Source organism: Natronococcus sp. CG52, assembly GCF_023913515.1.
Classification (GTDB): domain Archaea; phylum Halobacteriota; class Halobacteria; order Halobacteriales; family Natrialbaceae; genus Natronococcus; species Natronococcus zhouii.
The window spans coordinates 720,958-777,185 of sequence record NZ_CP099391.1; the positions used below are offsets into that span (position 1 = coordinate 720,958).

The window sequence follows — 56,228 nt, forward strand, 5'->3', positions numbered from 1 at the left end:
CGCCGAGGCCGTCACCGTCTTCGTCCGCGGCGGCACCGAACACGTCGTCGACGAACTCGAGCGCGCAATCGGCGACGCACTCGACGTCGTCTCGACGGCGCTCGACTCGGGCGAGGTCGTCCCCGGCGCCGGTGCGACCGAGATCGCTATCGCGGACAAGATCCGCTCGGAAGCCGCCGGTATCGAGGGACGCAAGCAACTCGCCGTAACCTCGTTCGCCGACGCGCTCGACGTCGTTCCGCGGACGCTCGCCACCAACACCGGACAGGACCCGATCGACACCCTCGTCGACCTTCGTGCGGCCCACGAGTCCGAGGGCCGCGCCGGTCTCATCACCGACGGTGAGGACGTCACGATCGCCGATCCGTTCGAGTACGGCGTCGTCGACCCCGCCGACGTCAAGCGCGAAGCCATCGAGAGCGCGACCGAGGCCGCGACGATGATCGTCCGCATCGACGACGTCATCGCCGCCGAGTAACGTTCCCAGATCCGCTTTCGTTTTTTCGGTAGTTGCGTCGTACTCGGGAGAGCGGTCGGTAGCGATCGGTTACGCCGGTCGTCTCGCTCTTCACTCGCTCGACGGTGCCGGCCCGAGTTCGATCCGATCGCCGACCTCGAGGCTGAACGCCTCGTCGCCGCGGCCCCGGTTGACGTCGAGTTCGACGTAACCGTGACTGCCGACCGTGGCGAGTCGGTCACCCGCCGAAACGGCGCCGAAGGTGTCGCCGACCGGAACGAGGTCGCCGTTTGCGACGATTCGATTCCGGTTCTCGAGGTAGGTACCGGGCACGTTCGTGATGGCGTTCCCGAAGTCGTCGACGACGAGGACTTCTCCGGTGGCGTGCCCCTCGTCGACCGTCGCGTCGGGAAGTTCGAGAGCGACGGGATCCGCTGTCGGGGAGAGAAACGGGAGCGACTCGAGCCGACCCGGATCGCGCTCGTGAACCGCCGCTGCAGCGGGGGCGAAGACGTCCCGTCCGTGGAAGGTCGTGCTCGCCGGCCCTCGATTGGAGGGGCCAGCGGTTCCGGAAGGGGCTGCGCCCACCGTTGGCTCGACCGGCTCGAGCCGTCGTTCGTCGATCACGTACCTCTCGAGGGTGCGCTCGCCGGCGAGGCGACGGGCCGCGGGGAGCAAGACGCCGTTGTCCGGACCCACGAGCGTGTGTTCGCCGGCACGGAGAACGAGCGCGTCGCGTTCGGTTCCGACGCCGGGGTCGACGACGACGAGGTGGGTCGCGGGCGGAAAGTACGGGAGGGTCTCCCGGAGCCAGAACGCCGTGGTTCGGACGTCGTGTCGCGGGAAGTCGTGTCCGACGTCGACCAGTCTCGCGGCCGATCGCTGGAGGACGACGCCTTTCATCGCCGCGGGATAGGGGGTGCCGAAGTCCGACGTGAGCGTGATCATGGAAGGGGGTACGGTTCCATCGACGAAAATCGGTGTGTCTTGGAACGACCGGTCGTCCGGACGGGAGCACACGCTCCTCGGGAGACGCTGCAGAACGACGGTAACGGAGAGACGTTACGCTCCGTTCGAATCGGAGCCGCTGACCATCTGGATGCGCTCGAGGCCGTCGGTCTCCTCGACGACCTCGACGACCGCCTCGGGAACCAGCGACTCCCAGTCGCCGCCGTTGATCATGCGCTCGCGGACCTCGGTTCCCTCGAGAACCTCGCGGTTGAACATCGGCGACTGACGGATCTCGATATCGGCCTCCCGAAACAGTTGGATAACGAGCGGGTTGTTCGAGTAGGCGACGTCGAAGTCGGGGCTCATACTCTGGACGTGGCTCACCCACACCGAGTTGCGCTCTAAGTCCTCGATCGGAACGGCGTAGGTCACGAGGTCGGTATCGACCAGCGACTTGGTGATCATCATGATGCGTTCTCCGGCGGTGAACGGATTTCGGACGGTGTGTGAGTCGTCGGCGCTTCCGATCCCCAGGACGAGTTCGTCGACGTCCTCGGCGATTTGCGCGACCATGTTGCGGTGGCCGTTGTGAAACGGCTGGAAGCGACCGATGTAGAACCCCCTCATGCGGAACACTGTTCCGGCGTAGCGCTTAAGCGTGGCGAGTTTTCTGCCCTGCTGGTCCCGTCGGCCGACTGACCGGAAGGGAGATATTTCCGGCGAATTCTCGGAACCGAACGGATTCCCCCTCGGCGTAATCGTGCTACACTGGCTCCGTAGTCTCTGATTTCGGGCACTAGCGCAACGCTCCGCATGGAGAAAGTATATCAGTCGCAATCCCTTCGGATCAGGTACCGAACAGAGTTCTATGAGTAACGATACGAACGTTGACGACTCCCCTGAAGGCGCATCTGACGCCGCTCCCGACGAGACCCGAGAGGAGCAGCGTCCGGAGCGCCAAGGGGATCGGTCGCCGAATATGGACGACGGCGACCAGACCGACGAGTCCGGCGGCGCCCCGGACGAGGAATTTGACCCCGAGTCGGGCATCGACGAGACCGAGGACGAAGTCGAAACGGTCGAAGACCTCGGCAGCACCGTCGAAGTCGATCCGGGTGTCGAAGTCGACGAGGAGAACGCTGAGGACGATCTGCTCGGCGGACTCAAGATCGACTCGACGGCGGATATCGAGGTTCCCGACCGCCTCGTCGACCAGGTCATCGGACAGGACGAAGCTCGAGACATTATCATCAAGGCGGCCAAGCAGCGCCGACACGTGATGATGATCGGCTCGCCGGGTACCGGCAAGTCGATGCTGGCGAAGGCGATGAGTCAGCTCCTGCCCCAGGAAGATCTGCAAGACGTTCTCGTCTACCACAACCCGGACGACGGCAACGAGCCGAAGGTCCGGACCGTCCCCGCCGGCAAGGGCGAACAGATTATCGACGCGCACAAGGAGGAAGCTCGCAAGCGCAACCAGATGCGGTCGATCCTGATGTGGATCATCATCGCGATCGTCGTCGGGTACGCTATCCTCGCCCGACAGATCCTGCTTGGTATCCTCGCAGCGGGTATCATCTGGTTCATCTTCCGCTACACCAGCCGCGGCACGGACGCGATGGTGCCGAACATGATCGTCGACAACGGCGATCAGCGCACCGCGCCGTTCGAGGACGCGACCGGCGCCCACGCCGGCGCGCTGCTCGGCGACGTCCGCCACGACCCGTTCCAGTCCGGCGGGATGGAGACGCCGTCTCACGACCGGGTCGAACCCGGCGGGATACACAAGGCCAACAAGGGTGTGCTGTTCGTCGACGAGATCAATACCCTCGACGTACGCACCCAGCAGAAGCTGATGACGGCGATCCAGGAGGGCGAGTTCTCGATCACCGGACAGTCCGAGCGCTCCTCGGGCGCGATGGTCCAGACCGAACCCGTCCCCTGTGACTTCGTCATGATCGCTGCAGGGAACCTGGACGCGATGGAGAACATGCACCCCGCACTCCGGAGCCGTATCAAGGGCTACGGGTACGAGGTGTACATGGACGACACCATCGAGGACACGCCCGAGATGCGCCGGAAGTACGCCCGCTTCATCGCCCAGGAGGTCGAACGCGACGGGCGCCTGCCCCACTTCGAGCGCGAGGCCGTCGAGGAAATCATCCTCGAGGCCAAGCGCCGTGCGGGCCGCAAGGAACACCTCACGCTGCTGTTCCGGAACCTCGGCGGTCTCGTGCGGGTGGCCGGCGACATCGCCCGCGCCGAGGACCGCGAGTACACGACGCGCGACGACGTCCTGCAGGCCAAGGACCGTTCGCGCTCGATCGAGCAACAGCTCGCCGACGACTACATCGAGCGCCGCAAGGACTACGAACTGCAGGTCACCCAGGACGGCGTCGAGGGCCGCGTCAACGGCCTCGCCGTCATGGGCGAGGACTCCGGTATCATGCTCCCCGTGATGGCCGAAATCGCGCCCGCACAGGGCCAGGGTCAGGTCATCGCGACCGGCCAGCTGAAGGAGATGGCCGAGGAGTCCGTCCAGAACGTCTCCGCGATCATCAAGAAGTTCTCGGACGTGAACCTCTCGGAGAAGGACGTCCACATCCAGTTCGTCCAGGCCGGACAGCAGGGCGTCGACGGCGACTCCGCCTCGATCACGGTGGCGACGGCCGTCATCAGCGCGCTCGAGGACATCCCGATCGACCAGTCGGTCGCCATGACCGGCTCGCTCTCGGTCCGGGGCGACGTCCTCCCGGTCGGCGGCGTGACCCACAAGATCGAGGCCGCCGCGAAGGCCGGCTGCAGCAAGGTCATCATCCCCCAGGCCAACGAACAGGACGTGATGATCGAAGACGAGTACGCCGAGATGATCGAGATCATCCCGTGTTCGAACATCAGCGAAGTCCTCGACGTCGCCCTGATGGGCGAGCCGAAGAAGGACTCGCTGGTCGATCGACTCAAGTCGATCACCGGATCGGCGTTCGACCAGCAGGCCGTCGGCGGTGCCGGCGGTTCGAACCCGAGTCCGCAGTAAATGGCCGACTGGACGGCGTTCGCGGCTATCACGGGCGTCGTCCTCGCGTTGCTGCTCGTTCTTTCCACCCTCACGCAGTCCGCGTTCGAGGATGCGGATCTCGATACCGATTCCAGTGCCGACGCCGAATCGGGAAGCGAGACCGACTCCGTCGATTCGATACCGGAGCGCGAGAGCACTACCCCCGAGACACCGACTCCCGGCGAGTCCGCCGTCTCGGCGAGGGAGTCGGACGACGCGACCACCGGCCTCGAGAACAGCGCCGACGAATCCGCCGAACCGACGGTTCGCGAGCGGCCGCGCGCTGGCGACCGAAGGGTCGATCCGGAGTCGCTGACGACGGGCACGGTGCTCGCGAACGTCGCGGCGTCGCAGGGGCTGTTCGCGCTCGTGTTGCTCGGCGCCGTGGTCTACACCGGGATTCCGGCCGACGCCCTGGGTATCGAGTTCTCGCAGTCGTATCTCGAGAGGGGCCTGCTCCTGGGCACCGTGTTCGGCCTCGCACTTTACGTCGCGAACGAACTCGGGGCCGCGACCGCGACGCGGTTCGGCTTCGACCACGACGAGCAGTTGCGGGAACTGCTCGCACCCGAGTCGGTCCAGGGATGGCTCGTCCTGTTGGGGGTCGTGCTCCCGATCATCGCGGTCTTCGAGGAGTTGCTCTTTCGGGCGGCGCTGATCGGCACGCTTTCCGTCGGCTTCGGACTCTCGCCGTGGCTGCTGGCCGTCGTCTCGTCGGTCGCGTTCGCGGTCGGTCACGGGATGCAGGGCAGCGTCGGAATCGTCGTCACCGGCGTCCTCGGGTTCGTCCTCGCGGCCATCTACGTCGTCACCGGGAGCTTCCTGGTGGTCGTGGTCGCCCACTATCTCGTCAACGCCCTCGAGTTCCTCGTCCACGAGGGTCTCGAGTTCGAGTGGGCGGAAACCCTCGAAAGCTAAGAGGACCGACCTGTAGGGATCGGATATGAACGGGACGATCGACCTGTCGGAGTCGGCGCGCCGACTGATCGTGTACGGGGTAATATTCTATTTCTCACTGTTCCTCTACGCGACGATCGCCGACGACCCGACCGCGATGTACGCAACCGAGTTCGTCTTCGGCGCGATCGCGATCGGGATCGGGGCGATCCTCTTCCGGGAGGCCGAGATGGAGCTGTCGGTCGTCATGGGTGCCGCGGTCTGTCTCGTCTCGGGCGGCCTGCTCCAGTTCGCCTACCTGTTCACCCGGCTGCTGGTGTTCGACCTGGCGACGTCGCTGCTCGTCTTCACCGGTATCGGGCTCTACATCTACGCGGCCTGGTACAGCGAGTAGGCGCTTTCCGTCGAGTACTCGAGCACTTTCGCCGTCTAAAACGAGTTCGGCCGCTGGTCGGACGTACCTCGGTGCTGGGACCCGTCTTACAGCCCCTCGAGCGAGCGCAACTTCTGTTCGATCGGCGGCGGTGCGGCGCTCGGCCCGTCGCGAACGCGGTGGTCGGGGATCAGGATCGGTGCCGGGTTACTGTCCAGCGCCGTCCGCGCCAGGTTTACGTCCTCGTTGTCGTCCGGATCGAGTTCGGGCGTCATTCGGGTGAGGGTTCGGACGTCGACCTGATCGCCGTAGGGGATCTCCCGGACCTGCTCTAACACCGTGCGCTGGTCGGTTGGCATCGTCAGCGCGACCTGAACGTCGCCGAACTCGATCTCCTCGAGGCCGTCGAGATACTCGAAGATCCGCTCGAGCACGGGGTGATCGGTTTCGGCGTCCGATTCCGGGGTCTTCGGAAACGTAACGCGCAACACCCGCCCGCTCGCGGCTCCGAGTTGGACGTATCGGTCGAGGTACGACGACTCCTTCGCGTAAATGCCAGCGTCCGTGGCCTCCTCCATACCGGACCGATAGGGGAGACAGCCTTGAATATTCGCCGGTCGGTTCGGTTCGATGACGCAAGCCTTATGTACATAACAGTACGTCAGTGTACAATAATGAACTCTCGAACGGAGCTGGCTCCCGCTGTCCAGTCCATCCTCGAGGCGGCCCGGGAGCGAACGGGCGGCGATCGCGACCGCCTGACCGTCGAGGCGCGGTCGCTCCCCGACGCGCTGGCTCGAGCGGAGGCGGACGGTCGCATCCCGATCATCGCGGAGGTGAAACCGACGAGTCCGACCGCCGACGGAACGCGCACGGACGATCCCGTCGAACTGGCCGAGGCGATGGTCGAGGGCGGCGCGGCGGCGATCTCGGTGCTCACCGAGCCGTCGCACTTCGGCGGCTCTCCCGACGCGCTCCGTCGGGTTCGCGAGGCCGTCGACGTCCCCGTCCTCCGGAAGGACTTCGTGCTCGACGAGGACGGGATGGACGTCGTCGAAGCCGATCTCCTCCTGCTTATCGCGCGGTTCGTAGACGATCTCGAGGAACTGATCGCGGCCGCCCGCGAGCGCGGCTTCCAGCCGCTCGTCGAGGTTCACGACCGCGAGGAACTCGAGACCGCGCTCGAGGCGGGTGCCGAGATCATCGGCGTGAACAACCGGGATCTGGCGCGACTCGAGGTCGATCTCGGAACGTTTGAATCCGTCAGTCCCCACGCTCCGGACGACGTGACGCTGATCGCCGAAAGCGGCGTGTCGACGCCGGGAGACGTCCGGCGGATGCGCGAGGCGGGCGCAGACGCGCTGCTCGTCGGCAGCGCCATCATGGACCACGGCGGCGACAGCGACGTGAGAGAGAACGCGCGACGACTGACGCGAGCGACGAACCTCGGAGGCGAGACCGATCATGAGTGAAAGCCAACGCAACCGCGAGCGGGATAGCGACGCCACGTTCGGAGAGTACGGCGGACAGTACGTGCCCGAGGCGCTGATGCCGGCGCTGCGGGAACTCGAGGACGCCTACGAGCGATACGTCCTCGAGAACGAGGACGGCTTCATGGACGAGTTCCGCGAGCGGATGCGGGACTTCGGCGGTCGACCGACGCCGCTGCAGCGCGCGGATCGCCTCAGCGAGCGCTACGACCGCGAGATCTACCTCAAGCGCGAAGACCTCGTCCACGGCGGCGCCCACAAGTTGAACAACGCGCTCGGACAGGTGCTGCTCGCGAAGTACATGGGCAAAGAGCGGATCATCGCCGAGACGGGCGCCGGCCAGCACGGGACGGCGACCGCGATGGCCGCGGCCCACCTCGACATGCCCTGCGAGATCTACATGGGCCGGACCGACGTCAACCGCCAGCGGCCGAACGTCTACCGGATGCGGATGAACGGCGCCGAGGTGAACCCCGTCGACGCCGGCAGCGCGACCCTGAAGGAGGCGATCAACGAGACGATGCGCGACTGGGCGACGACCGTCGAGCGAACCCACTACGTGATCGGGTCGGTCGTCGGCCCGCACCCGTTCCCGAAACTCGTCCGGGACTTCCAGGCGGTTATCGGCCGGGAAGCCCGTATGCAGATTCAGGAACAGGCCGGTCGGCTCCCCGACAGCGTCGTCGCCTGCGCGGGCGGCGGCTCGAACACGATGGGGGCGTTCCACGAGTTCATCCCTGACGACGAAGTGGCACTCTACGCGGTGGAAGCCGGCGGCTCGAGCCTCGAGATCGACGAGGCGGAGGGGCTCGCCCCCAACTCCGCGACGCTCTCGACGGGCACCGACGGCGTGCTCCACGGCGCGATGACCAAGCTGCTCCAGAGCGGTGACGGACAGATCATGGAATCACACAGCGTCAGTGCGGGCCTCGACTACGCCGGCGTCGGCCCCGAACTCTCGCACCTGGTCGACACCGGGCGTGTCACGCCCGCGAGCGTCGACGACGACGCCGCGCTCAACGGCTTCCACCGGCTCTCGCGGCTCGAGGGGATCATCCCGGCGCTCGAGTCGAGTCACGCGCTCGGCTACTTGGAGGAGAAGTACGAGAATCTCGGCGATCTCGTCGTCGTCAACGTCTCCGGTCGCGGCGACAAGGACCTCGAGACGGTGCTCGAGGAGACCGAGAAGCGCGATCTCGAGGCCGCGCCCGAAGTGGGGGTGTTCGACCAGTGACGCGCGAGAGTCGTGCGGAGCGAGAATCTCGGAAGGACGAGCGGGGAGCGAATGCGAGGAGTGATCGACGGGAGCACCTCGAAAAGCGACCGGTGAACCGTGAGCAGCGACCCGTGAGCGCCGAGGTTCGCACCGATGGCGGCGAACCGAGCACCGACTACGACAGTGACGTCGAAGCCGCCATCCGCGAGAACCGCCCTGCCCTCATCACGTACATCACCGCGGGTGATCCCTCGCTCGAGGATACGAAGGAGTACGTCGAGGCCCTGGACCGCGGCGGCGCGGACCTGATCGAACTCGGCCTGCCGTTCTCGGAGCCGATCGCGGAGGGGCCGACGATCCAGGCCGCGATCAACCGCGCGCTGGATGCGGGGACGACCCCCCAGGGGTTCTTCGAACTCGTCGACGAACTCGAGACGGAGGCGCCGCTGCTGGTGATGACGTACTACAATATGATCCTGCAGTATGGATCGGAACCTGATGTCCGCCCGTTCGTCGAGCGCGCCGCCGAGGCCGGTCTCTCGGGCGTTATCGTCCCCGACCTCCCCGCGGAGGAAGCCGACCCGCTGCGCGAGGCCTGCGACGACCACGGACTCGACCTCGTCTTTATCGTCGCGCCGACGACCGAGGGTGAGCGCCTCGAGACGATCATGTCCCACGTATCGGGATTCGCCTACGTCCAGGCTCGACTCGGGACGACGGGCGCTCGAGCGGACGTCTCGAACGCGACCCACGACAGCCTGACCCGATTGGCCGACTACGACGTCCCCAAGGCCGTCGGCTTCGGCGTCAGCGAGGGCGACCACGCCGCCGAGATCGTCGAGGCGGGCGCCGACGGCGTCATCGTCGGCAGCGCGCTCGTCGACATCGTTGCGGACCGCGGGGAGGGAGACGCGCCCGCGGCGGCCGATCTCGAGGCCAAGGCCCGCGAACTCAAACGCGGCGCGCTCCGCGGCGCCGGGGTAGATGTACCGGAACCAGAACAGCCATAACCACCTGATTGCTAGACACTCGCAATGACCACCGGAATCGACGCACGACTCGACCGAATCGGTACAGACGGATCGTACGTAATCGTCCCGATGGACCACGGTATCACGCTCGGTGCCGTCCAGGGCCTGAAAGACATCGAATCGACCATCGACGGCGTGACCCGCGGCGGCGCCGACGCCGTCCTCACGCAGAAGGGGATCGCGCCGCGCGTCCACGAGAACAAGAACGGCAAGGGCTACATCGTCCACCTCAACGCCTCGACGACGATCGGCCCCGACGAGCAGGACAAGCGCATGACGGGCACCGTCGAAGAGGCGATCCGCGCGGGTGCCGACGCCGTCTCTTTCCACATCAACGTCGGCTCGAACTACGAACCGGATCAGACCGCGCAGCTGTCGGAGGTCACCGAGAGGGCCGCTCGCTTCGGAATTCCCGTCCTCGCGATGGCCTACGCCCGCGGGCCGGGCGTCGACTCCGCGGATCCCGAGGCGCTCGGCCACGCGGTTCGACTCGCCGAAGAGGTCGGCGCCGACCTCGTGAAGACGGGCTACAGCGGCGACGCCGATAGCTTTCAGCACGTCGTCGAGTCGACCCGTCTCCCGGTCGTCATCGCCGGCGGCTCGAAAGGGACCGACCGCGAGACCATCGAGATGGTTCGCGGAGCGATGGACGGCGGCGGCGCCGGGATCTCCATGGGTCGGTCGATCTTCCAGCACGAGGATCCCGAAGCTATCGCGACGGCCGTCTCCGGGGTCGTCCACGACGATCTCTCGGTCGACGACGCGCTCGCGGAGTCCGGGCTGGCGCTCGAGGTCTGACGGTCCGCCGTAGCCGCTTCGCGCAGCGCTCTCGTCTCGTTCTCTCCCCACAGTACCGCCGACCGCCGCTCCTCGGCGGTGCCGTCCAATCCGGCCGGTTTCCCTCTCCGTTTCGGACTGGTCCGTCCACCGGAGTTACTGTCAACCCGTGAATAATTCGTATCTACTTACGGCGCCTCTGTACTACTGGAGATTACCATGAGTACAACCACTTCAGAAGCCGGAACGTACTCCCTGCAGGAGGGATGGCGAACGCTCGCGCTCGCGGGCGGCGTCCTCGTATTACTCGGCCTACTCGCGATGTTGCTGCCGTTCGCGATGGGTCTCGCGATAACGTACATCGTCGGCGCGCTACTGGTCGTCGTCGGTCTCGTCCACGGCGGTCACGCCGTCACCGCACGGGGATGGCGGGGATCCCTCTGGCAACTAACGCTCGCGATCGTCTCGGTCGTCGCCGGGATCGTCCTCCTCGCCAACCCGGTTCTCGGGCTCCTGACCCTGACGATCCTGGTCATCGCGTACCTGCTGGTAGAGGGCGTCGCGGAACTCGGAGTGAGTCTGCGAATGGCTGGCGAGCCCGGACGGGGCTGGATCGCGGCCAGCGGAGTGGTCTCGCTCGTCCTCGCGGGCCTCCTCTGGGCTGGCTTCCCAGCGGATGCGGCCTGGGCGATCGGACTGCTCGTCGGTATCAGCCTCTTCACGACCGGCCTCTCGATGGTCGCCGTGGCCTACGGCGGCCGCCGTATCGACGAGGACGTCACCCCACCCACGACCGAACCCCGCGGCGCGTGAATCACCTTTTTACGAATATTTCAACCGATCGCTCGATCGCCCGCCAATAGTTATTTCGAGCGAGGGCGTACGCCGGATTCGTGGCCCGATCAACGATCACGACGCGACCGCTGGAGGTAACCGAGACGGGACACCTGACAGAACTGCTGTACGACGACGGCTCGAGCGACGAAGTGCTGATCTGTGCCGCCCACGGCGGGCGAGTCGAACCCGGTACCGCAGAGCAGGCGCTCGAGCTGGCGACGCGGCTCCCGGCCGCCAGCTGCTGGACCCGTCTGGGGTACGCCGACGAGGGCGACGCGTTCGACCTGTGGCATCCGCCGTCGTCGGCGATCGATCCCGAATCGTACCCCCTGCTCGAGGAGATCGCCGACCGCGGCTTCGAGACCGTGATCAGCCTGCACGGGCTCGCCGACGACCGCGTGCTCGTCGGCGGCGGGATCGACGATGATACCAAACGGGCGGTAGCCTCGCGTCTCGAGACGGCCGTCACGCTATCCGTCGAAACCGTCTCGGACGGGCCGTACGCCGGCGCCAGCCCGAACAACTTCGTCAACTGGCTCGCGGCTGACGGCGGCGGACTCCAGCTCGAGCAGGGGCTCACCGTCCGGGAGCGCGAGGCCGACGCCGTGGCGTCGACGCTCGAAACGGCGCTCGCGGAGGAGATACTCTAACGCAGTTCCAGCGGATCCGTCGCGACGAGATGCTCGACGATCGCCGAGCCGACGCGGGCGGCGTTTTCGATCGCCAGCGCGAGGCTCGCCTCGGTCCCGTCGAAGCTCTCCTCGACGGTCTGTCCGGGCGCCGGTCGATCGTAGTTCGCGACCGCGCGCACGCTCAGGTACCGCTCGAGGCGATCGAACCGCTCGAGGGCGGTCGCCGCCGCGGCGTCCTCCATCTGCGTCGTCGCGTAGGGTCCGACGCCGTACTGCTCGCAGAGCCGGTCGACTTCTCGCGCGTAGCGCGAGCCGTGCCAGAACTCGTCGCCGCAGACGGTCGTTCCGGTCTCGACGGTCGGTCCGTCGGCCGTCGCGTCGGGATACCGTCTCTTGTAGGCGTCGACGGCCGGGTCCGTACGAAGGTCGACGTCCTCGGCGACTGCGAGCGCCTCGTCCACGAGTCGGTCCTCGAGGTGGTGGACGTAATCCCGCGGTCGGTAGGCGAGCGTGTCGATCGCATCCGACTCAGCCGATTCGCCGTCCGCGCTCCCGTCCGCCTTCTCGGCTCGGTCCCACCGGTGCTTTCGGTCCCAGTCGACGACCGCGTCGGCGACGACGACCGAACCGAGCGCGGCGGTCGCCGGCGACGCGCCCGCGATACCGGCCGAGAGCACGTACGCCGACCCGAGGTCGACTCCGGGAGTCGCGAGCAGCGACGCCGTCGTCGTCGCCGCGTCGCTCTTGCCGATCCCGGTCGTCGTGATGGCGATCCCCGATTCGGTCACGTACAGGGGCGTGTCCGTTCCCGGAACGGCGAGCGCGTCGGTCGGCTCGTAGCGCTCGAGCCACGCCCCTCGCTCGTCCAGCGGCGGTTCTGCGACCGCGGTGAGAACGAGTGCTGTCGGCTGGATCGGTGCGTCGGGTGCGGGCGGCCGCGGCTCCGGAAGCGTGCGGTCGCTCATGTTCGAGGCTCGTCGCGTGCGAAAAAAGGTGCTCCGAAGGGATGTCGGAATCCGGAAGGGTTTCGGGGTCCGATTTCGTTCGTCGATCCGTGACCGAGGAGGAGCTCACGATCGACGACGAGATCGTCGCTCGCGCTCGCATTCACGCCCGCGAGGTCATCGGGGAACACGATCTCGGACTCGAGTTCGACGCGCTCGAGTGGCGAGTGTCCGCGAGGGCGCGCCGCCGAGCGGGACTGTGCCGGTGGCACGCCGACCGCGAGGTGGCGACGATCGTGCTCGCCCGCCGGGCCTACGAGCGCTACGAGTGGTCCGAGTTCGCCGCCGTCGTCCGACACGAACTCGTCCACGCCTGGGAGTTCCAGCGCTTCGGCGAGTCGGGTCACGGATCGCGATTCCGGGAACTGGCTGCGACGCTCGACGCACCCCGTCACTGTCGGTCGTTCGCCGAGCCGCGGTACGTGCTTCGCTGTCGCGAGCGTAACTGCGATTGGCGGGCGACCCGTCACCGGGCGTCGAAGCCGGTTCGAGCGCCCGACGGGTACCGGTGTGGAAACTGCGGCAGTGGTATCGAGGTCGAACACGCCGACAGCGGACGCACCTGGCGGAGCGCGAGCGGCTTCGGCGGGACGAAGGCGGCGCTCGGCGACGAGTGGTGAGCGGTTCGGAGTGAACGCAGTGAACGAGAACCGCGACACGCGAGCGGCAACGTCGCGAGCAAACGAGGATATCCGCCCGAGCGGCCGCGAACGCCCAGGGCTTTCGGACCAGTTGCGGATCCAGCGACCGCGTATCTGAACGCTACCGGCAGTCGGCCACGGAACACTTATTCGGTGACCGCGTGCAGGTTCATCTATGGGAATACTCGATTTGATGCTGGGAAAGTCGGGTGAAGGCCAACAGGGGGTCGAGGGTCGTTCGTACAGGCTTCCGGAGGAGACGCACGAGTTCGTCTATCCGACCGCAGTTCGGCGCGAGGAACTCGAGGCCGTCGACGACCTGCTCGCGGCCGACGAGGAGGCGCCCTCGCTGAAGGAGAACGCCGCGGAGATCCAGGACGCCTTCGACGACCTCTTCGACGGCGACGGACCCGATGCGGCCGATTTCGTCGAACGGGAGCAAGAAGCCCGACGGCGCGTCGAGACGCTGCTCGAGACCTGGCGCGAACGGGTCGACGAGGGAACCGACGCGATGGGCGTCGTCTACGTTCGGCCGGACGACTACTCGGCGCTGGCCGCGTTCGTCAAACGCTGCAAGGAGCGCGGCGATCGCGACGACGATCCGTTCGAACTCCCCGACTCGTTCCCGGCCGTCGCACCGCTGCTCAAACGGTTGGACGAGGCGACCGAGAGCAGATACCGCGCCGTCATCCACACCGACCTTCTTCCCTCGCAGTAGCCGTTCGCCGCTGTCGCGGCCTTAGAGGATCGACTCGAGTCGCTCGAGCGACGAGAGTTCGTACGTCGGCTCGTGTTCGTCCTCCGCCGCGCGGTCGCCGCCGACGTCGATCCACGCGGAGTCGATCCCCATCGCGTTAGCGCCGGCGATGTCGGCACGTAACGAGTCTCCGACGTGGATCGCGGCGTCGGGCGTGGCCTCGAGTTCGGCGAGCGCGCGCTCGAACGGCGCCGCGTCGGGCTTCGGATAGATGCCGGCGCCCGGATCCGTGTAGACGCGAACGTCGAACGCGTCCTCGATGCCGAGCGCGCGAAGCTTCTGGATCTGGGTCGGCCGTCCCCCGTTCGTGATGAGGGCGACCTGGCCGCGTTCGCGGGCGTACTCGAGGGCGGCCGCCGCGCCGGGACGGAACCGGACGGCGCTCGGATCCTGTCGCTCGAGGTAGCGCTCCGCGAGCGAGGGGGCGAGGGTCGGGTCGGCGTCCGCTCGGCCGGCGACCTCGCCGAAGAGGTGTTCGTAGAACCCGCGGGCCGTCTCGGCCGTCGGCAGCGACGGGATGGCGGCGCGGAGATCGGCGTGCGTACAGAACGGATCGCAGTCGACGTCCTCGAAGGTCCGCTCGAGCAGCGTCTCGGGATCCTGCGTGGGCTCGCAGATCGTCCTGTCGAGATCGAAACAGATCGCATCGTAGACAGCCATCTTGGCAACGGTACGGTATCGAGCGTTCTCAACGTTTCGTAGCGCGGCCTACGGTACCGTGTGACAGATCGAACGAGCGGCTGTCACGGGACCCGACCTTTCGATTGCCCCGACTGCTGCCAGATCCGCCACGTTCAAGCCACTCCCCTTCGAGGATCGAGGTATGACGAGAGCTGTCTGGGTCAAGGCCGACGATGCCGTCGGCGACTGGGACGATCGCCGAGGGCGGATCACGGCCGCGCTCGAGGCGGGCGCCGACTGGGTACTGGTCGACGAGGAGGACGTCGAACGCGTCCGCGAACTCGGCGAGATCGGCGTCGCCGCGTTTCGAACCGACGGTGACGTAACGCTGGTCGACAACATCGAGAGCGACGACGGAACGGACGCGGAGCCCGACGCGATCGTCGTCGGCAAGGACGGCGAGGGCGACGGCACGATCGATCTCCCGGAGGATCTCTCCGGCTCCGCCGATCTCTCGACGCTGCGCCGCAACGGCGAACTCGACCGAGGAGCCTACGTGCACATCCTCGGGAAGGAGTACGAGTCGTTCGCCGAGAGCGCCGCCGAGGAGGCCGACCACACGATCGTCGTCGGCGAGGACTGGACGATCATTCCCCTCGAGAACCTGATCGCGCGCATCGGCGAGGAGACCGAACTCGTCGCGGGCGTCACCTCCGCCGAGGAGGCGAAGACGGCGTTCGAGACCCTCGAGATCGGCGCCGACGCCGTGTTGCTCGACTCGGACGACCCCGACGAGATCCGCCGGACGGTCGAGGTTCGCGACCGGGCCGAGCGGGAGTCGCTGGACCTCGAGTACGCCGAGGTACTCGACGTCGAACAGGTCGGCAGCGCGGATCGGGTCTGCGTCGACACCGGCTCGCTGCTCGAGCACGACGAGGGGATGCTCGTCGGCTCGATGGCCCGCGGACTCGTCTTCGTCCACGCGGAGACGGCCGAGTCGCCGTACGTCGCATCGCGGCCGTTCCGGGTCAACGCCGGCGCGGTCCACGCCTACGTCCGAACGCCCGACGGCGGCACGAAGTACCTCTCGGAGCTTCAGAGCGGCGACGAGGTCCAGGTCGTCGACACCGACGGCAACACCCGCGAGGCGATCGTCGGCCGCGTCAAGATCGAGAAACGGCCCATGTTCCGGATCGCCCTCGAGACGAGCGACGGCGACCGCATCGAGACGCTGCTCCAGAACGCCGAGACCATCAAGGTCCCGACGAGCGAGGGCCGAACGGCCGTCACGGATCTCGAGGCGGGCGACGAACTGTTGCTCTACTACGAGGACACCGCGCGACACTTCGGCGAGGCGGTCGAGGAGAGTATTATCGAGAAGTGACATCCTCCCCGCCGTAAACAGCGGGGCTTCCCGTTCCGCGTTGGGATATTTACGGTTTGCAGATGCTCGTTTGTTCGACGAACGTCCCCTGTCCACTACTCGGACCGTGTTCTCCACGGCGGAACAGGTTGACTACTGGACGTGCCACACGCCCGCTACTCCTATCCCCTAAAGGATTCAGAGTTACCTTCTCTGCTTGGTCTAACCGACAACGGATGTTCTCTGCGCCATTCGAGTCGGCATTCATCACGGCGTCACACCCACGACAGACGTACAGGCCACGCTCAACACGATTAGTGTCTTGCTTCTGTCCACAACACGAACATGTCTTCGAGGTGTCTCGCTCATTCACGACGACAACAGCGATGCCTTCGGCGTTTGCCTTGTATGTGTGTAGGTTCGTGAAGCGGTCGAACGCCCATCCGTGCAAGCCTTCGTTTCCCCGGTCGCCCCAGTTTCGAGCCTCGCCAGTTTCGTCGTCTTCACGGATGCCTTCCAGGTTGCCGACAGCAACCGTTCCAACACCGCGTTCGGCACATTCTGAGACGATGTGTCGGGTAACGGCGTGCAAGTAATGCGACCGGCGCTCAGAACGCTTCCGGCGGAGTCTGAGTGCCTTGTTCGACCGAGAGGAGTTGCACTTCGCTATCTCCTTAGCGAAGTATCGCTCGTCAGTCTTCAAGCAGTTCCCTGGATACAACTCGTGGTCGCCCGTCGAGTACGAGACAGCGGCGAAGTTCGAGATACCGAGGTCGATACCAGCAGTTTCGTCGCCGGGAGACTCGGCCTCGATCTCGCATTTGCACACAATGTGGAGTTCCCATTCGTCTTTTGAACCGTTCCAGACGGCTCGCACTTGACGGACGTTCTCGACGGTCACGCCGGGTCGAATTTCGATTTCGCAGAGGATGAAGTCTGACCAGTGTTCTTTCAGGTTTCGTCCTTTCGAGAGGCGAATCCTGTTGTTGTGACTGTCGTGTTTGAAGCCATCTTCTTTGAACGTGACCGTACTGCGTGGGTGTTGGTCGCCGTGTTTTCTGTACTTTGGTGGGTTTGCTCGGTCGTCCTGCAGGAAGATAGTCAATTTCCGGAACGTCTTCGCCTCCTGAACCAGGGTATTGCTATCATACCACACGCTCTTCGAGGGATCGGTCGAGACTATGCCATTCGTCTTCCAAATGCGGGAAAATTCGGTTGATCGAACACTAAATCCCGAATAAACGTAGAGATATTCCAGTAATTTAGTCTCATTGTTGGCAAAACCTATGCCAATTGGTAACATACTCTCTCCCGGGGCCATGAGCGTAACCCGAGAACAACTCCGAGGGGTCGAACTGCCGGAGTTCGCGGTCACACTCCGAAACGCGGGAGTCGCAGGTGCGGGCGGTGCCGGGTTCCCGTCCTACGCCAAGTGGGAGCACCTCGAGTCGGTCGATTCGTTGCTGGTGAACCACCAGGAGAGCGAACCGAACTACTACATGGACAAGTGGCTCGGCCGGGAGCGAGCCGACGAACTGGCCGCGCTGTTCGACGGATTGCTCGATCACGCCTTCGATCGGATCGTGATCGGCGCCAAGTGGACCGACCGCCAGGAGTGGGTCCGCGACCTCGAACGAGCGATCGACGCGACGGTCTACGAGCCGGACGAGCTTCCGATCGACGAGAGCGAGCGCGGTGTTATCGTCGCCTACACCGAGGACAGGTACGAGTACGGGATGGAGAGTGTGCTCCTGCGGCTTATCGCGAACGTCGTCATGCAGGGTAAGGAGTTACCCATGGACCACGGCTGGCTCGTCCAGAACACCGAAACCCTCTGGAACGTCCGCGCGGCGCTCGTCGACGGCGAACCGACGATCCGAAAGTTCGTCCACGTCGACGGGCGGGTGCCCCGCCACCGCTTCCTCGAGGTGCCGATCGGGACGCCCGCGACCGATCTGCTCGAGGCGGCGGGACGGACCGACGCGCTCGACGAGAACGAGGTGATCCTCGACGGCGGGCCGGGGTGGTGTTTCGAGATCGACGGTTCGCCCGACGAGTTCGGCGTCCGCAAGCGAACGAACTGCCTCCTGGTGATGGACGAGTCGGTCGTCGAGGAGAACCGTCTCGGCGGCGGGCGCGTCAACGTCCTCGCGCCGGCAGCCTGGAAGCACTCGGTCCACGAGATCGAGCCAACTGAAACGATCGTCCCCAGCCGCGTCGAGGTTCCGTTGATCACGAACCCGGATTTCGAGGGCGTCGTCACGCCGAGCGAGCCGATCGTTCGGCCGGGCGACGAACTCGAGGAAGGGGAGATGATCGCGCGGCCGGGTGAGGGAATCAGCATCGCCCAGCACGCGCCGATCGACGGAACGGTGACTGCAGTCGACGACCGATCGATATCGATCGACGCGCGCAGCGAGTCGGCGAACGAATCGGTCACGAGCCACCGCGTGTACTGGACCTGGTGTGCTGACTGTGGCCGGTACGTGCCGGGGGCGAAGCTTCGGACCGCGGATCCGACGACGTACGTCTGCGATCGCTGTCGCTGACGGCGTCGCTCACCTCGACGATTCGTCGATCGAGCGGAGAACGAGTTCGTGGGTCTACCGGCAGCACGGCCATACGGCCGTCGATCGGATCCACGCCGCGGCGTTTCGTCGGTCACAGATGACCGTGGTACCGTCGTCTTCGTAGCTCACGCACTCGTCGAATTCGAGGGCGATCGGCTCGTCCTGGACCGTCTCCTGTTGACTGTTGGGATTCATCTCGAATCGGTCCCGCTGGCCACCGGTCGTGGCCGACGTGGGTGCCTCTCGTATCCGAGTGGCGGTAAAAAGGATTCCGTCAAAGTACTACTAGTGTGGTTATATCCCGCGGATCACGGCTCGCCGGAGGGGATCTCAGGGAGTCGGCTCTTCTTCGTCCTCGATCGGCTCGAGCCGCGTGGTACACCAGTGACAGAAGGTGAGATCCTCGTCGAGCGGCTTCCCGCACTGGGGACAACTCGGCCCGTCGCCGTCCTCTCCCGCGTTCGAGTTCGGCGGGAATCCCATCGCGCGGAACGTCGCGTCGATCGCGGCGAACAACACGATAAACGAGAGGACGAACTGGCTGATCGTGTCCGTCTCCTCGGTGACGAGCGTCATTCCGTCGCTCACCGAGCCGATGGCCGCGATCTGCTCGGTCGGGGGGAGAAAGATCGCAAGCGCCGCCACGAATACGCCACCGAACGCCAGCGCGCGTATCCAGTCGCGGATGAGCACGTGGCCTGCGCCGGGGAGGAGCACTGAGAGACCGGCGGCCGCGAGCGCACGGAGCCATGTCATTGTACGTGAAAGTGATAGGGGACTGGCGCCCTTAACATTCCGATTTCGATCCACGTTCCGTCGACGCACGTTCGACCGGCCGGAGCGTGGGATGACGGCGTTTCCGGGGCGTCACTGTAACTGCGAGACGAGTTCCGAGAGCGTCTCGAGATCGTACTGGCCCGGGGCCGTCGCCGCCTCGGGATCGACGGGCGCGTATCCGATCCTCGAGCCGTAGACCGGTGCGACCGCGCGCGTGTGGCTGCCGACCTCGCCCATCGCCATCGTCGCGACGGCGTCGCCGTGTGCGGTTAGCTGTTCCGTCGCGGACAGCAGCGCCAGGGCGTCCGCCTTCGACTCCGCGGTGACGGCCAGCTTCGCGACGTCGGCGTACTTGCCGGCCTCGGTCAGCGTCCGGACCATCTCCACGCGAGGTGGCGTCCCCTCGAAGTCGTGGGCCGAGGCGACGACCGCGACGTCGCGCTCGCGCGCGGTCTCGAGCAGGTCGTCCGCCTCGTCCTCGAGAATCGACTCGAGTTCGACGTCGACCGCGCCGACCGCGTCGAACCGGGTCGCCTCGGCGAGCGTCTCGAGCCGGCCGTCGTCCGCGGCTTCGCCGTCTCGCGGCCGCCGGCCGCTCGAACCTTCCGCGGAACTCCGTTTCGCGCCCCCCTCCCACTCCGCTCGGTTCGTCGCGAGAATCGGGAGGTCCGAATCGTAGTTCTCGAGCGCCTCGAGCGGGTCGTCGGCCAGGTCCATCCGGAACTCGACGGCGTCGGCGTGGTCGCGAGCGATCGGATCGTCGGCGTTCGAGAGGTCCGCGGTCGCGGCCGCGAGAACGAACGAGTCGAAGTCGATACGCATTGGTGTTCGTCACTGGGAACGGGGCGGCAAAAAGCGGTGTCGTTCCGGCGAGTCCCGCGAGTCACAGCGCCGGACGTCCGTCACTATCAGGCCATGCCGAGGGTTTCCTCGGCCTCGAGCAGCTCGTGGTACCGGTTGCGAATCGTGACTTCCGAGATGTCGGCGACGTCGCTGACGGCGGCCTGGGTCGTCTTCTCGTTGGTCAACAGCGCGGCGGCGTAGACGGCCGCGGCGGCGAGACCGACCGGCGACTTGCCCGAGTGGACGCCCTTCTCCTTCGCGTTCTGGAGCAGCGCGCGGGCGCGGTGCTCTGCTTCGTCGGAGAGTTCGAGTCCCGACGCGAACCGGGGAACGTAGCTCTCGGGGTCGGCCGGCTGGACCTCGAGGCCGAGTTCGCGGACCACGTAGCGGTAGGTGCGGGCGATCTCGTTCTTCTCGACGCGGGAGACGTCGGCGATCTCGTCGAGGCTCCGGGGGACACCGGCCTGGCGGGCGGCGGCGTAGACGCAGGCCGTCGAGACGCCCTCGATGGAACGGCCGGGAAGCAGGTCCTCGTCGAGCGCGCGGCGGTAGATGACCGACGCGGTCTCGCGGACGTTCGTCGGAAGGCCGACCGCACTGGCCATTCGGTCGATCTCGCCGAGCGCCTGCTTCAGGTTGCGCTCCTTGGAGTCGCGGGTGCGGAAGCGTTCGTTCCACTTGCGGAGGCGCTGCATCTTCTCGCGCTGGCGGGAGCCCAGCGAGTTGCCGTAGGCGTCCTTGTTCCGCCAGTCGATGTTCGTCGAGAGCCCCTTGTCGTGCATCGTGTTCGTCGTCGGCGCACCGACGCGGGACTTCTCGTTCTTCTCCGAGGCGTCGAAGGCGCGCCACTCGGGACCGCGGTCGACCGAATCCTCCTCGACGACGAGGCCGCAGTCTTCACAGACCGTTTCGCCGTGTTCGTCGTCGACGACGAGGTTGCCGGTACACTCGGGACAGGCGACGTCGTTCTGCTCGCTCTCGTTCGTTTCCGCTTCCGTCTCTCGTTCGTTACGCCGTACTCTGGTGTTCGATGTTGCGTTAGTCATTGGATGACGAGCACTGTCCGGCTGAGTCACGGACAGAAGCCGGACGTGGTTGTTACCTACGTGGTTCCGAGACACCGGATTTAAGAATTTCGGAATCTCCATCCGTCACGGGCCGAGAAGCTTTCCTTCGTCAAAATTGGTGCAGAACGGCGAAACATTGAAGCTACCGATTACGGCCGAATCGAGCTACCCAAACCGATCGCCTGCGAGGGTCGAGTATGGACGTCGCAGTCGGGAGCACCAACCCGGTCAAGGTCGAAGCTGTCGAACGAACGCTCGAGCGGTACGAACCGACGGTGACCGCCGTCGCGGTCGACTCCGGCGTCTCCGAACAGCCGTGGTCGATCGCCGAAACCGTTACGGGCGCCGAAACTCGCGCTCGTCGCGCGCTCGAGGCGACCGACGCCGGCTACGGCGTCGGCCTCGAGGGCGGCGTCGCCCGACTCGAGGCCGACGCCGGGGCTCTCGTTGATCATGTGGGGCGCAGCGACGGACGGCGAGCGGACGGAACGAGGAGGCGGACCGACGCTTCGACTCCCCGACCGGATCGCGAGTCGACTCGAGGAGGGCGAGGAACTCGGCCCGGTAATGGACGACGTCCTCGGACGGGAGGGGATCGCCGAGAGCGACGGGGCTGCCGGCGTACTCACGGACGGGCTGACCGATCGAGCGCGGGCGCTCGGGGAGGCGGTTGCCGGTAGCGTCGGCCCGCTTCTGGTCGAGCAGTACGACGCCGACTAACAGGACCCACCTAACGGGTTCACACTTCCGACTGTCCGCGACCCGAACGGATTAGCCGGACGTACCAACACGTCCTTTCCGACCGATTATTCCGTCCTTACTCCCCCGGGAAATCGCAAGACTGCGGCGAGTTAACCGGACGTACCAAACCCCATAAGAGCGTTCCTGGCGTTCCTCTCTGTATGAGTACTGCAACGGCCACCGACTTCACGAGCAAACAGCACCGGATTCTCCAGTACTTCCGGGAGAACGCGGCGACGAAGACGTACTTCAAGTCGCGGCTCGTCGGAAAGGAACTAGGGATGACGGCCAAGGAGGTCGGCTCGAACATCTCCGCGCTCCAGGAGGGAGGCTGCGACATCGATATCGAGAAGTGGGGCTACTCCTCGAGCACCACCTGGAAAGTAAGCCTGTAACGGTCCGTTACGGCGCTGCTCGCCGATTTAACCGGGTGGAAAACGAGCGATTCTGATTCGAATCACGACACGCGAGCCGAGCGTGCGCCTCGTCGCGTCAGGCGTCGTACGCGAGGAATTCGTCGGCGTTTCGCGCGAGCCGTCGCGCTCGCTCGCCGAAGGAATCCGCGTGCCGGACGGCCAACACCAGCACGGTCTCGGGTCGCTCGACCGCGTAGCCATCGTCGCGTGAGAGCAACCCGACCTCCTCGAGTTCTCCGGCGTACTTGCTCACCGTTGGTGGTGAGACACCGAGAGAGTCCGCGATGTCGCCGGCCGTCGAGTCGGGACTGAGAAGCAATTCGATCAGCATTCCGCGCGGCGTATCCCGTCGGAGGTAGCCGAGGGCGAGTTTCTCGAACTCGTCGAACCGGCCAGCCGGGACGAACCGCTTGTAGTCGCCGTCCCGGTAGCGCTCGACGACGCCCTGATCCTCGAGTTGGCGCAGATGGTGCTGGGTCTCACCGGTCCCCAGCTGGAGGTCGTCGCGAATCTTCGAGAAGTGTGCGCCCGGGGTCGTCGAGAGATACCCCCCGATCGCGTCGCGAGCGTCGCTCTCACCGGTCTCGGCCGCCGCCGACTCCGCGAAACCGGTGACCGGTGTGGCGGCACCGAGAGCGGCGAATCGACGGAGGGTCGCGCGTTTGTCGTCGTCGACCCCATCGGACGATCCCATTGTTACTCTACAGCCAAGAAAGGGATGCCCCGTAAAACCCGTTTCGCTCCGAATCGTTGTGTGAAGCGTGACTGTTTCGGTGCGATGAACTCGCCCGTTACCCCGGCGATTCGCTCGCGGTCGCGATGAACGAGTACGCGGCCGACCGGGCAGCTGCGGTCGTCCAGATGGCAACGGTCGCTCGAGCGAATCCGGAAGGCGAAAAACGGCGAGAAAGAATCGTCGGCGCGTGCCGGCGGGCTCTCAGTCGTCCGTGTTCGACTCGCCGGCGTCGGTCGAAGCGTCGGCGGTGCCGCCGTCGGTCTGGCCCTGAAAGTCCTGGTCCATCTCTTCGATGACCTCGTCGGGATCCGTGATCTTCGCCGGATCCTTTCCTTCCTTGATCGCCTGCGCTTCCTGCTCCATCGCTTCGACGTCCATGTCGGCCTCCTGGTCGATCTCGCCGATGATCTCGCTGATGTCGTCGAGGCCGATCAGTTCGCGAGTCTCGTCGTCGAACTCGAGGCTCTCGAGTTCCGCGCCGTCTTCGGCGACGTCGCTGCCGGAGAGGTGTTTGCCGTAGCGGCCGACCATCGAGGTGAGTTCCTGGGGCATGACGAACGTCGTCGACTCGCTCTGGCCGATCTCGGCCAGGGCATCCATCCCCTTGTCGATGACGGCGCGCTCGCCCATCGATTCGGCCGAGCGTGCGCGCAGGACGGTCGAGATCGAGTCGCCCTGGGCCTCGAGGATCTGGCTCTGCTTTTCACCCTGGGCGCGGATGATCTGGCTCTGCTTGTCACCCTCCGCCTTCTCGACGGCGCTGCGGCGTTCACCCTGGGCCTCGAGGATCATGGCACGCCGTTTGCGCTCCGCGGAGGTCTGTTGCTCCATCGCGCGCTGGACGTCCTTCGAGGGGTTCACTTCTCGAACTTCGACGCTCTCGACGCGGATCCCCCACTCGTCGGTGGGTTCGTCGAGTTCGTGGCGGATCTTGGCGTTGATCTCCTGGCGCTTGTTGAGCGTGTCGTCGAGTTCCATGTCACCCAGCACGGCACGCAGCGTCGTCTGGGCGAGGTTCGACGTCGCCTTCTTGTAGTCGTCGACCTCGAGGAAGGCCTTCTTCGCGTCCATAACCTTGATGTAGACGACGGCGTCGGCCGTCACTGGCGAGTTGTCCCGCGTGATCGCTTCCTGACGCGGGACGTCTAACGTCTGGGTCCGCATGTCGAACCGATAGGTGTTCGAGACGAACGGCGGGACCCAGTTGATCCCGGGCTCGAGGAGCTTGCGGTACTCACCGAAGACGGTCAGCGCACGCTTCTCGTAGGCGTCGACGATTTCGATCGCGCTGAGGAGCGCGGCGACGACGACGACGAGAACGAGCGCACCGAGAAACAGTAGTGCGCCACCGGTTTGCAGGGGGAGTAGTTCGATCGCCATACGTCGATCTTACGTCGGTGACGGGAAAAATGTTCCCCTATCTAACATTTGGGACGGCGTTCGGTCAGCCCGACTTATCCGTCTCCGGCTCGGTCACCGAATCGTCTCCGGACTCCGTCGTCCCACCCGTCCTGTCGGCGTCCGCATTGGAGTCTCTCGCGAGCGCGCGGTCGATCTCGTCTTCGCCGATCGAGCCGAGCGATTCGACTGTAAGGACGTTCCCGCCGCCGGGGTCGAGGACGATGATCTCCTCGCCCTCTTCGATCGTGCCGCTCGTCGTTCGCGCGCTGTAGTACGGGGCGAAGCCACCCTTCTCGAGTTTGACCTCGCCGTTGCGGTTAGTGACGGTTTCGGTCACGTACCCCGTGGTTCCGGCGAGCGAGCCCGAATCGGACGTCTGTGGCGTCCCCTTTCCGCCGTAGAAGTCGAACTCCCGGTAGATGTACGTCGCGACGATCCCGATAAGCAGCGTCAGCCCTGCCAGTACGAGCACGTTTGCCGCCGGCGGGAAGAGCATCCCGACGAGTCCCGCGCCGACCAGGGCGATGCCGATCACGATGAGGTGCGCCCCGGGCGAGAGCGCCTCGAGCCCCATCAGCACGAGCCCCACCGTCAACAGCAGCAAGGGCATGTTCTCGAAGAGGACTTCGACCATGGTCGATGCTAAGGTCTCGTCGTGATTAAATGTTTAGTGGCAATTCGGGCGGAAATCGTCCTTACGGGAGCGGATCACATCGGAAGTGAAACCACGCGAACGATGACGAGGATCATCGCGAGCGCGCCCAGAACGACGAACGCCGCGTTCTCGAGGGACGGATCCCCGCGCTCGATCGGCGTCGAACTCGGTTCGGGCGCGTAGGGATCGTCCGCGTCGTCCTCGGGGTCCTCCTCGTTCCCGTCCGCGCCGCTCGAGAGGTCGATCGGAATTCGGTCGCTGTTGGCCGGCCGGCCGTCCGCGTCCGAGTCGGTTACGTTCCACCCTTCCTCGGTCGTATTGGACGCGTCCCGATCGGTCGCCAGTGGCTCCTGGGAGCCGTCGGTCTCGTCACGTCGGCCACCGGAGGCGTCGCCTGCCATGCGTGACGGTAGTGGATCCGTCGACAAAAACCCGCGGTCCGAACGGGCCGATCAGTCGCGCCGGGTGTGGTCGTCGATGTTGCCGCCGTAGACGACGCCGCGTTCCGCATCTAGCGTTACGGTCCTCCCGTCCTCGAGCTCCTCGACATCTGCGCCGCTGATCATCGGCACGTCGATCTCCCTGGCGACCAGCGACGGATAGCCGGTCATCCCGCGCTGGGCGTTGACGATCCCGCCGAGTTTCGTCAGGTCGCCCTCGAACTCGTCGTCGAACTCCGTCTCGAGTGCGATGATCGCTCCCTCCGGAATCGACGAGAGGTCGCCGTCCTCGAGTCGGGCGATCGGACCGGTCACGCGTCCCTCGACGACGACGCGGCCGGTCGTCAGCGCGTCGGCGGCGACGTGAACCTTCATCATGTTCGTCGTGTTCGCTCCCTCGAGTTCGGTCATCATTCCACAGAGAACGACGACGGTGTCGCCGCTTTCGGCGACCCCGGCATCCAGCGCCGCCTGGACGGCCTTCTCGACGACGGCGTCGGCACCCTGGTCGGAAACTCGAGCGTACAGCGGCGTTACACCCCACGACAGCGCGAGTCGGCGACGAACCTCGTGGCTCGGCGTCGAGGCGACGACCGGCACACCGGGGCGGTACTTCGCCGTCTTCAGCGCCGTGTAGCCGGATTCGGTCGCAGCGACGACCGCGTCCGCGCCGATATCGCGTGCAAGATAGCGCGCCGACCGAGCCAGTGCGTCCGTCCGCGCCTCGCCCGAGGCGGGGACGCGCTGCTCTAAGATTTCGGCGTACTCCTCGGACTCCTCGACCTCGTGGATGATGCTGTCCATCGCGTCGACGACAGCGACCGGGTGGTCGCCGATCGCGGTCTCGGCCGAGAGCATGACCCCGTCGGTACCGTCGAGGACGGCGTTCGCGACGTCCGAGGCCTCCGCGCGCGTCGGACGGCGGGCGTGGACCATCGAGTCGAGCATCTCGGTCGCCGTGATGACCGGCGACCCCGTGTTCCGACACTTGCGGATGATCCGCTTCTGGATCATCGGAACGTCCTCCATCGGACACTCGACGCCGAGGTCACCGCGAGCGACCATGATCCCGTACGAGGCTTCGATAATCTCGTCGAGATTCTCGACCGCGCCGGCGCGTTCGATCTTCGAGATGATCGGAATCTCGGCGCCCAGTTCCTCGAGCACCTCGCTGACCTCGTAGACGTCCTCGGCGTCCCGGACGAAACTCGCCGCGACGAAGTCGACCTCCTTCTCGGCGGCGAGTTCGAGGTCCATCCGATCCGATTCGGTCACGATGTCGAGGTCGAGATCGACGCCGGGAACGTTGACGCCCTTGCGGCCGCCGAGTTCGCCGCCGGTGTCGACCCGCGCCCGAACCGTTCCGCCGTTGCGCTCGAGGACGGTCGTCTCGATCAGGCCGTCGTCGAGCAGGATGCGATCGCCCGCTTCGACGGCTTCGATCGGCAGGGAGAGCCCGACCCGTTCCGGAGCGGCCTCCTCGCCCTCGACGAACTCGATCTCGGAGCCGGTCTCGAGTTCGACCGTCTCGGCCTCCGGAAGCGGCGCGGTCCGGATCTCCGGCCCCTTCATGTCGAGCATGACAGCGACGGGTTCCTCTGTCTGTTCGTCGACGGTCCGCACGCGGTCGATCAGCGTCGCTCGGTCCTCGAGGCTGCCGTGGCTCGCGTTCAGCCGGGCGACGGCCATCCCGGCTTCTGCGAGTTCCGTGATCGTTCCCCGGTCGTCGGATGCGGGCCCCAGGGTGCAGACGATCTTCGCGTTTCTCATACCGAGCGATAGCGCGAGCACGGCAAAAAAGGTGGCTGGTTTACTCGCTCTCGAGTTCGATTTCGAAACCCATCATGTGCCACGTGAACCGTTTTGCGCTGCTCCGCCCTTCGAGCGAACATGCCGACCTACGTCTCCATCGTTCAGCTCGCCGGCCGTGACGTCCAGAACATGCAAGAACTCGCGTCGATCTGGGGCGAGATCAGGACGGAGTTCGAGGAACACGACGCCGAACTCCACGATTCGTACGCCATCCTCGGAGAGCACGACTTCCTCGTGATCTTCGATGCACCAGATCATAAAGGGGCGTTCAAGTCGGCGCTGACGCTCCACCGGCACGGTTTGGACGCACAGACGATGGAGATCATGGACACCGACGACTTCGCGAGTCTCGTCGACGAAATCTAATCGCTGCATCGAGAGAAACCGATCGGCGCATCCGCCTTTAGCTACGGTCGGCTGCCCGTACTGATCGGTTTTCGCGTTCGATCGAAACTGCTCATCAGAGTCCCGGAGCGAGTGCGTGGATGAACGTCGCTGTCAGTACCAGTGCGTATCCTCCTCCAACGAGAAGGACGGCTCGAGTCGGTCGTTCGAGGATACCGCGCTCGGCTGCGACTGCAGCCAGGTATCCGACGAGCGGGAGTATCTGCAGCGCGTGGAGACCCGCGAAGTGTGCGACGCGGAAGTCACCGCTCGTCGACCACCCGACGACGGGGACGGTCTGACTGGACCCGACGGCGCTGGTTTCGAGCGCCACCATCGCGCCGCCCTCGAAGGCACCGACGACGAACAGTGCGATCCCGACTCGAATACCCCAGGCGAACGCGGGAGCGACGCTGAATTCTCGTCGCCACGATCGAACGAGTAGCCACGCAACGAGTGCGGTCATGGCGGTTATCGTCACACCCATTACGACGTAGATCGACTGATCGAGGACCGTCGAGTCGTTGAAGTGTGACTCGACGCCTCGGCCCGCTTGTCCGCCGATCAGCGCGATCTCGACGAACGCTGCGACGGCGACGCCGATCGATACCCGTCGGAGAAGCCGCTCGGAGACCGGGAGGTGATACCCGATCCAGCCCAACGTTGCGGTAAACAGGGCGATCGAGGCCGCGAACTTCGCGGGTTTGAGCCACGCCGGTTCGCCGCCGATCGTTCGCGGATCGAGCACGATACCGGAGAGAAACGCGACGAGCAACACCGTTTGCACGACGGCAACTCCGTAGAGGATCGCGTTCCGGCGTTTCAGTTCTGCGACGACGCGTCGCGGGCCGTTCCACCGAACGAATCGGGCCGCCGGTCGCGTCTCGGTGGCTTTCTCTCTGAATTCGCTCATTACACGATAATCGGGCGAGGATCACCTGTGGGTTAGCCCAACGTGTTGGCTTCGCGCCGGATCGGAACTGGTCTGGTACGAAGGTGATCGGTCCACAGTTTCGGATCCCGTCTCGACGGTCCGACTCCGTTCTCGAATAGACCGCGCGTACTCCGCACTCGAGGGTCGTTCTGGTCTGCCTCTGAAAAGAGCCGTCGCGGTCACGAGGTCAGTACGGATCGTCCCCGACGAGGAACCACTCGAGAACGCGGGCAGAACCGCGGCGAATCGTCTCGCTGGCAGTCGACTTGTCGACCCCGATCGTCTCGGCGACGTCCTCGAGCGTGCACGCACGCGGGACCTGAAAATAGCCCGCTCCGAGTGCGACGGTCAGGCACTCGCGCTGGCGGTCGGTCAGAAGCGTTTCCGGATCTCGGTCCTCGACTACGGAGAGGAGTTCGTACTCGTAACCGCTCGCATCCAGTTCAGCCCCGATTCCCTCGAACTGTTCGCGGGTCGCGGTCACGTCGAACTCCATGGCGCCGTTTTCGATCCGTACGGGGAACTCCGGTGGAAGCGACGAGTCACCGAGGAACTCGTAGAGTTGCTGTTCGACTGCCTCGTACCGTGCGATCGTCCGTCGCTCGTCGGTGTACAGACGCTCGTACTCGACGACGTCCGGGTGAGCTTCGACGGCGTCGCCGGCTTCGTCGGGATCCGCGGCCGTGATCTCGCCCAATTCCAGCGCCCTATCCCCCATCGGGACGCCGGTAAGCAATCTGAACGTCGCCGCCGGAAACGACGTCGACACGTCGGTGATCCAGATGTCCGCCGGCAGCTGCATGCGGAACCGTGCCTTGATCATCGATCCGCCTCCCGGATCGGCTTCGGTATCGGTCCGGCCGACATGGTGGGCGAACATTCGCACCGTCGGCTCATAAATAGGGGACCGTAAGGAGAATTCCCCGCCTCTCGAGTCGGTCACTGTACGACGATCCCGACGACGGTCTTTCGCTCGCTCTCGAGCGGTGTTCTCCCGTAACCGGACGCTGTCGATGCCGGGGTGTCGGTCGCTCTACCGCTCGACCCGTCTGCCGTTTGCCATCCTCCCGGGGGCATTTCTCTACTCCCCACTATCGGGAGTGACCGCGCTCGGGTCTGCCCGTGTGGAAGGGAGCCGTCCTTCGACGGCGGCTCCGGTCTCGCCGAACGGAGCGCGAGTACTGATCCCCCTCACCGTTCCGCCGGACCCTGGCGACGACCGTCCGGTCGTACGCCCGGCCCATCGTCGCGAACCAGGTGAGTAGCTCGCTACTGCGCCACGACGAGAACTGACGCAACTACCAGGAAAAATCGATCGGCGTTATCGGATCTTCTCGCCGACCTCGGCGTCGCCGTGGGTCGTCAGCAGATCCGCCTGCTCGCCGGCGGCGAGGATCATCCCGTTCGACTCGACGCCGAACAGTTCCGCGGGCTCCATGTTCGCGAGCAGAACGCACTTCTCGCCGGGCAGTTCGTCGAGATCGTGCAGCTGCTTGATCCCCGCGACGACCTGTCGGGTCTCGAAGCCGATGTCGACCTCGAGTCGCGCGAGGTCGTCGGCGCCGTCGATCCCCTCCGCGGTCTCGATTCGCCCGACGCGGATGTCGACGTTCTGGAACTCCTCGAATCCGATCCGGTCCTCGAGCAGGGGCTCGATATCGTCTCTATCTGCCATATCCGCGGATTCGTCCGCGGCAGTGTCGTCGTTTTCGGTTTCCTCGAGGCCTCGCGGCTCGTCGCCGCTCGGCTCTTCCGAGGCGCCGGGCGCCTCGCTCTCCTCGTCCGACGCAGCCGCGACGCGCTCCTCGAGTTTCTCGTTGAGTTCCTCGACGCGGTCGTCCTCGATCTTCGCGAACAGTTCGCCGGGTTCGTCGAAGCTCCGCGGCGGGGCCTCGAGGGCGTCCTCGAGGTGGGCGTCGGCGATCTCGCCGTCTTCACCGATCTGTGCCCACAGCTGCTGGCTCTTCGCGGGCGTGATCGGCTCGAGCAGGACGGCGACGGCCTTGGCGATCTGGACGCAGTCGCGGATAACCTGTGCGGCCTTCTCGGGCTCCTCGTCCGTGAGTTTCCAGGGCTCGTTGCGCTGGATGTACTCGTTGCCGAACTGGGCGAGTCGCGTCGCGGCCTGGCCGATCCCGCGCAGCGAGTAGTCGTTGACGGCCTGGCGAGTCTCGCCGATGGCGCCCTCGATGCGCTCGCGGACCTCCTCGGAAACCTCGGTCTCCGGCGTCCCCTCGTAGTTTCGGTAGGCAAAGAGCAGCGAACGGTACCAGAAGTTCCCGACCGTGCCGACGAGTTCGCCGTTGACCTTCTCCTGGAAGGCGTCCCAGGAGAAGTCGACGTCCTGCTGTAGCCCGCCGGTGGTCGTCAGGTAGTACCGCAGCAGGTCCGGGTGGAACCCCTCGTCCAGGTACTCCTTCGCCCAGATGGCGCGGTTACGACTCGTCGAGAGCCCTTTGCCGTTGATCGTGATGAAGCCGGTCGCGGCGACGCCGCGGGGCGCGTTGTAGTCGGCGCCCTCGAGCATCGCGGGCCAGAAGACGGTGTGGTGCTGGATGATGTCTCGGCCGATGACGTGGACGATCTCGCCGTCCTCTTTCCAGACGCGCTCCCAATCGTACTCGTCGGTCCCGACGCGCTCGGAGTACTGCTTCGTCGACGCGATGTACTCGACGGGCGCGTCGACCCAGACGTAGAGGACGACGTCTTCGGTGCTCTCGTCGCCACCGTTGGGGTAGTCGATCCCCCACTCCATGTCCCGGGTGAGACACCAGTCCTGCAGCCCCTCGTCGATCCACTGGCGGGGCTGGTTGCGGGCGTTCGAGGTACCCTCGAGACCGTCCAGGAACTCGGTCAGGTAGTCGGAAAACTCCGAGACGCGGAAGAACTTGTGCGTCCGCTCGCGGTACTCGGCGGGGTTCCCCGTGATCGTGCTCGTCGGATCCTCGACCTCGCCGGGCTCCAAGTGGCGCTGACAGCCCTCGTCGCACTCGTCGCCGCGGGCCTTCTCGCCGCAGTACGGACAGGTTCCCTGCACGTACCGGTCGGGGAGGTACTGGTCGGCGTCCGGGTCGTAGGCGACCTGGATCTCCTTCTCGTAGACGTAGCCCTCCTCGTCCAGGGTCCGGACGATCTCCTGGGTCAGTTCGGTGTTGGTCTCGTCGTGGGTGTGACCGTAGTTGTCGAAGTCGACGTTGAACTTCGGGAACGTCTCTTCATACTGGCGGTGCCACTCGAGCGCGAAGTCTTCGGGGTCGACGCCCTCCTGCTCGGCGTTGACGGCGACCGGCGTGCCGTGCATGTCCGAACCGGAGACGTAGGCCGTCTCCTGGCCCAGCGTCTCGAGCGCGCGGCTGAAGGCGTCTGCGCCGATATACCCCCGCAGGTGACCGATGTGGAGGTCGCCGTTGGCGTACGGCAACCCGCAGGTCACGACCGCGGGACTGTCCGTCGGAAACTCGTCGTTGCTCATATTCGTGATCAGTCGGTGGCGGGCGTAAAACCCGCCGGTTTTCGGTCGATCGTTCGGACGGTGCGATACCTATCGACAGTAGCACGAACGTCCGGGTTTCGATCCCACGTATCGACCGTATGACCGGCGGTTCGCGGGTCTCCTCCCGGTGGCACTACCGCTGCATCTGCATAGAACGAGCCGCGCGACCCTCGAGGACGGCGAGTGCCGTCATGGATTCACTCGAGCGTACGAACGTGGTCGACAAAAGTGTACTGCGACCGTGTCACTCACTCGCGCGAGTCCCGGCCGACGACCCAGACGTCCGGCAGGAGGTCCAGCCGACTGCCGAAGAGGAGGCCGATACCGAGGAGCATGAAACCGAAGAAGGCGAGCGGAAAGACCACGCCGCCGGGATCGATCACCAGGACGACGGCGGTGCCGACCCACGCCAGCCAGGCCAACGCCTCCCAGGGGCGGCCGTCGTAGAGTCGCCACGTCGCGAGCGAGAGCAAGAACCCGGCGAGCGCCGCCGCGACGACGATCCCGTCGACGAGCGCCGATGCCGCCACGAGTCCCAGGAAGCCGACGAACGCGACGACGTCGAGTCGGTCCATTGCCAGTTCCCTCAGTCGTCGCTGGTGATCGGCACGCTGGCGCGCACCTCGAGTCGGTCCAGGTCGCCGATGAAGGAGGCGAGCATCTCGCGGGTCACGTGGGGCATGCAGACGATCCGCAGTTCGCCCGTCGCGGTCCGGGAGATGCGCCACCCTCGAGCGCGAAGCGCGTCGAACGTAGAGCGCGGGACGCTCGCGGCCACCAGCGGGAGCGTGGGGTCGACGACCTCGTAGCCGCGCTTCTCTAAGGCCTCGGCCAGCCACGCGGCGTTGTTCTGCGAGCGAACGTACTGCCGTCGGTACCCCTCGGGCCACAGCGCCTCCATCGCGGCGACCGCGCTCGCGACCCCCGCGCCCGATCGAGTGCCGGTCAGCGTCGCCTGCGAAGTCGACTCGAGGTACGGCGTGTCGACGGCGAGGTGGTCGAGGAGGTCGGCCGAGCGAACGAGCAATCCGCCGGCGGGGACGGCGGCCTGCCCCATCTTGTGCGGGTCGATCGTCATGGTGTCGACCGGCGCGTGGCCGAAGTGCCACTCGTGGTCGGTAAACGGAAGGACGAACCCGCCCCAGGCGGCGTCGACGTGGAGCATGGCGTCGGCCGAGCGCGCGATCTCACCGAGTTCCGGGATCGGATCGACCCGGCCGTACTCGGTCGTTCCCGCCACGCCGACGACCAGCGCGGTGTCGGCGTCGACGCTGACGCGGACGGCCTCGAGGTCCGTCCGGTGGTCGTCGTCGGTCGGCACGACGCGAAGTTCGACCTCGAGCAGGTCGGCAGCCTTCTGGAAACTGAAGTGGCCCGACTCGGGCATGACGACGTTCGGCGTCCGCGAGTCGGCCCGCTCCCGGGCGATGCGGACGGCCTGGATGTTCGCCTCCGTTCCGCCGCTGGCGACGTATCCTGACGGTTCCTCGAGGCCGGCTACCTCGCCGAGCAGCGAGATGGCCTCCTCCTCGAGTTCCGCGACCTGCGGGTAGGTGCCGGGGTCCCCGGGGTTCGTCGCGAGAAATCGTTCGGCCGCATCGCGGGCGACCGGGTGTGGCTCGGTACACATCGACGAGAGCACCCGGTCGAACGCCTGCGGCTCGGCTTGCATACCACGGACGTGTACGGTCATCGGTATATTCGTTGCGTTTGGCGGACGACTCCGTTACGTCCCGAAATCCGAGCGCCGGTCGTCCCGACCTTTTTTGTGGACAAAAAGACTGATAGTTCACTGGTCTTGACGTACACGCATGCCTTCGTCCCCGTTTCGAGTCCTCGAACACGGCGCCACCGCGTTCGGCGCGGCCGTCCTTCTGCTTTCCGGCCTCGTTCACGGGGTGCGAACGCAGACGCTGACGCTCGACCTGTTCGTCGTGACCGTCCGGTTCGTCTTCCTCGAGGCGCTCTCGGCGGTCGTCGTGTTCTCGCTGTTCGTCGCGCTGACCGGCGCGCTGCTGGTCCGCGAGGTGTGGTCGTCGCGCACCTCGTTCGACTCCCCTACGGACGGCCCACCGCTGACGGCGATCGTTCCGGTCTACCGTGACCACCGGGTGCTCGCCACGAGCGTCGAGAGCCTCCTCGAGAGCGAGTACGAGAACCTCGATATCGTCGTCGTCGCCGAACCGACCGACGACGCCACGATCGACCGGGCCCGGGAACTGGCTGCCGAGTACGATCGCGTCGAGCTGTCGATCAACGGCAACCCGGGATCGAAAGCCGGCGCGATCAATTACGCCGTCGCCGAAACCGACGCGGACCGCTTCGCGGTGTTCGACGCCGACGAGTGGATCGCACCGGAGTTTCCGTCGATCGCGATGGGCGAACTGACCGCCGGCGCGGACGTCTTCCAGGGACGGCGGATTCCCCGTCCGACCGGCGCCGTCGAGACGATCGCCTACTGCGAGCGAATCGTCTTCCACGCGAGCTACAAGCTAGTCGAACTGTTCGGCTTCACGAACTGCCGGAGTTCGTCGACGGCGTTCACCCGCGAGGCGTTCGAGCGCGTCGGCGGCTACGACGACAAACTGACCGAGGACCTCGACTTCGCCCACGCCTGCTACCGCCAGGGGCTGGACGTCAGGCAGGCGCGCCAGTGTACTAACACCATGGAGGCGCCCCACAGCCTGGCCGACCTCTGGGGCCAGCGCAAGCGCTGGCGCGTCGGCCAGATCGAGGTGTTGCACGCGACGTTCCGGGAGCTCCTGTGCGGCCGAATCGATCGCAGGGGGCTCGTTTCGATCGGCCGGATGTGCTCGAGTCTGTTCGGAAGCCTGATCACGCTCGCACTCGCCTCGAAACTGCTGTTATTGCTCTCCCTGGACGTCGAATCGGCGTTTCTGGTTCCGTTTACGCTCCTCGTCGCGACGATCGTTCTCGTCGCCTGGCGCGACGCCAGAGATGGCCGGATCGACGGGTTCGGCTGGGGCGTCCTGCTCGCACCGCTGCTGTATCCGGCATTCGGCGTGCTGACGCTGAAGTCGCTGCTCGAGTACGCGCTCAGCTGGGACGGGAGCTGGTACCGCGTCGAAAAAACGGGGAGTTGAGAGACCGGCGTCAGCGCACCGAATCGAGCAGCAGCTTCTGCTCGACCCGCTTGACCTCGTGCTGGACGTCGCGGACGGCGTCGATGTTAGCCGAAATGGAGCTCACGCCCTCGTTGACGAGGAACTGGACCATCTCGGGTTTCGAGCCGGCCTGGCCGCAGATGCTCGTCTCGACGTCGTGCTCGCGGCAGGTCTCGATGACGTTACCGATCAGCTGGAGGATGGAGGGGTGAAGTTCGTCGAACCGGTCGGCGACGTGCTCGTTGTTGCGATCGACCGCGAGCGTGTACTGGGTGAGGTCGTTCGTCCCGAACGACGCGAAGTCGATGCCCGCTCCGGCCATCTCCTCGACCGACAGCGCGGAGGCGGGCGTCTCGATCATCACGCCCCAAGTTCGCTTCTCGGGATCGATGCCGGCGTCGGTCATGAGCCGCTTGGCCTGGTGGACGTCCTCGGCGTCGTTGACCAGCGGAAACATGATCTCGACGTTGTCGTAGCCCATGTCGTAGAGCCGGCGGAACGCCTCGAGTTCGTGCGCGAATACCTCCGGTCGATCCAGCGACCGTCGGATGCCGCGGTAGCCGAGCATCGGATTGTGCTCGTTCGGTTCGTCCTCGCCGCCCTCGAGTTGGCGGAACTCGTCGGTCGGCGCGTCGAGCGTTCGCACGCGGACGGGTCGCGGATAGAACTCGTCTGCGACGCCCCGGATTCCCTGGACGAGTTCCTGAATGTAGGCGTCCTCACCGTTCTCCTCGATGAACTTCGTCGGCGTCTGGTTCAGCGAGAGGATCATGTGCTCGGTCCGCAGGAGGCCGACGCCGTCGGCGCCGGTCGCGGCGGCCCGTTCTGCGGCCTCGGGAATCGAGACGTTGACTTTGACTTCGGTCGCGGTCATCGGCTTGACCGGCGACTGCGGGCGGACCTCCTCGACGGGTTCGGTCTCCTCTTCGTCGGAAACGACGTCTCCCTCGAGAACGGACCCCTTGTCGCCGTCGAGCGTGACGACCTGTCCGTCCTCGAGTACGCTGGTCGCGTTGGTCGTGCCGACGATCGCAGGGACGCCGAGTTCTCTGGAGACGATGGCAGCGTGGCTGGTCATGCCGCCCTCGTCGGTGATGATCCCGGCGGCGCGTTTCATCGCGGGAACCATATCCGGCATCGTCATCTCGGTCACGATGATGTCGCCGGCGTCGACCTTGTCGAGTTCGTCGAGTTTCGTCACGATCCGGGCCGCACCGCTTACCCGTCCCGGACTCGAGCCGAGCCCGTCGACGACGACGTTGCCGCTCCCGGTGGTATCCGTCCCCGACGTCTCGGCGCTGTCGGTGGTCTGAACGCCACTCCCGTCGGTGAGCCCCTTCGCGGCGCTGGCGGTGTCGTCCGTCACGTCGACGCCTCCGACGTCGCCCTCGTCGATCGTCGTGATCGGTCGCGACTGGAGCATGAAAACCGCTCCTTCCACGATCGCCCACTCGACGTCCTGCGGAGTGTCGTAGTGGTCTTCGACGCGTTCGCCGAGTTCGACGAGTCGATCGATCTCGTCCTGCGAGAGTACGCGCGCGTTCCGTTTATCGCCGGGAACCTCGCGCTCGACCGTCTCGCCGGTGTCGTCGTCCTTGACGTGCATCACTTTCTTTTCGGCGACGGTTACGTCGACGTCGCTGCCGTCACGCGGGACGACGTAGTTATCCGGCGAGACGGCGCCGGAGACGACGGCCTCGCCGAGCCCCCAGGCGGCCTCGATGATCATCGTCGGGTCGCCCGTCGAAGGGTGACTCGTGAACATGACGCCGGACTTCTCGGCGTCGACCATCTGCTGGACGACGACCGCGATGTTCACCGCCGAGTGGTCGAATCCCTTCTCCTGTCGGTAGTAGATCGCCCGCTGAGTGAACAGCGAGGCCCAGCAGCTTCGCACGCGTTCGAGAAGATCCTCCTCGGTGATGTTCAGGAACGTCTCCTGCTGGCCGGCGAAGGAAGCGTCGGGGAGGTCTTCCGCGGTCGCGGAGGAACGAACGGCGACGAACGCCTCCTCGTCGCCACCGACCTGTCGGTAGGCGTCGAGAATTTCCTCGCGCAGGTCGTCGGGGAACGGCGTTTCGACGATGAGTTCCTGGGCGCGCTCCGCCGCGTCCGCGAGCGCGCTCGAGTCCTCGACGTCGACGTCGACCGCCTCGAACAGTTCCTCGTCGATATTCGCGTTCTCGATGAACGATCGGTAGGTGCCCGCAGTTACGACGAAACCAGGTGGGACGGGTAAGCCAGCGCCCGTGAGCTCCCCCAGAGAAGCTCCTTTACCGCCGACTTTCTCGAGGTCACCGGCGCTGATTTCGTCCAACCAGAGTACAGCCATCTGTATCTGTGTGGACTCCGGAGCGAATAAAGAAGGTTGCGAACGATTGTGTATATTAGAAACTCGATAGTGAGTCAGGTTTTCTCTCGTGCGGCAAAATTCGCTCCCCGGAGAGGACGATTCTACTACCACGCCCGGGTACGGCAGCTGGTATTTAGCGCACTTTCGAGCGGATAATCGGACGGTATCCTCCCTTTACCGGCTGTTAAACGCCGCTCGCAACACGGGAGTCCGAAACCGTCTCGACTTCATTCGGGACGCTCGGTTGGATCAGGCCTCGAGGATGTCGTCTCCCCCGTCGTCGGGGACGGTGAGGGTACCCTCCAGCGCCGTCACGCCGCGGCCGCCGACCTGAACGCGGTCGTCGACGCGAACGCGGACGATCCCCGGCCGGTCGACGTAGTGGCCCTGCTCGAGGCGCAACTCCTCGGGGAGGTCGTCGTCGAACGCTCCGAACTGATCGAGGTACGCGCCGACGGCGCCGCTGGCGGTGCCGGTGACCGGATCTTCCGGGACGCCCGCGTCGGGGGCGAACATGCGTCCGTGAAGCGTCGAGGTGCCCTCGAGCACGTCGAACGTGAAGAGGTAGACGCCCGCCGCGTCGAGTTCGTCCGTCAACTCCTCGATCGCGGCCATGTCGGGGTCCGCGTTTCCGACGTCGGAGAGGTAGGTGATCGGCACCATCAGAAACGACAGTCCCGTGGAGGAGATCGCGAGCGGTAGGTCGGCGCTCGCTCCCTCGAGTGCCGCCCGATCCACGCCGAGGGCCTCGGCGACGCGGTCGTAGTCGACCTCGGCCTCGCGAACCGTTGGCGCGTCCTGGGTCATCCAGACCGTCCCATCTTCCTCGAGTTCGATCTCGAGAACGCCGACGTTCGTCTCGAGGGTCGTCGTGCCGGCTTCGAGCCCCTCGTCGTGGAGGTGGGCGTAGCTCCCGATCGTCGCGTGGCCGCAGAGGTCGACCTCCTGGGTCGGGGTGAAGTACCGGATCCGGCGGTCGGCGTCCGCGTCGTCGCTCGAGCGCAGGAACGCCGTCTCGCTCAGCGCCAGTTCCCGGGCGATCGCCTGCATCTGCTCGTCCGTGAGTCTATCCGCCTCGGGAACGACGCCGGCCGGATTCCCCGCCAACGGCTCGTCGGTAAACGCGTCGACCTGCAGGATCCGAATCGTGTTCATACCGTCGGCGTCGAACGGGCGGGCCATCAATCCATCGCCGGCGCGGGTTCACAGCGTTTCGATCCAGTTGTCGATATCGGCGACCACCTGCGAACCCACGTTGTTTCGCACGCGATACTCGAAGGCGACGCCGGGCCCCTCGACCGGCATGAACAGGTGGTTGAGGCCGTCGTAGCGCTCGAAACTCGTCTCGGAACGGTCGTCGAGTTCGGACTGCCACGCGCCGAAGTCGTCCTCGAGGCTGGCCTGGAAGTCCCGCTCACCCTGGAGGAAGTAGAGGGGTTCGTCGATCTCTCGAGCCGTCTCGAGGGCGTCGTACTCCTCGAGGCTCTCCCAGAACGCGCCGGAGAAGTCGAGGAGGACGTCGTCTTCGTCGTAGTCGCCGTCGCGGACGCGGTCGATTTCGCCGGCCTGCTTCTCGTACACGTTCGTCATCGCGGGCCACTCGTGGCTGCCGACCGTGGCCTGGTGCTCGAGGTGCGCGAGGACGACCTCGTAGAACGGGCGGGCGGGAGCACCCATCGCGACGCCGCCGGCCAGGCCGCCGTCCCGGTCGACGATTCGGGGGACGGCGAGTCCGCCGACTCCCAGACCGGCGACGACGACTAAATCGTCGTCGACCGCCTCGACGCTCCGGAGTTCGTCGATCGCGAGAAGCGCGTCGTCGACGGTCGTCGCGTCGAGCGTGTGATCTTCTGGCTCGATCTCTCGCGGGCAGGCGTACGTCCGCTTGTCGTACCTGAACGTCGCGACTCCTTCGGTCGCGAGACCCTCCGCCAGATCGGCGAACGCCCTCGTCGCAACACTGCCCAGGTTCCTGTCTGCCGGACCGGAGTCGTGGACGAGGACGACGCCGGGTATCGAGTCGGCATCCGCATCTGCGGGAAGCGTTACGGTTCCGTCCAGGGAACACTCCTCGGTCTCGAGGGTCGCCTCCTGCTCCGTGATCGAATCGCGATCGACGTACGCCGGCCGCTCGTAGGTGTCGTTGAACGTGATACCCGCGACGTCGAACTCGTCGGTGACCAGGACCTGCAGTTCGTGGTCGCTGCGCTCGAACGCCATCGTGACGTTGACGGCGTCGAAACCGCTCGCGACGGTCTCGGTCGTCTCCGCGACCTCGTGGAACTCGCCGCCGACCGCGGTGTAGCCCAGCCAGATCTGCTCGAGTTCGCCGACGGCGACCCGCGACCGGGCATCCGGAGCGATCCGATCGTACGCCCGCTCGAACCGTTCGTTCCCCAGTTTCTCCACGAATTTGGTCGCCGTCTCCACGGCCGTCCCGGACTGTGTGGAGTCTCCGCCGGTTCCGTCGTCCGTCTCCGACAGGTCGTCGCTGAACAGGTCGGTACACCCCGCGAGAGCCGAAACCGCCGCCGTCGAAACCGAGGTCAGGAGAGTCCGTCGTCCCAGTTCGTTCATAGTTACTGATCGGTCAATACCCGTTGCAATAGCTGTGTTCCACGTTGTCACTCCGTGAAACGCGCTCGCCCGACGACCGTCCGAAGGGCCGTTCCGGAGCCGAGCGCACCCCTCCTGTCGGCGAGCGTTCAGTCGTCAGCCGCCTCCTCGAGTGGCTCTTCGTCCAGTTTCTCGAGTTCCGAGAGGCCGCTCGAGTCGTGACTGCCGACCGGCGGCAGGTTCACGGCCGCCGCGGGCGAGGTCTCGAGGTCGGTTTCGGTGTCGAGACGCCGCATCTCGCCCGCCTTTCTCGCATCTTGGTCGATCCGCATCGAGCAGAACTCGACGCCGCACATCGAGCAGAACCGCGCCTCCTTGTAGTTGTCCCCGGGCAGGGTCCGGTCGTGGAAGGACCGCGCGCGGTCGGGGTCGAGCGCGAGGCGGAACTGCTCGCGCCAGTCGAACTCGTAACGGGCCTCCGAGAGGGCGTCGTCCCAGTCTCGAGCGCCCGGACGCCCGTTCGCCACGTCGCCGCTGTGGGCGGCGATCCGGTAGGCGGCGAGTCCGTCCCGAACGTCCTCCCGTTCGGGGAGGCCGAGGTGTTCCTTGGGGGTGACGTAACAGAGCATCGCCGCGCCGGCCTGGGCGGCTATCGCGGCGCCGATCGCACTCGTGATGTGGTCGTAGCCCGGCGCGACGTCGGTCACGAGCGGTCCCAGCACGTAGAACGGGGCGCCGTCGCAGACCTCCTGCTGGCGTTCGACGTTCTCGGCGACTTTGTGCATCGGAACGTGACCGGGTCCTTCGACCATCACCTGCACGCCGTGGTCCCAGGCGACGTCGGTCAGTTCGCCCAGCGTGTCCAGTTCGGCGTACTGGGCCTCGTCGCAGGCGTCGGCCAGACAGCCCGGCCGAAGGCTGTCGCCGAGGCTGAAGGTGACGTCGTACTCGACGAATATTTCGCAGAGGTCCTCGAAGATCCGGAAGAACGGATTCTGTTCGCCGCGTTCTTCCATCCACTTCGCCATGATCGATCCCCCGCGCGAGACGATCCCCGTCTTGCGGCCGTCGGTCAGCGGCAGGTGCTCGGCCAAGATACCCGCGTGGATCGTCATGTAGTCGACGCCCTGCTCGGCCTGCTTCTCGACGACTTCGAGCAGTAGCTCCGTCGTGATCTCCTCGGGGCTGCCCGCTCGCTTGACCGCCTCGTACAGCGGAACCGTTCCGAGCGGGACCGGCGAGTACTCGACGTGGGTCTCCCGGATCTCGTCCAAGTCGCTGCCCGTTCCGAGGTCCATCACCGTGTCCGCGCCGTAGTGGACCGCCGTGTGGAGCTTTTCGAGTTCCGTCTCGAGGTCGCTCGACTCCTCGCTGTTCCCGATGTTGGCGTTGACCTTGGTCGCGAACTCGCGACCGATGATCATGGGATCGAGCGCGTCGTGGGCGACGTTCGCCGGAATGACGGCCCGTCCCTCGGCGACCTGCTTCCGAACGAACTCGGGGTCGCGGTTCTCTCGTTCGGCGACGCGATCCATCTCGGGCGTCACGGTTCCCTCGCGGGCGGCCTGGAGCTGCGTTCGAACCATCTACTATCGACTGGTACCACTAGGTGATAAAACACGGGATCATCGTTCCGCGGAAGCGCGTGCTACTCGATCCTGCCACCGGCGATCGCGACGTCGATCGTGTCGCTCGAATCGTCGGGGACGTCGACGACGACCTCCACCGAGCGCCGAACTCCGTCTCGAGCCCGACCCGGGTCGTCATCGGGCTCGACCTCGAAGCGCCGACGCTCGTCGTCGATATCGAGCCAGTAGCTGCCCGGCTCGCTCGCCGCGACGACGACCGTCGCCGCCACTCGTCTGCCGGGACGAGGCTGATCCTCGAACGTGACCGACTCGAGTTCGAGCGCCGGACCCTCGAGGTCGACCTCGACCGAGTGCTCGAACGTAGTCGTGTAGACGGGCGCGTCCCGTTCGTCGTCACCGTCGTCCTCGTCCGGCTCTCCGGTGAGAATTTCGACGCCGAGTTCCCGCTCGACGTTGGCGATCCGGTTGCAGATCGTCTGTTCGGCCGAGCCGGCGAACAGCAGGCCGACGAGCGCCCCGTCCTCGAGAAAGACGGCCGAGCCGCTGTCGCCGCCCTCCGACATGTGACCGGCGATCAGCTGCTCGCGAAGGGTGACGGTGCCGTGCTCGCCGCCGAACTCGACGCTGACGCTCGCACTCGTCGACTCCACCGTCGCACTCGTGACGCCCGTCGTTCGGCCGGTCTTCGTGACCGTCTCACCCCGAAGCTCGTCGTAGTCGTCGCGCCGAACGTCGGTCGGCCACTCCTCCTCGAGTCCGTAGTAGGTCGCCGACTCGCGTTCGAGTTCGACGGAACGGGCGGCGACGTCGACCCGAACGCCGTCCTCGATCGGGACGTAGCCGACGAGATCGCCGACCTCGTCGTCGTGGCCTCCGCCGTCGTGCGGAGCGGGCTGGAGAACCGGTTCGCCGAAGTCGGCCTCGTTCGAGCGCGCGTACACGTGATTGTTCGACAGTCGAACGAGATCCCCCGGCTCGGCGACGTCGCTCCAGACCGCCTCGCTCGCGTCGTCAGTGGTCTCGTCCGCGTCCTCACCGGGCTCGTTCGCGATTCGAGCGGGATACGGTCCGCCCGTCCCCGCAGTCGAGTTCGCGTTGATCTCGCTCACGCCGGCCGGGACCGGCCGGTGGCGGTCGCCGCGGTCCTCGAGCGCCTCTGGAGCCGGCTCGAGAATCGACAGCGCGTCGTATCCGTCGCGGTCCTCGTCGTAGCCGGCGTCGACGACGTCGACGGTGACGTCCGCGTCGGTTTCGACCTCCGTGATGCGCTTTTCGACGTCGTCCTCGTCGTCGAGCGCGCCGGGCGGGAGCTTCCGGGAGACGAAGACCCGAACCCTGTCCTCGCGCTCGTCGTAGTCGACGCCGATCACGTTCCGACACTCGAGGAGGTACTCGAAATCCCGCGTCGTAGGCATAATTGAAGGTACAACCGGTTCGTACCGAACGGGCTTAGTCGTGTGGTCCAGTCTCACGGACCGAGACGAGGGTTCGTTTCAGCCCACTTATGGGGGTGGGACTACTTCGTCTCGAGTAGGTGGCCACCAGATGTCCGACCTACCGGACGATTTCGACTGTACGATAACGAACTGGGACTACATCTACAGCCTCTGTCGCGACGTCAGCGACGAGGTGCGCCGGGACGACTTCGAACCCGACGTCATCGTCGCACTCGCCCGCGGCGGCTGGTTCGCGGGCCGCTGTATCTGTGACTTCCTGGGACTCGACGACCTGACGAGCCTGAAGATGGAACACTACGTCGGCACGGCACAGAAGACCGGCGAGCCGACCGTTCGCTACCCGATGCCCGAGGGCAGCGTCGAGGGGAAGGACGTTCTCATCATCGACGACATCGCCGACACCGGCGGCTCGATCGAACGCGCCTACGAGTACGTCGACGACCGCAACGCCGGCGAGGTTCGCACCGCGACCCTCCAGTTGCTCCGGACCAGCGAGTACGAACCCGACTACGTCGGCGAGCGACTCGAGGAGTGGACCTGGGTCGTCTACCCGTGGAACTTCATCGAGGACATGGTCGACCTGGTCTCCGGCGCGATGGAACGGGCCGACCAGGAGGAGTTCACGACCGACGCCATTCGTCACTACCTCTCGGAGTACCACGGCGTCGAGCGCATGGAGATGGAGATCGCTCAGCCCGACCGCCTCCAGGAGGTTCTCACGGAGATGGAGCGCCGAGGCGTCCTCGAGATGGCTAACCACGGCGAGTGGGTACTGGTCGAGTGAGTTGCCGTGAGCGACGGTCCCGGTACCGACGCGGAGTCGGACGTTGATCCCGACCCGAATTCGGATCGCGGACGCGGTGTCGAGGCCGTCCTCCGGGCGTTCGCGCTGAAAGACGAGGGGCGCACCGGGTGGCAACTCCGCGGCGTCGACGACCCCGAATCGGTCGCCGACCACACGTGGGGCGTCTGCCTGCTGTGTCTGTTCTACGCGCCCCTCGCGGAGGTCGACCGCGACCGTGCGCTCCGGATGGCCGTCCTTCACGACCTCGCGGAGGCCGAGACGGGCGACTTCCCGACTCGTGCCGACACGACGGCCGAGACGATCGACTCCGCAGCGAAGGAGCGTCTCGAGCGAGCGGCCATTACGGAGTTGCTCGAGCCGTTCGACGACGACCTTCGCGGGCTGTGGGAGGCGTACGAGGACCGCGAGACCGAGACGGCGCGCTTCGTCAAGGACATGGATCTCGTCGATATGTGTCTGCAGGCCGTTCGATACGAACGCGAGCGTCGGTACGATCCGACCGCGGATCCGGACGACCGTCTTTCCGAGTACGACCACCTCGACGAGTTCTTCGCGACGGCCGAGCCTCGGGTCCGGACCGACGTGGGCCGCGAACTGTTCGAGGACGCGTTCGAGCGGTACGAAGCGGCGAAACGGTCCCCCGAGGGAGACTGATTACTCCGCCGGCGTTCCGGTGGTCGAGTCGGCTTCGTCGTCCTGCTCTCGAGGCTCGTCGGCGTCCGCTTTCCGGGCTTGCTCGTCGTCTTCGTCCACGATCGACTCCTTCCAGGTGCCGCGGGTGAACCACGCGATGGCCGCCAGCGCGCCGACGACGTCGCCGGCGACGACGCCGATCCAGATCCCCGTCGTCCCCCAGCCGGCGACGAAGATGAGGTAGTAGCTTACGGGCACGCGCGCGATCCAGAGCGTGACCACCGAGAAGACCAGCGCGGTCTTCGTGTTCCCCGCGCCGCGGAACGCCCCGAGGATCACCTGCAGCACGCCCATGAAGACGAACATAACCGCGGCGATCTGCAGGTAGGTAGTCCCGTAGGCGAGGGTGTCCGCTCGCCCCTCCACGTCGGCCGTGAGAAACACGCCGACGATCGGCTCCGGGAACAGGAACGCGATCGCTCCCGCCGCGAGCATGATTCCGGCGATCGCGCTCGAGGCGAGCCACGTCGCCCGCTCGGCGCGGTCGGGTTTCTCGGCGCCGAGGTTCTGGCCGACGATCGTGTCGGTCGCCTGCCCCATCCCCATCGCGGGGAGAAACGCCAGCGAGATGAGTCGGTTTCCGAGTCCGTAAGCCGCGACGACCGCGGGCGGAAACGTCGCGACCATCGCCGTCATCGAGATCATCGCGAGCGAACTCATCGACTGCTCGGCCGCCGTCGGGACGCCCAGTCGAGTGATCTTCGAGACGTACTCGAGACGCGGAACGAGGTGGTCGGCCTCGATGTCGGGCCCGACGTCCGTGTAGAACAGGACGTAGAACCCGATTCCGGTGGCGATCGCCCGTGAGATAACCGTCGCGACCGCGGCGCCCTGAATCTCGAGGCGGGGGAACGGTCCGACGCCGAAGATCAACAGCGGGTCGATCGCGAGGTTGATCAGGACGCTGACGAACATCACGCGCATCGGGGCGTGAGTGTTGCCGTAGCCGCGCATCAGCGAGACGAAGATGAAGAAGCCGAACAGGAACGGCATCCCGAGGAAGAACACCCGCATGTAGTCGCCCGCGAGCGGGACGATCCGGGCCTGCGTCTCGGGGTCCGCGGGCAACAGCGCGAGCATCGGATCGGTCAGGAAGTAGCCCGCGATGCCGAGGACGATCGCGACGATCGAGATGAACGAGAGCGTCTGTCCGGCGATCAGTCCGCCCTCGCCGCTCTCGGCGCCGGTGTGCTGTGCGACGAGGATCGCTCCCGCCGCGGTGAAGCCGCCGCCGATCGAGATCAGGAAGAAGATCAACGGAAACGCCAGGCTGAGCGCGCCGACGGCGTCGGGCGAGAGCGCACCGAGCCAGAAGGTGTCGCCGACGTTGTAGGCGACCTGCAGCAGCTGGATGACGACCAGCGGCCAGGCGAGCCTGAACATCGGCCGTATAAGGTCCCCGTCGGTGAGGTCCCCCGCGTCCTCCGCATCGTCTGCGTCGTCCGCCCCTCCGAGGTTTTCCGCGCTGCTCGTCGCCGGGGCTCCGTCCTCGTCGGCGTCCTGCTCGGAGGGCATTACGGATCGAAATAGCACCCGACCCACTTGAACACTCGTGGAGAGTGATACCACACCTCGTATCGATCAGTCGATCGATCGGCGGACGGGCGATTCAGCGGAAACCGCATCGAACCCGTATCGTTTACGTCCTCGCCCGCGCGAGGTGTGGGCATGACCATCGGCGTCATCGGCGGAAGCGGTATCTACGAGGCACTGCCACTCGAGAAGGTCTCCACGAAGTCGGTCTCGACCCCGTACGGAGAACCGAGCGAGGACGTCACCCTCGGCGAACTCGGGGGGCGAGAGGTCGCGTTCCTCCCGCGACACGGCCAGAACCACCAGCACACGCCGACGGGAGCGGGCTACCGGGCGAACATTTACGCGCTGAAGTCCGTCGGCGTCGATCGCGTGATCGCGACCAACGCGGTCGGCAGCCTCCGGGAGGAGTTGCCTCCGCGGACGCTCGTCGTTCCGGACCAGATCTACGATCGGACGAAACACCGCACGCCGACCTTCTTCGGCGACGGGATGGTCGTCCACATGAGCTTCGCCGAACCGTACTGTCCCGAGATGGTCGGCCACCTCGCCGAGTCGGCACGGGAGGCGACCGACGCCGACGTCTCGGAGGACGGTACCTACGTCTGTATCGAGGGACCGCAGTACTCGACGAAAGCCGAGAGCGAGTTCTACCGCGAACAGGGCTGGGACATCGTCGGGATGACGACCATCCCGGAGGCGAAACTGGCTCGGGAGGCCGAGTTGAGTTACGCGACCGTCGCCGGCGTCACCGACTACGATGTCTGGAAGGACGACAGCGAGGTGAGCCTCGAGGAGGTACTCGAGAACGCCGAGGCCAACCAGGAGTCGATCAATGCGGTCGTCGAACACGCGATTCGGACGATGCCCGAGGACTTCGAGAGCGAGGCCTGGAGCGCACTCGAGGGAACGATCAACACGCCGACCGACGCCATTCCGGCGGAGACCCGCGAGCGGGCCGACCTGTTGGCCGGCGAATATCTCGACTAGCGTTTCAGGAATAGAATACCGCGTGGGCGGTCCGCCGCCGGATTGTTCGCCTCCCAGAACAGTTTTTTCGGAAAATCCGCGCGTTATTGATCGGCTACGAGACCCGTATCAACTTCTTATTGAGTTCCAGCGTTTTTTACTGGAGCCTCGATTTCGCCGTTGCCGGGACGCGAGTCCGTTATGGACACCCTACGCTATTGTAGTGAACCGCTACCATACCAAATAGCATTGGAACAACCCATATACCTCTTTCTACCATCTCTTTGAGTGCGAGATAATCTGACCCCGCTACGACCGTCAGTTCAACTCGACTGCCGATCGGTCGGCCTGACCGGCAGCCGGAGAAAGTATGGTGTTTGTGCAGTTTTATACCTATTCTCGGCCCATTAGGCCACCATGTCTCCGTATATTTTCAAAAATACAGATTGTCACAGAAAGATTTATGTATCTATAGACTTCATTATCGGGTGCAGAGCATGACCCTCAAAACTGACCGTTCAGCCCACTCATCGGACGACCCTGCCCCCGAAGCAGAGTCGGGTGAGACGCCGAAACTCTCCAGCGACGAGATCTTTCACATCCTCCAGACGAACCGCCGGCGGGACACGATTCGATATCTCCTCGAGGAGGACGGCCCCGTCAAGATGCGCGACGTTGCAGAGTACGTCGCCGCTCGCGAAAACGACACGACCGTCGCGAAACTGTCCTCGACGGAGCGACAGCGCGTCTACATCCCGCTGTACCAGTCGCACCTGCCGAAACTCGACGAAGAAGGTGTGATCGAGTACAACCAGCCGCGCGGAATCGTCCGTCCGACGGACCAGCTGGAAACCTTCGAGCCGTACATCAAGGCGACCGAGGACGGCGCGTCGAGTCTGGAAGCCCAGACGCCCGACGGCCGTACGGTCAAAGAGTACTACGTCACCGCAGTCGCCGCGAGTGCGAGTCTGCTGCTCGCATCCGTGGCCGGCATCCTCACGATCCCGGGACTGGTTCTCGGAGCGATCATCACCGCGCTGTTCGCACTGATCACCCTCGTCACGAACCTGTCGCAGTTCGTCGAGTCCGTCAACAGTATGACCCCTCAGTAATCGACGATACCGACGCTGCCGAGACTTGCTGATATCTCTCTCGAAGCTACCCGAAGAGGATCGTCCGTTCTCCGTGCCGACGTCGCGTTAGTTAGCGATCGCTCCGGAGGGGTCCGGATCGACCGTCGTCCGCTGAATCCAGAGATCACCGAACAGTTCGTCCTGTTCGAGCACGATTTCTCCCCGGTGGGCCAAGAAGAGCAGCGCGAGGTATGTCATCACGCGCGAGCCGCCGGTCTCATCGATCTCGGCGTAGAGGACCTCCTCGCGTCCTCGCTCGTAGCGGGACTCGAGTTCCGCCTCCACGTCTTCGATAACCCGGTCGATGTCTTCCTCGTGAGTCGTGTGCGTGACGTCGTCGCTCGTCGGCTCGTCGTCCACCCGAAAGTCGTCGCCCGAGTGGTAGCTCAGCTCCTGAACGCCGCGGTCGTACCCCTGGGGGGAGTCGCTCGTATCGTAGCTCCGGGAGTCCTTCCACCAGGTGTCGCGCTCCGCGTCGCGAAGATCGCGCACCAGTTCGTCCAGCGTCTCGGGCTTGCCGCGGGCGTGCTTGCGCTCGAGTCGCCGCTCCATCTCCGCCTCGAGCCCCTCGACGGGGTCGAACGCCGGCGCTCCGTCGGAGTCGTCTACCGGGCCCTCGTCCGCGAACGGAGCCTCCCAGGGCGGAAGCTCCTCCTCTTCGGGTTCGTCCGGCGCGAACAGTTCGTCGCTTTTCATTCGCAACAGGACGCTCGCGTAGAACAGCGCTCGGCCGGACGTCCGCAGGTCGGCGTCGTCGAGCGCCTCGAGGAACTTGTCGGTTACCGCGACGATGTCGATGTCCCACGGATCGATCTCGCCGTCCTTGGCGAGCTGGACGAGGAGTTCGACGGGTTCGACCTCGTCGTCGTCGGCTTCCGACTCCTCCAGATCGGCTTCGCTGTCGGTGAACTCGAGCACCGAGCCGCCGTCCTCGCCCGGCGGGTCGCGGTCGTCGTGTCCGGCGATGTTCAGCGGGATGTCGTCGTCTGTGGAACGAGACGCGTCTCGGGACGACTCGCGCTCACCGCCGTCGGTTCGAACGGGGTGGCTCGAGCCGCGTGGCGGCTCGCTACCTCGCGGGCCACTCCGTTCCCCGTCTGCTCGCGGACCGTCGGTCCGCCCGCACGGTTCGAGGAACGCAGAGCGCCCCTCGCTGCTCGGTTTTTCCGAGGACCCCTTCGTCGTCTCCGACTCCTCGAACCCTTCGCTGCTCGCGGTTTCACCGCTCGCTTCTATCGAGGACCCCTTCGTCGTCTCCGACTCCTCGGACTCCTCGCTAGTCATCAGCCAGCACCTCTTCGCCCTCTCCCTCGCTCAGGTCGATCCCCGTCACCGCGCTCACGTTGTCCTGTTGCATCGTGACCCCGATGGCGCGCTCGGAGCGATCGAGCATCGCCGAGCGGTGAGAAACCACGACGAACTGCGCCTTCTCGGAGAGTTCGTCGACCATCTGGCCGATTCGCTCGGCGTTGACGGCGTCGAGGAAGGCGTCGACCTCGTCGAGCGCGTAGAACGGCGCCGGGTTGTGCCGCTGGATCGCGAAGATGAAGGCCAGCGCGGTCAGCGACTTCTCGCCGCCCGACATCGCGTCCAGCCGCTGGATCGGCTTGTCGCCCGGCTGGGCCTTCATGGTCAGCCCGCCCTCGAACGGATCCTCCTGATCCTCGAGGTGGAGGGTGCCGGTCCCCTCCGAGAGCTTCTCGAAGATCTCCGTGAACTGAGCGGCGATCTCGTCGTAGGAGTCCATGAACGTCTGCTTCTTCTGGGTCTCGTACTGCTCGATCCGTTCTCGGATGCCGTCGGCCTCCTCGACCAGCGTGGCCTTCGCGTCCTCGAGGCCCGCGAGGTCGTCGCGAACCTCGTCGTACTCGTCGATCGCGAGCATGTTCACCGGCTCCATCGCCTCCATATCCGCTTGCAGGAGCTCGATCATCTCGAGGACGGTCTCGTGATCCGGCACGTCTTCGGGATCGTAGTCGCCGACCTCCGCCTCGAGGCTCTCGATCTCCCACTCGAGGTCACCCAGCCGGCTCCGCTTGTCCTCGAGTTTGCTCTCGACGGCGTTGACGCGGTCCTGTTGCCGGTCGCGCTTCGTCCGCGCGTCGGCGAGTTCCTCTTTCAGGTCGCTTCGTTCGTCTTTCAGCTCGGCGAGCTCGGTCTCGAGCTCTTCGACCGCCTCGTGTTTCGCCTCGAGCGTCTCGCGCTTCTCGGCGATCGTCTCCTCGTAGTCGTCGATCCGGCCTTCGTGTTCGGCCTTCCGGTTCTGGGCGTCCTCGATGTCGTCGTGAAGCTCCTCGATGGCGTCCTCGGCGTACTCCTTCTCGAGGCTCAGCTCGTTGAGTTCGCCGTCGAGTTCGCCGATCTGGGCCTCGCGGTCGTCGATCTCTGCCTCGAGATCCTCGATCTCGGCGGTGAGTTCGGGGATCTTCGAGTCCGCGAGCTCCGTCTCGAGGTCGTCGATGTCGGCTTCGATCTCCTCGATCACCGCCGTCCGCTCCTCTATCTCCGCGGAGATCTCGGTCATCCGCTCGTCGACGGACTCGCGTTCGTCGCGGAGTTCCTCGAGTTCGGCCTCGAGATCCTCGATCTCGGCCGTGATCGCCTCGCGGCGCTCCTCGAGTTTCTCGATCTCTCCCTCGATCGAACGCACCTCGTCGGCCGCGTCGGTCTTCCGGTCGCGGGCGTCGTCGAGTCGATCCTCGACGTCCCGGAGGTCGTCGCGCAGCGACTCGCGTTCCTCTTGCAGGTCGGTGATCTGTTTCGCGACGCGTTCGAGCTGTCCCTCGCCGCCGCCGGTGAACGAGTAGCGCGACCCCTTCCGGGAGCCGCCGGTCATCGCGCCGCTCTTTTCGACCAGGTCGCCGTCGAGCGTAACCATCCGGTAGTCACCCATGTACGAGCGGGCGGTCTCGATGTCCTCGACGACCAGCGTATCCCCGAGGACGTACGAGAAGATGCCGGCGTACTGCTCGTCGAAATCGACGAGGTCGTAGGCGAAGCCGACGATGCCGGGATCGGTCGGCGCGTTCGGCAGCCGACGCTTGCTCATATCGGTCATCGGGAGGAAGGTTGCGCGACCGGCGTTGCGCGACTTCAGGTGCTCGATACACTGCTGTCCGACGACATCGTCGTCGACGACCACGTTCGCGAGCCGCCCGCCAGCGGCCGTCTCGCAGGCGACCGCGTACTCGCCCGAGACGCTGCCGAGCTGGGCGACCGCGCCGTGAACGCCGTTGATTCCCGCGTTGAGGATCGTCGTGACCGCTCGGCCGAAGGAGGAGTCGCCGCTCTCGCCGGCCTTGGCCTCGAGTTCGGCGTACTCCTGTTGTTTCGCCTGTATCTCGTCGTCGAGTTCGTCGAGTTCCGACTGGACGCGTCGCTTCTCCCCTTTCAGGTCGTCGACGACGCTCGCGATGTTCTCGCGGTTCGCCTCCGCCTTCTGCAGTTCCCGCTCGAGTTCGCTCTTCTTGCTCTCGAGTTCGGGGATCTCCTCGCGTTTTTGCTCGATCGTCTCCTCTTTCTCGCTGATGGCGTTCGATCGCCGTCGGGCCTCGTCGAGCAGGCGGTCCTGCTCGCGCTGGCGGTCGTTCTTCTCGGTCTTGGCTTCCTCCAGGTCGTCCTTGCGGTCGGCGAGGTCGGCTTTCAGCTCGTCGAACTCGGTGTCGACGGCCTCGATCTCGGCCTCGAGTTCGTCGCGTTCGACCTCGCGTTCCTGAATCTCCGTCTTGATCGAGGCCTTCTCGAGTTTGTGGTCGCGGATCTCGTCCGCGAGGTCGTCGATCTGCTCCTGTTTGCGGTCGATCTGGACGAACGCCTCGCGGCGGTCGGACTCGGCGGCCTCGATCTGTTCCTCGCTGGCCTCGATCTTGTCCTCGAGCCGCGAGATGTCGCCCTTGATCTCCTCGATCTCGCTCTTGATCCGGAGCTGTTCGTCCTCGCCCTTGCGCTCGATCTCCGCGTTCAGGTCCTCGAGGTCCTCCTGCAGGCGGATCACCGTCCCCTGGCGTTCGTCCAGGGTGCGCTGGAGGTCCTCGAGTTCGTCCTCGAGCTCCCCGACGTTCTCCTCGAGCGCGTCGAGTTCCTCGCGCTTCTCCTCGAGTTCGCTCGCCTTCTTGTACCCCTCGTACTCCTCCTTCTCGCGGCGCAGCCGCCGGTATCGCAGCGCTTCCCGGCGCTCGTCCTCGAGCTGGGCGAGCCGGTCGCGCTTCTCCTCGATGCGGAGTTCGGCCTCGTCGATCCGCTCCTGGACGACCTCGAGCTCCTCGAAGGCGTCCTCCTTCTTGGCGTCGAACTCCGCGACGCCGGCGATCTCGTCGATGATCTCTCGGCGTGCGTGGGGCGTCATGTTGATGATCTCGGTGACGTCGCCCTGCATGACGACGTTGTACCCTTCCGGAGTGACGCCGGCCTGTGCGAGCAGGTCCTGGATGTCGGAGAGATTGACCGCCCGGTCGTTCAGGTAGTAGTAGGAGTAGTAATTGTCCTCCGTCTCCTTCACGCGCCGACGGATCCGAATCTCGTCGATGTCGCCGACGTCCTCGGTTCCGGCGGCGTTGATCACCTGGGATCGCTCGAGGGTCTCGTCGGAGTTGTCGAGAATGACTTCGACGACCGCCTCGCGCGGGCCGCCGGACGTGGAACTGTCCTCGTGTCCGGGATTGTAGATGAGATCGGTCAGCTTCTCGGCGCGGATCCCCCGCGTTCGGGCGAGACCCAGCGCGAAGAGGACGGCGTCGATAATGTTCGACTTTCCGGAGCCGTTCGGCCCGGTGACGACGGTGAAGTCCTCGTAGAACGGGATCTTGGTCTTTCGGCCGAAGCTCTTGAAGTTGTCTAAAACGATCGCCTTGATGTACATACCCTTCTCGAGTCCTCCATTCGCCCCCGCCGCGAACCGAACTGCGGCGTAGCCGTGCAGTTATGCGACGATAATGTCGTCGGTACCTGAGTCTTCCGCTTCGTCACCGGTCGCGGGGTCGTCCGCATCGGCGTCGGCCGTCGCTTCGGCGACCTCGTCGGGTGCCGCTTCCTGCGTCTCCTCTCCTTCGGTCGCTTCCGCCTCCTCGCTCCGACGCTCGGGAACGCGAGTCGGCGTGTCCGCGTCGAGTTCGGCCTCGAGAACCCGGATTCGCTCCTTGGCTTCGATCAGTTCGCTCGTGAGTCCCTCTACGGTCGACTCGAGTTCCGCAACGGTCGATTCGAGCTGCTCGACGCGATTTTTCGACATACACTCTAGGGACTCGTGTGGCCACATAAACGTACGTCAGACACAACTAACAGTTCTGGTAACTCTCCGGAGTCGTTTCGTGACGTGCTCAGCCGCGGCGACGTATACAGTAGCCGCTGAAAGTCGCTGCGCACCCGATCGCACGACGGGAGCGCGGTTCGGAGCGAGCCAAGCAAGCGAGAACCGCGGACACTGCGATCGGTGTGTAAATCGTTACTATAGCTGCCCACCGTCTTCGATCCCTTCCAGTGCCGTCAGTGCGGCCTTCAGAATCTTTCGCTCGCTGCGTCGCAGGTTCATCGAGACGGCGGTCTTCGAGATGCCGAAGTGGTCCGCCAGTTCGTCGAGCGTCGTCCCCCGCGGCGTCTCGTAGTAGCCGTTCCGCGAGGCGACTTCGAACGTTTCCCGCTCGGTCTCGGTCAGGGAGCGACACCCCTCGAGGAGAGACATTGCGCTACTCGAGTTCTCGAGCAGATCGAACAGCGTGGTCGGCCCGAACTGGTCGCGACCTTCGACCTCGTAATCGTTGTGGCGCTCGAGTTCGGCGAGGGTCCGATCCTCGGCGTCGTCGTCGTCGAAGCCGACGTGCCAGCGCTCCCGGCCGTTCTCGATCTGGAACGGGCCGGTGATGTAGCCGTCGTTCTGCTGAATCGTCTGCATCGCGTTCGTCTGTTCGATCGTCGTCCCGATCTGGGCGACGTTGTCCCGTTTCGAGAGGATGTAACACTCGGTCATGTTCGGATGTGCCCGAAGCTCGCGCAGCCCCTCCTCCAGCGCCCCCGTCGAGTCCCCCTTCGCGATGAGTCTCGTCTCGAGTTTCTCGGCGTCCGTATCGAGTTGCCACTGGACGGCGGAGAAGGCGATATCGACGTCGTCGGTGGTATCGATGAAGGGGCAGTCGTACTGCCGCATGTCGATATCGAGGTCGATCATTTCACGGTAGTTTATACCATAATAGGGCTATTAACTGTTAGCATTCTCCGGTTCGCGGACTCTCGGGACCGCTCCGGCCGCTGTTGATATGTTAACAGACTCGTTTTAGCGTGTCCCGGGCCTCGTAAGAGCTGTAAGTGCTATGTCTCAGGATCACGTGACTCCGCCGACGGTTACGCGCGAGAGCATTCATACGATCGCGGACGACTCCTTCACGGATCGAAACGTCTGTCTCGTCACGGGCGGGGCCTCGGGCATCGGTCGGGCGACCGCGCTCGCGGCAGCGGGGAACGGTCTCACCGTCGCCATCACGGATCTCGACGAAGACGGCCTCGAGGAGACGGTCGCTCGAGGCGAGGAACTCGACCTCGAGGGAGAGATCGAGCCGATTCCGGGGGACCTCACGGTCGACGACGACATCGAGCGGGTCGTCGAAGAGGCGGCCGACCTGGGCGACCTCAAGTACCTCGCGAACGTCGCGGGGATGCAACACATCGACTCGATAGCGGAGTTTCCGATGGAAGCCTACGATCGGATGCACCGGGTGATGCTCCGGGCACCGCTCTACCTCTCGAAGCTCTGTATTCCCCACTTCCGGGAGACCGAAGACGGCGAGGGCTGCGTCGGGAACATGGCGTCGGTCCACGCCCACTACGTCACGAGCGACAAGGTCGCCTACAACGTCTCGAAGTTCGGGCTGCGCGGGCTCACCCAGTCGATCGCCGCGGAGGGCGACGGGAAGATCCGGTCGTTCTCCGTGAGTACGGGCTACGTGAAGACGCCGCTCGTGACGGATCAGCTTCAGGACACCGCCGAACAGCGCGGTATCAGCGTCGAGGAGGTGGTCGAAGACGTGATGCTCGGCCAGTCCCGGGTCAAGGAGATGATGGAACCGATCGACGTCGGGAACCTCTTCCTGCTCGGCTTCTCCGATCTCGGCCGCCACCTCGACGGCGGCGACCTGTTGTTTGATGGGGGTATGACGCTTACCTACGAGTGAGAGTAACGATGGCAGGAAACACCTCCCTCGAGAACGTCGACGAAGTGGTACACGAACCGAGCGACGAGTTCGTCGAATCCACCAACGTCTACGACTTCATGCAGGAGTACGGTATCGACGACTACGAGGAGCTCATCGAGCGCACCACGACGGACCTCGATGGAGTTCCCGAAAGCGGCGTCGACTGGTTCTGGGACGAACTGGTCGACTACCTCGACCTCGAGTTCTACGAGGAGTACGAGACGGTTCGGGACGACAGCGAGGGGCCGCAGTTCACCGACTGGTACCCCGGCGGCGAACTCAACATCGCCCACAACGTCGCGGATCGCCACGCCGCCGTCGACGAGGAGCGCCGGAACAAGGTCGCGACCATCTGGGAGGGCGAGGACGGTGAGATCCGGGAGATAACCTACCACGAACTCCACCGCCAGTCGAATCAGGTCGCCAACGCGCTCGAGGAGCGAGGCATCGAGACGGGCGACAC

The 56,228-nt window shown here is 65.3% G+C and carries 53 protein-coding genes and 1 pseudogene (2 of these 54 only partly in view); 24 read left to right on the forward strand and 30 right to left on the reverse strand.

Going from position 1 to position 56,228, the window contains the following annotated elements:
• Nucleotides 1-478: the end of a thermosome subunit alpha gene (thsA, locus tag NED97_RS03790; RefSeq protein ID WP_252490566.1), read on the forward strand. The gene continues 1,067 nt to the left of window position 1, outside the view; the window shows 478 of its 1,545 coding nt (coding positions 1,068-1,545); its start codon lies off the left edge, out of view; its stop codon occupies nt 476-478.
• A 90-nt stretch (nt 479-568) separates the two neighbouring features.
• Here the strand turns inward: thsA and NED97_RS03795 are convergent, their stop codons facing one another.
• The gene (locus NED97_RS03795; RefSeq protein WP_252489397.1) at nt 569-1,405 is read right to left on the reverse strand and encodes an SAM hydrolase/SAM-dependent halogenase family protein; all 837 of its coding nucleotides are present in this window, start codon (nt 1,403-1,405) and stop codon (nt 569-571) included.
• Nucleotides 1,406-1,519: 114 nt separating this feature from the next.
• Nucleotides 1,520-2,035: a nicotinamide-nucleotide adenylyltransferase gene (locus tag NED97_RS03800; protein WP_252489398.1), complete on the reverse strand. Its 516-nt coding sequence runs from the start codon at nt 2,033-2,035 to the stop codon at nt 1,520-1,522.
• A gap of 241 nt (nt 2,036-2,276) precedes the next feature.
• Here NED97_RS03800 and lonB point away from each other — a divergent pair, with 241 nt between their 5' ends.
• Genes lonB through NED97_RS03815 form a run of 3 tightly spaced genes read left to right on the forward strand, consistent with a single transcriptional unit; the run spans nt 2,277 to nt 5,754 of the window.
• Nucleotides 2,277-4,442 (forward strand): ATP-dependent protease LonB, encoded by a 2,166-nt coding sequence (lonB, locus tag NED97_RS03805; RefSeq protein WP_252489399.1) that lies wholly within the window; start codon nt 2,277-2,279, stop codon nt 4,440-4,442.
• Nucleotides 4,443-5,381 carry a CPBP family glutamic-type intramembrane protease gene (locus NED97_RS03810; protein ID WP_252489400.1) on the forward strand — a complete coding sequence of 313 codons (939 nt, stop codon included), beginning with the start codon at nt 4,443-4,445 and terminating at the stop codon, nt 5,379-5,381. It abuts the gene before it with no gap.
• Nucleotides 5,382-5,406: 25 nt separating this feature from the next.
• A complete protein-coding gene (locus NED97_RS03815) occupies nt 5,407-5,754 on the forward strand; it encodes a hypothetical protein (protein ID WP_252489401.1) in 348 nt (115 codons plus the stop codon).
• Between the two features lie 86 nt (nt 5,755-5,840).
• Here NED97_RS03815 and NED97_RS03820 read toward each other — a convergent pair whose 3' ends face one another.
• Nucleotides 5,841-6,311 (reverse strand): MGMT family protein, encoded by a 471-nt coding sequence (locus NED97_RS03820; RefSeq protein ID WP_252489402.1) that lies wholly within the window; start codon nt 6,309-6,311, stop codon nt 5,841-5,843.
• Nucleotides 6,312-6,407: 96 nt separating this feature from the next.
• On the opposite strand from NED97_RS03820, the gene trpC reads away from it, so the two are divergent.
• From trpC to NED97_RS03850, 6 genes are all read left to right on the forward strand, one after another.
• Nucleotides 6,408-7,205: an indole-3-glycerol phosphate synthase gene (trpC, locus tag NED97_RS03825; protein ID WP_252489403.1), complete on the forward strand. Its 798-nt coding sequence runs from the start codon at nt 6,408-6,410 to the stop codon at nt 7,203-7,205.
• Nucleotides 7,198-8,457: a tryptophan synthase subunit beta gene (gene trpB / locus NED97_RS03830; protein WP_252489404.1), complete on the forward strand. Its 1,260-nt coding sequence runs from the start codon at nt 7,198-7,200 to the stop codon at nt 8,455-8,457. The genes trpC and trpB overlap by 8 nt, the downstream gene beginning before the upstream one ends.
• Nucleotides 8,458-8,570: 113 nt before the next feature.
• Entirely contained in the window at nt 8,571-9,449 is an 879-nt protein-coding gene (gene trpA / locus NED97_RS03835; protein ID WP_252489405.1) for a tryptophan synthase subunit alpha, read from the forward strand.
• Nucleotides 9,450-9,473: 24 nt separating this feature from the next.
• The gene (locus NED97_RS03840) at nt 9,474-10,268 is read left to right on the forward strand and encodes a 2-amino-3,7-dideoxy-D-threo-hept-6-ulosonate synthase (protein WP_252489406.1); all 795 of its coding nucleotides are present in this window, start codon (nt 9,474-9,476) and stop codon (nt 10,266-10,268) included.
• Nucleotides 10,269-10,466: 198 nt separating this feature from the next.
• On the forward strand, nt 10,467-11,060 hold the full coding sequence (locus NED97_RS03845; RefSeq protein ID WP_252489407.1) for an HdeD family acid-resistance protein: 594 nt from the start codon (nt 10,467-10,469) through the stop codon (nt 11,058-11,060).
• An 80-nt stretch (nt 11,061-11,140) separates the two neighbouring features.
• Complete coding sequence (locus NED97_RS03850; RefSeq protein WP_252489408.1) at nt 11,141-11,734, forward strand: poly-gamma-glutamate hydrolase family protein; 594 nt, start codon at nt 11,141-11,143, stop codon at nt 11,732-11,734.
• Here the strand turns inward: NED97_RS03850 and NED97_RS03855 are convergent.
• A complete protein-coding gene (locus NED97_RS03855) occupies nt 11,731-12,681 on the reverse strand; it encodes a purine nucleoside permease (protein WP_252489409.1) in 951 nt (316 codons plus the stop codon). The genes NED97_RS03850 and NED97_RS03855 overlap by 4 nt on opposite strands.
• Nucleotides 12,682-12,770: 89 nt before the next feature.
• Here NED97_RS03855 and NED97_RS03860 point away from each other — a divergent pair, with 89 nt between their 5' ends.
• Nucleotides 12,771-13,340: a SprT family zinc-dependent metalloprotease gene (locus tag NED97_RS03860; protein WP_252489410.1), complete on the forward strand. Its 570-nt coding sequence runs from the start codon at nt 12,771-12,773 to the stop codon at nt 13,338-13,340.
• A gap of 196 nt (nt 13,341-13,536) precedes the next feature.
• Nucleotides 13,537-14,079: a hypothetical protein gene (locus NED97_RS03865; protein ID WP_252489411.1), complete on the forward strand. Its 543-nt coding sequence runs from the start codon at nt 13,537-13,539 to the stop codon at nt 14,077-14,079.
• Between the two features lie 21 nt (nt 14,080-14,100).
• Here the strand turns inward: NED97_RS03865 and NED97_RS03870 are convergent, their stop codons facing one another.
• Entirely contained in the window at nt 14,101-14,778 is a 678-nt protein-coding gene (locus NED97_RS03870) for an HAD family hydrolase (RefSeq protein ID WP_252489412.1), read from the reverse strand.
• A gap of 163 nt (nt 14,779-14,941) precedes the next feature.
• Between NED97_RS03870 and NED97_RS03875 the strand changes: the two genes are divergently transcribed.
• Nucleotides 14,942-16,123, forward strand: coding sequence for a 3-dehydroquinate synthase II (locus NED97_RS03875; protein ID WP_252489413.1), 1,182 nt, complete (start codon nt 14,942-14,944; stop codon nt 16,121-16,123).
• A 49-nt stretch (nt 16,124-16,172) separates the two neighbouring features.
• Here NED97_RS03875 and NED97_RS03880 read toward each other — a convergent pair whose 3' ends face one another.
• Complete coding sequence (locus tag NED97_RS03880) at nt 16,173-17,405, reverse strand: RNA-guided endonuclease InsQ/TnpB family protein (protein WP_252489414.1); 1,233 nt, start codon at nt 17,403-17,405, stop codon at nt 16,173-16,175.
• 16 nt (nt 17,406-17,421) lie between these two features.
• Here NED97_RS03880 and NED97_RS03885 point away from each other — a divergent pair, with 16 nt between their 5' ends.
• Complete coding sequence (locus NED97_RS03885; protein ID WP_252489415.1) at nt 17,422-18,651, forward strand: NADH dehydrogenase subunit; 1,230 nt, start codon at nt 17,422-17,424, stop codon at nt 18,649-18,651.
• Between the two features lie 54 nt (nt 18,652-18,705).
• On the opposite strand, the gene NED97_RS03890 is transcribed toward NED97_RS03885, so the two are convergent.
• The 4 genes from NED97_RS03890 to NED97_RS03905 all read right to left on the reverse strand — a co-directional run bounded on the left by NED97_RS03890 (nt 18,706) and on the right by NED97_RS03905 (nt 21,338).
• A complete protein-coding gene (locus NED97_RS03890; protein ID WP_252489416.1) occupies nt 18,706-18,867 on the reverse strand; it encodes a DUF7331 family protein in 162 nt (53 codons plus the stop codon).
• A 135-nt stretch (nt 18,868-19,002) separates the two neighbouring features.
• Nucleotides 19,003-19,428 (reverse strand): zinc ribbon domain-containing protein, encoded by a 426-nt coding sequence (locus tag NED97_RS03895; protein ID WP_252489417.1) that lies wholly within the window; start codon nt 19,426-19,428, stop codon nt 19,003-19,005.
• A 111-nt stretch (nt 19,429-19,539) separates the two neighbouring features.
• Nucleotides 19,540-20,271 carry a type I 3-dehydroquinate dehydratase gene (locus tag NED97_RS03900; protein ID WP_252489418.1) on the reverse strand — a complete coding sequence of 244 codons (732 nt, stop codon included), beginning with the start codon at nt 20,269-20,271 and terminating at the stop codon, nt 19,540-19,542.
• Between the two features lie 86 nt (nt 20,272-20,357).
• On the reverse strand, nt 20,358-21,338 hold the full coding sequence (locus NED97_RS03905; protein WP_252489419.1) for a transcription initiation factor IIB: 981 nt from the start codon (nt 21,336-21,338) through the stop codon (nt 20,358-20,360).
• 218 nt (nt 21,339-21,556) lie between these two features.
• Here NED97_RS03905 and NED97_RS03910 point away from each other — a divergent pair.
• Nucleotides 21,557-22,079, forward strand: a pseudogene (locus NED97_RS03910) (DUF84 family protein).
• Nucleotides 22,080-22,261: 182 nt separating this feature from the next.
• A complete protein-coding gene (locus tag NED97_RS03915; RefSeq protein ID WP_252489420.1) occupies nt 22,262-22,495 on the forward strand; it encodes a DUF7123 family protein in 234 nt (77 codons plus the stop codon).
• 97 nt (nt 22,496-22,592) lie between these two features.
• Here the strand turns inward: NED97_RS03915 and NED97_RS03920 are convergent, their stop codons facing one another.
• The 5 genes from NED97_RS03920 to pyk all read right to left on the reverse strand — a co-directional run bounded on the left by NED97_RS03920 (nt 22,593) and on the right by pyk (nt 27,518).
• Nucleotides 22,593-23,210: a winged helix-turn-helix transcriptional regulator gene (locus NED97_RS03920; RefSeq protein WP_252489421.1), complete on the reverse strand. Its 618-nt coding sequence runs from the start codon at nt 23,208-23,210 to the stop codon at nt 22,593-22,595.
• Between the two features lie 243 nt (nt 23,211-23,453).
• A complete protein-coding gene (locus tag NED97_RS03925) occupies nt 23,454-24,632 on the reverse strand; it encodes an SPFH domain-containing protein (RefSeq protein WP_252489422.1) in 1,179 nt (392 codons plus the stop codon).
• A 64-nt stretch (nt 24,633-24,696) separates the two neighbouring features.
• On the reverse strand, nt 24,697-25,287 hold the full coding sequence (locus NED97_RS03930) for an NfeD family protein (protein WP_252489423.1): 591 nt from the start codon (nt 25,285-25,287) through the stop codon (nt 24,697-24,699).
• Nucleotides 25,288-25,361: 74 nt separating this feature from the next.
• Nucleotides 25,362-25,709: a DUF7312 domain-containing protein gene (locus tag NED97_RS03935; RefSeq protein ID WP_252489424.1), complete on the reverse strand. Its 348-nt coding sequence runs from the start codon at nt 25,707-25,709 to the stop codon at nt 25,362-25,364.
• 51 nt (nt 25,710-25,760) lie between these two features.
• On the reverse strand, nt 25,761-27,518 hold the full coding sequence (gene pyk, locus NED97_RS03940) for a pyruvate kinase (RefSeq protein WP_252489425.1): 1,758 nt from the start codon (nt 27,516-27,518) through the stop codon (nt 25,761-25,763).
• A 120-nt stretch (nt 27,519-27,638) separates the two neighbouring features.
• On the opposite strand from pyk, the gene NED97_RS03945 reads away from it, so the two are divergent.
• Nucleotides 27,639-27,926, forward strand: coding sequence for a GYD domain-containing protein (locus tag NED97_RS03945; RefSeq protein ID WP_252489426.1), 288 nt, complete (start codon nt 27,639-27,641; stop codon nt 27,924-27,926).
• A gap of 94 nt (nt 27,927-28,020) precedes the next feature.
• Here the strand turns inward: NED97_RS03945 and NED97_RS03950 are convergent, their stop codons facing one another.
• From NED97_RS03950 to mfnA, 5 genes are all read right to left on the reverse strand, one after another.
• A complete protein-coding gene (locus NED97_RS03950; protein ID WP_252489427.1) occupies nt 28,021-28,857 on the reverse strand; it encodes a hypothetical protein in 837 nt (278 codons plus the stop codon).
• Between the two features lie 208 nt (nt 28,858-29,065).
• Complete coding sequence (locus NED97_RS03955; RefSeq protein WP_252489428.1) at nt 29,066-29,758, reverse strand: helix-turn-helix domain-containing protein; 693 nt, start codon at nt 29,756-29,758, stop codon at nt 29,066-29,068.
• 441 nt (nt 29,759-30,199) lie between these two features.
• A complete protein-coding gene (metG, locus tag NED97_RS03960) occupies nt 30,200-32,350 on the reverse strand; it encodes a methionine--tRNA ligase (RefSeq protein WP_252489429.1) in 2,151 nt (716 codons plus the stop codon).
• Between the two features lie 269 nt (nt 32,351-32,619).
• Nucleotides 32,620-32,946, reverse strand: coding sequence for a hypothetical protein (locus NED97_RS03965; protein WP_252489430.1), 327 nt, complete (start codon nt 32,944-32,946; stop codon nt 32,620-32,622).
• Nucleotides 32,947-32,957: 11 nt separating this feature from the next.
• Nucleotides 32,958-34,043, reverse strand: a complete 1,086-nt coding sequence (gene mfnA, locus NED97_RS03970; protein ID WP_252489431.1) for a tyrosine decarboxylase MfnA — start codon at nt 34,041-34,043, stop codon at nt 32,958-32,960.
• Nucleotides 34,044-34,182: 139 nt separating this feature from the next.
• Between mfnA and NED97_RS03975 the strand changes: the two genes are divergently transcribed.
• The gene (locus NED97_RS03975; protein WP_252489432.1) at nt 34,183-35,475 is read left to right on the forward strand and encodes a glycosyltransferase; all 1,293 of its coding nucleotides are present in this window, start codon (nt 34,183-34,185) and stop codon (nt 35,473-35,475) included.
• A gap of 10 nt (nt 35,476-35,485) precedes the next feature.
• Here NED97_RS03975 and ppsA read toward each other — a convergent pair whose 3' ends face one another.
• From ppsA to NED97_RS04000, 5 genes are all read right to left on the reverse strand, one after another.
• Nucleotides 35,486-37,828 (reverse strand): phosphoenolpyruvate synthase, encoded by a 2,343-nt coding sequence (gene ppsA / locus NED97_RS03980; protein WP_252489433.1) that lies wholly within the window; start codon nt 37,826-37,828, stop codon nt 35,486-35,488.
• A gap of 270 nt (nt 37,829-38,098) precedes the next feature.
• The gene (locus NED97_RS03985) at nt 38,099-39,004 is read right to left on the reverse strand and encodes a PhzF family phenazine biosynthesis protein (protein ID WP_252489434.1); all 906 of its coding nucleotides are present in this window, start codon (nt 39,002-39,004) and stop codon (nt 38,099-38,101) included.
• A 48-nt stretch (nt 39,005-39,052) separates the two neighbouring features.
• Complete coding sequence (locus tag NED97_RS03990; protein WP_252489435.1) at nt 39,053-40,426, reverse strand: alpha/beta hydrolase; 1,374 nt, start codon at nt 40,424-40,426, stop codon at nt 39,053-39,055.
• Between the two features lie 128 nt (nt 40,427-40,554).
• Nucleotides 40,555-41,991, reverse strand: coding sequence for a phosphomethylpyrimidine synthase ThiC (gene thiC / locus NED97_RS03995; protein ID WP_252489436.1), 1,437 nt, complete (start codon nt 41,989-41,991; stop codon nt 40,555-40,557).
• A gap of 62 nt (nt 41,992-42,053) precedes the next feature.
• Nucleotides 42,054-43,409, reverse strand: coding sequence for a S1 family peptidase (locus NED97_RS04000; protein ID WP_252489437.1), 1,356 nt, complete (start codon nt 43,407-43,409; stop codon nt 42,054-42,056).
• Between the two features lie 130 nt (nt 43,410-43,539).
• Between NED97_RS04000 and NED97_RS04005 the strand changes: the two genes are divergently transcribed.
• Together NED97_RS04005 and NED97_RS04010 are read left to right on the forward strand one after the other, a co-directional pair.
• Nucleotides 43,540-44,235 carry a phosphoribosyltransferase gene (locus NED97_RS04005; RefSeq protein WP_252489438.1) on the forward strand — a complete coding sequence of 232 codons (696 nt, stop codon included), beginning with the start codon at nt 43,540-43,542 and terminating at the stop codon, nt 44,233-44,235.
• 6 nt (nt 44,236-44,241) lie between these two features.
• Nucleotides 44,242-44,910: an HD domain-containing protein gene (locus tag NED97_RS04010; RefSeq protein WP_345781221.1), complete on the forward strand. Its 669-nt coding sequence runs from the start codon at nt 44,242-44,244 to the stop codon at nt 44,908-44,910.
• Here the strand turns inward: NED97_RS04010 and NED97_RS04015 are convergent, their stop codons facing one another.
• Nucleotides 44,911-46,332, reverse strand: a complete 1,422-nt coding sequence (locus NED97_RS04015; protein WP_252490568.1) for an MATE family efflux transporter — start codon at nt 46,330-46,332, stop codon at nt 44,911-44,913.
• Nucleotides 46,333-46,617: 285 nt separating this feature from the next.
• Here NED97_RS04015 and mtnP point away from each other — a divergent pair, with 285 nt between their 5' ends.
• Together mtnP and NED97_RS04025 are read left to right on the forward strand one after the other, a co-directional pair.
• A complete protein-coding gene (gene mtnP / locus NED97_RS04020; RefSeq protein ID WP_252489439.1) occupies nt 46,618-47,472 on the forward strand; it encodes an S-methyl-5'-thioadenosine phosphorylase in 855 nt (284 codons plus the stop codon).
• A gap of 476 nt (nt 47,473-47,948) precedes the next feature.
• Nucleotides 47,949-48,563: a DUF7344 domain-containing protein gene (locus NED97_RS04025; RefSeq protein WP_252489440.1), complete on the forward strand. Its 615-nt coding sequence runs from the start codon at nt 47,949-47,951 to the stop codon at nt 48,561-48,563.
• 87 nt (nt 48,564-48,650) lie between these two features.
• Here the strand turns inward: NED97_RS04025 and NED97_RS04030 are convergent, their stop codons facing one another.
• The 4 genes from NED97_RS04030 to NED97_RS04045 all read right to left on the reverse strand — a co-directional run bounded on the left by NED97_RS04030 (nt 48,651) and on the right by NED97_RS04045 (nt 54,744).
• Entirely contained in the window at nt 48,651-49,868 is a 1,218-nt protein-coding gene (locus NED97_RS04030; RefSeq protein ID WP_345781222.1) for a segregation/condensation protein A, read from the reverse strand.
• Nucleotides 49,861-53,442 carry a chromosome segregation protein SMC gene (gene smc, locus NED97_RS04035; RefSeq protein ID WP_252489441.1) on the reverse strand — a complete coding sequence of 1,194 codons (3,582 nt, stop codon included), beginning with the start codon at nt 53,440-53,442 and terminating at the stop codon, nt 49,861-49,863. The genes NED97_RS04030 and smc overlap by 8 nt, the downstream gene beginning before the upstream one ends.
• Nucleotides 53,443-53,502: 60 nt before the next feature.
• A complete protein-coding gene (locus tag NED97_RS04040; RefSeq protein ID WP_252489442.1) occupies nt 53,503-53,811 on the reverse strand; it encodes a DUF7518 family protein in 309 nt (102 codons plus the stop codon).
• A 216-nt stretch (nt 53,812-54,027) separates the two neighbouring features.
• Entirely contained in the window at nt 54,028-54,744 is a 717-nt protein-coding gene (locus tag NED97_RS04045; protein ID WP_252489443.1) for a helix-turn-helix domain-containing protein, read from the reverse strand.
• 142 nt (nt 54,745-54,886) lie between these two features.
• On the opposite strand from NED97_RS04045, the gene NED97_RS04050 reads away from it, so the two are divergent.
• On the forward strand, nt 54,887-55,744 hold the full coding sequence (locus NED97_RS04050; protein WP_252489444.1) for an SDR family oxidoreductase: 858 nt from the start codon (nt 54,887-54,889) through the stop codon (nt 55,742-55,744).
• 8 nt (nt 55,745-55,752) lie between these two features.
• A protein-coding gene (locus NED97_RS04055; RefSeq protein ID WP_252489445.1) for an AMP-binding protein crosses the window boundary here: on the forward strand, nt 55,753-56,228 show its beginning. 1,543 nt of this gene lie beyond the right edge of the window; 476 of the gene's 2,019 nt are visible here — the first part of the coding sequence; its start codon is at nt 55,753-55,755; its stop codon lies off the right edge, out of view.

Excerpts from the sequence above, each read along its gene's own strand:
- NED97_RS03795 (WP_252489397.1), bottom strand. The coding sequence starts at position 1,405 with ATGATCACGCTCACGTCGGACTTCGGCACCCCCTATCCCGCGGCGATG.
- NED97_RS03800 (WP_252489398.1), bottom strand. The coding sequence starts at position 2,035 with ATGAGGGGGTTCTACATCGGTCGCTTCCAGCCGTTTCACAACGGCCAC.
- lonB (WP_252489399.1), top strand. The coding sequence starts at position 2,277 with ATGAGTAACGATACGAACGTTGACGACTCCCCTGAAGGCGCATCTGAC.
- NED97_RS03810 (WP_252489400.1), top strand. The coding sequence starts at position 4,443 with ATGGCCGACTGGACGGCGTTCGCGGCTATCACGGGCGTCGTCCTCGCG.
- NED97_RS03815 (WP_252489401.1), top strand. The coding sequence starts at position 5,407 with ATGAACGGGACGATCGACCTGTCGGAGTCGGCGCGCCGACTGATCGTG.
- NED97_RS03820 (WP_252489402.1), bottom strand. The coding sequence starts at position 6,311 with ATGGAGGAGGCCACGGACGCTGGCATTTACGCGAAGGAGTCGTCGTAC.
- trpC (WP_252489403.1), top strand. The coding sequence starts at position 6,408 with ATGAACTCTCGAACGGAGCTGGCTCCCGCTGTCCAGTCCATCCTCGAG.
- trpB (WP_252489404.1), top strand. The coding sequence starts at position 7,198 with ATGAGTGAAAGCCAACGCAACCGCGAGCGGGATAGCGACGCCACGTTC.
- NED97_RS03840 (WP_252489406.1), top strand. The coding sequence starts at position 9,474 with ATGACCACCGGAATCGACGCACGACTCGACCGAATCGGTACAGACGGA.
- NED97_RS03845 (WP_252489407.1), top strand. The coding sequence starts at position 10,467 with ATGAGTACAACCACTTCAGAAGCCGGAACGTACTCCCTGCAGGAGGGA.
- NED97_RS03855 (WP_252489409.1), bottom strand. The coding sequence starts at position 12,681 with ATGAGCGACCGCACGCTTCCGGAGCCGCGGCCGCCCGCACCCGACGCA.
- NED97_RS03865 (WP_252489411.1), top strand. The coding sequence starts at position 13,537 with ATGGGAATACTCGATTTGATGCTGGGAAAGTCGGGTGAAGGCCAACAG.
- NED97_RS03870 (WP_252489412.1), bottom strand. The coding sequence starts at position 14,778 with ATGGCTGTCTACGATGCGATCTGTTTCGATCTCGACAGGACGATCTGC.
- NED97_RS03875 (WP_252489413.1), top strand. The coding sequence starts at position 14,942 with ATGACGAGAGCTGTCTGGGTCAAGGCCGACGATGCCGTCGGCGACTGG.
- NED97_RS03880 (WP_252489414.1), bottom strand. The coding sequence starts at position 17,405 with ATGTTACCAATTGGCATAGGTTTTGCCAACAATGAGACTAAATTACTG.
- NED97_RS03885 (WP_252489415.1), top strand. The coding sequence starts at position 17,422 with ATGAGCGTAACCCGAGAACAACTCCGAGGGGTCGAACTGCCGGAGTTC.
- NED97_RS03890 (WP_252489416.1), bottom strand. The coding sequence starts at position 18,867 with ATGAATCCCAACAGTCAACAGGAGACGGTCCAGGACGAGCCGATCGCC.
- NED97_RS03895 (WP_252489417.1), bottom strand. The coding sequence starts at position 19,428 with ATGACATGGCTCCGTGCGCTCGCGGCCGCCGGTCTCTCAGTGCTCCTC.
- NED97_RS03900 (WP_252489418.1), bottom strand. The coding sequence starts at position 20,271 with ATGCGTATCGACTTCGACTCGTTCGTTCTCGCGGCCGCGACCGCGGAC.
- NED97_RS03905 (WP_252489419.1), bottom strand. The coding sequence starts at position 21,338 with ATGACTAACGCAACATCGAACACCAGAGTACGGCGTAACGAACGAGAG.
- NED97_RS03915 (WP_252489420.1), top strand. The coding sequence starts at position 22,262 with ATGAGTACTGCAACGGCCACCGACTTCACGAGCAAACAGCACCGGATT.
- NED97_RS03920 (WP_252489421.1), bottom strand. The coding sequence starts at position 23,210 with ATGGGATCGTCCGATGGGGTCGACGACGACAAACGCGCGACCCTCCGT.
- NED97_RS03925 (WP_252489422.1), bottom strand. The coding sequence starts at position 24,632 with ATGGCGATCGAACTACTCCCCCTGCAAACCGGTGGCGCACTACTGTTT.
- NED97_RS03930 (WP_252489423.1), bottom strand. The coding sequence starts at position 25,287 with ATGGTCGAAGTCCTCTTCGAGAACATGCCCTTGCTGCTGTTGACGGTG.
- NED97_RS03935 (WP_252489424.1), bottom strand. The coding sequence starts at position 25,709 with ATGGCAGGCGACGCCTCCGGTGGCCGACGTGACGAGACCGACGGCTCC.
- pyk (WP_252489425.1), bottom strand. The coding sequence starts at position 27,518 with ATGAGAAACGCGAAGATCGTCTGCACCCTGGGGCCCGCATCCGACGAC.
- NED97_RS03945 (WP_252489426.1), top strand. The coding sequence starts at position 27,639 with ATGCCGACCTACGTCTCCATCGTTCAGCTCGCCGGCCGTGACGTCCAG.
- NED97_RS03950 (WP_252489427.1), bottom strand. The coding sequence starts at position 28,857 with ATGAGCGAATTCAGAGAGAAAGCCACCGAGACGCGACCGGCGGCCCGA.
- NED97_RS03955 (WP_252489428.1), bottom strand. The coding sequence starts at position 29,758 with ATGTTCGCCCACCATGTCGGCCGGACCGATACCGAAGCCGATCCGGGA.
- metG (WP_252489429.1), bottom strand. The coding sequence starts at position 32,350 with ATGAGCAACGACGAGTTTCCGACGGACAGTCCCGCGGTCGTGACCTGC.
- NED97_RS03965 (WP_252489430.1), bottom strand. The coding sequence starts at position 32,946 with ATGGACCGACTCGACGTCGTCGCGTTCGTCGGCTTCCTGGGACTCGTG.
- mfnA (WP_252489431.1), bottom strand. The coding sequence starts at position 34,043 with ATGCAAGCCGAGCCGCAGGCGTTCGACCGGGTGCTCTCGTCGATGTGT.
- NED97_RS03975 (WP_252489432.1), top strand. The coding sequence starts at position 34,183 with ATGCCTTCGTCCCCGTTTCGAGTCCTCGAACACGGCGCCACCGCGTTC.
- ppsA (WP_252489433.1), bottom strand. The coding sequence starts at position 37,828 with ATGGCTGTACTCTGGTTGGACGAAATCAGCGCCGGTGACCTCGAGAAA.
- NED97_RS03985 (WP_252489434.1), bottom strand. The coding sequence starts at position 39,004 with ATGAACACGATTCGGATCCTGCAGGTCGACGCGTTTACCGACGAGCCG.
- NED97_RS03990 (WP_252489435.1), bottom strand. The coding sequence starts at position 40,426 with ATGAACGAACTGGGACGACGGACTCTCCTGACCTCGGTTTCGACGGCG.
- thiC (WP_252489436.1), bottom strand. The coding sequence starts at position 41,991 with ATGGTTCGAACGCAGCTCCAGGCCGCCCGCGAGGGAACCGTGACGCCC.
- NED97_RS04000 (WP_252489437.1), bottom strand. The coding sequence starts at position 43,409 with ATGCCTACGACGCGGGATTTCGAGTACCTCCTCGAGTGTCGGAACGTG.
- NED97_RS04005 (WP_252489438.1), top strand. The coding sequence starts at position 43,540 with ATGTCCGACCTACCGGACGATTTCGACTGTACGATAACGAACTGGGAC.
- NED97_RS04015 (WP_252490568.1), bottom strand. The coding sequence starts at position 46,332 with ATGTTCAGGCTCGCCTGGCCGCTGGTCGTCATCCAGCTGCTGCAGGTC.
- mtnP (WP_252489439.1), top strand. The coding sequence starts at position 46,618 with ATGACCATCGGCGTCATCGGCGGAAGCGGTATCTACGAGGCACTGCCA.
- NED97_RS04025 (WP_252489440.1), top strand. The coding sequence starts at position 47,949 with ATGACCCTCAAAACTGACCGTTCAGCCCACTCATCGGACGACCCTGCC.
- NED97_RS04030 (WP_345781222.1), bottom strand. The coding sequence starts at position 49,868 with ATGACTAGCGAGGAGTCCGAGGAGTCGGAGACGACGAAGGGGTCCTCG.
- smc (WP_252489441.1), bottom strand. The coding sequence starts at position 53,442 with ATGTACATCAAGGCGATCGTTTTAGACAACTTCAAGAGCTTCGGCCGA.
- NED97_RS04040 (WP_252489442.1), bottom strand. The coding sequence starts at position 53,811 with ATGTCGAAAAATCGCGTCGAGCAGCTCGAATCGACCGTTGCGGAACTC.
- NED97_RS04045 (WP_252489443.1), bottom strand. The coding sequence starts at position 54,744 with ATGATCGACCTCGATATCGACATGCGGCAGTACGACTGCCCCTTCATC.
- NED97_RS04050 (WP_252489444.1), top strand. The coding sequence starts at position 54,887 with ATGTCTCAGGATCACGTGACTCCGCCGACGGTTACGCGCGAGAGCATT.